Origin of the sequence: Micromonospora sp. NPDC005413 (assembly GCF_040606435.1) — a bacterium.
GTDB lineage: Bacteria > Actinomycetota > Actinomycetes > Mycobacteriales > Micromonosporaceae > Micromonospora.
This window is the reverse complement of sequence record NZ_JBEXEV010000037.1, coordinates 1-55165: the sequence shown is the minus strand read 5'-3', so window position 1 is coordinate 55165 and position 55165 is coordinate 1. Positions and strand designations below refer to the sequence as shown.

Below are 55165 nucleotides of genomic sequence, written 5' to 3'. Positions count from 1 at the left end.
CGCTCCGGCAGACTGGCCCGATGAGTGAGCTGCCCGACGACCTGCCGATCCTGGAGCGGCGCGCGGTGCGCGTGGTGGTCCGTGACGACACCGACCGGGTGCTGCTGTTCCACACCCGCGACCCGGACCATCCCCGACTGGGCACCTGGTGGGAGCTGCCCGGCGGCGGCATGGACCCCGGCGAGACGTACCGCGACACGGCGGTGCGGGAACTACGCGAGGAAACGGGCATCACCGTGACCCCCGACCAGGTGGGTGCGCCGACCTGGCGGCGGCGGGCGAGCTTTCTGCACCGCCAGCTGCGCCACGTCCAGGACGAGCTGATCGTCGCCGTGAAGCTAACCGGCTCCGGGCCGGACGTGGATGAGGCGAACCGGCTCGACTACGAGCGGGAGGATTACTTCGGCTTCCGCTGGTGGCCGCTGCCGGAGGTGGTGGCCAGCCGGGAACGGTTCTACCCCGGGCAGCTCCCTCAGCTGATCACGCCCTTTCTCGCCGGCCAGGCTATCGACGAACCGTTCGAGCTGTGGTCGTGAGCGGGGCCGGTGAGGATGCCGGACCGGACGGCGGCGGGCAGAGTGGGGGCATGACGACCGACCTGCACGGGCCGCTCCGGGCGTACGCCGAGCGGTTGCACGCCACGATCGGCGACCGGCACCACGTCGCCTCCCCGCTCGGGGCCTGGCTGCTGCTCGCCCTCAGCGGCGCGGCGGCCGACTCCGACCCGGCGACCGCACCCGAGACGGCGCTCAGGGCGCTTGCGGAGGCCCTCGGCACCGACCTGACCAGCGCGACCGAGGTCGCCCGCAGGCTGCTGGACGCGCCGCATCCGCTGGTCGCGTCCGCGACCGCGCTCTGGCACCTGCAGGGTCGGGGCACCGACGGGACGACCGGGTGGCGGGCCGCGCTGCCCGCGACGACCGCGGTCGGCGCGCTACCCGACCAGGCCGGGTTGGACGCCTGGGCGCGCGAGCACACCGACGGCCTGATCGAGACGTTCCCCCTGAAGGTCAGCCCCGACGTGGTCTTCGCCCTGGCCAGCGCGCTGGCCACCCGGATCTCGTGGGCCGACCCGTTCGAGGTCGCCGACGCCCGCGCGCTCGGCCCGGGCAGCCCCTGGGCACGCGGGCTGCGCCGAGTGTTGCGCAGCCCGAGCCACGGCCACCGGTGCGCCATCGTGACGACCACGCGGGCCGGTGACGTGATCGTGCACGCCGCGCCCGCCCAGGCGGCCGATGGCGCGGGGCTGGTGGTGCTCTCGGTGGCCGCCGCACCGCAGGTGCCACCGGCCGATGTGCTGACCGTCGCGTACGACCTCAGCACCGGCGCGGCCGACGGCGCTCAACCGGCTGGCAGCCGCTCCCTGTTCGACCTGCCGCTCGGTGAGACTCCGCTGTGGACGCTGAGCGAGGAGCGGGTCCGGACCCGGTCCCGTGACGGCCGCGAGGAGCGACACAACGCCGTACTCCCCTGCTGGTCGGCCCGCAGCGAGCACGACCTGAGCGCGGAGCCGCTGGGCTTCCCAGCCGCCACGGCGGCGCTGGCAGGGGCGCTGGCCCAGCCGGTGCAGGCTTTCGAGGCGCGGCAGGTGGCGATGGCCCGGTTCGGCCGGTACGGCTTCGAGGCGGCGGCGGTGACCGGCATGTTCGGGCTGACCAGCCTGCCGCCGGAGGGTGTCGCCCGCACCGCCGAGTTGCGCTTCGGCCATCCGTACGCCGTGGTGGCCGTCGCCACCGACACCCGTGCCGACGGCGCGACCGGGCCGTGGCACGGGGTGCCGGTCTTCTCCGCCTGGGTCGCCGACCCGGAGGAGTTGCCCGACTCCGCGACGTGAGCCCAGCCCTATGCGATCGGTGGGCCCGGACAGGTGAAGAACACCCGCGCCTCCCAGCCTGGGACCAGATGGCCGTGACCATCATCGACCGTCGTCCGCTGGAATTCGGTGGTGTGAATCGTGGGCAGTCCGGCGTCCATGCCACAGGCCTCGCGGGCGCTCTGTTGCGCGATCGTCAGCGCCAGATATCTGTCGACATTCTGCCCTGAGGCCAGGCGCGATCCCGGCGGGGGCGGGGTGTAGGCGGCGGCTTCCTCCTGACCACCGTCGGTCACTCCGGTGCCCACGGCAGTCGTGTCGAATGCGCCGATTCCTCCACCGCCTGGGTGGATGCGCTCGGGCGGCGGGTGATGGACGGTGACCTCAGGCCCCCAACTCCGCTCACCTCTGCGCGTGACGAGCTTCTTGAGCTTGTCCCAGATTGTCATGTCGCTCCGTTCCCGGGGAGCGTCACCGAGAAGCTGCCCGCCGCCCTCATGGCGGCGCCCATTGCATCGTAAGTCGCGGCGGTTCCCGCAGCGACGCCGCTGAGGTGGTGTCAATAGCGGAATAGCGTTGATTGGAGCGACGCGGACGCATGACCCATACGCGACAGTGCGGGATTTTGGGTGTCACGTTCGGCAGGAGCACCTACGCGCGCCTCGATCGACTCCAGATCGCCGATGTGGGGGTGTGAACCTTCCCGGACACCGCGACATCGGGGATGTCGAGTGGATCTCGCTGCGGCGTGCGAGGACTGCGGCGTGCGAGGACTGCGGCGGGCGAGGACTGCGGCGTGCGACGGGGTCAGGTTCCGTACGGGCCGGGCGGGACGGACGCGGCACCGCCCTCGCCGTCACGGGGCAGTCGCGCCACCATCTCCCGGAACTCCCGTACGGTCACCGCCTCCCGCAGGGTCGCGAAGACGGCCCCGGTGCCGGCCCGTGCGGTGGCCTGGTCCACTGCGGCACGCTGCCCGACCCGTCGAAGAAACTCCGTCGGCCCGGCGTCCGGCGGCGGGGCCGCAACAGGCCCACCGACATCCAGGCCAACACCGGTGTCCAGCCCGTCCACGCCGGGATGACCACCGATGGACAGCCCGTCCACGCCGGTATCCGGACCACCGATGGACAGCCCGTCCACACCGGGATCCGGACCACGGGGCGCGGCGGCCGGGTCAGGGGCCCAGTCCGGGCCAGCCGGGTCAGGGGCCAGGTCCCGGCCGGCCTGCGCTGCCGCATCGGGGGCCAGGTCCGGGCCGGTCAGGTAGCCGTCGACCTCGTCCGGAAGGTGCCCGGCGAGGTCGTCGGGCACGCCGCCGGTCACTCGTTCGGCCATCGTCTGAAGCACCGCGCGGGCGACAGCGGCGGCCTGCTCGATCGGCAGGCCGGACCGTCGGGACACCGCGTCGATGAAGAGCGGAAACCCACCGTAGGCGCTGTCGGTCACGCCGGGCGCTTACCCCCGGCCGGTGCCGGCAAACTGCGTCGTCAGCGCAGCAGGTCCGCCGCCACGAGGTGATCGAAGATGAGCTGGTCGACCGGCGAGGTGCGGTGTCGGTCCGCGTACCCGAGCCAGGCCATCTCGGCGATCTCGTTGGCCGGGAGCAACTGCCCCCGGTAGCCGGCCCGGTAGCAGGTCATCCGCACGATGGTGTCGGCCGCGTGCCCGTGTGCCTGAGCCGTGAACGTGCCCAGGTGCACCGCGCCCCGCATGTCCACCTCGACGCTCAACTCCTCGTCGATCTCCCGGCGCAGGGTCTCCAGGTCGGTCTCCCCCGGCTCTCTTTTGCCACCGGGCAGGTACCAGACGTCCTTGTCCCGGGATCGGGTGCTCAGCACCCGCCCGTCCTCGATGAGGATCCAGGCCACCTTGTCGATCTCGCGCATGATGCTCCTTCCGGCCGCGGGGACCGGGCACGCTACCACCCGGCAGCGCCCGAAAGCCGGCCGGCAGCAGACGAGCACCGGCCGGGACCGGGTTCAGCCGGCGTCGGGATCCGGCCCGTCGGCCAGCAGGTCGAGCAGCAGCGCGGCGGTCCAACCGAACGCCGGCGAACCCAGCCCGGCGCCGGTGTCCGGGTGGAAGTACTCGTGACAGCCGGCACCGGCCACCAGCCCGATCATCGACCGGCGCAGCCCGGCGGCCAGTTCCGGATGCCCGTGCGTGAGCAGCCCGCGCCGCACCAGCCAACCGATGTTCAGCCAGCTCGGCCCGCGCCAGTAGCGCACCGGTTCGAAGTCGGGCGCGGTCCGGTCGTGGCTGGGCAGCGGGCGCTCCATTCGCCGGGCCACCCCGAAGCGGGCCGACCGGGCCTCGACGACCAGCGCGTCGGCCTGCCGGGCGGGCAGGTCGGGCAGGATCAGCGGTGTCAGCCCGAGCACGGTCCGGGCGCGGACCAGTCGGTCGCTGCGCAGGTCACGGGGCTGGAACGTGCCGGTGCTCGGGTCGTACAGCCGTCGTACCAGTGCATCGGTGATCCGGGCCGCGCGGACCCGGTGGGGCCCAGGGTCGTCGCCGATGAGCGCGGCGATCTCGGCGAGGGCGTGTTCGGCAGCCCCGAACGCGGCGTTGAACAGCGGGCACTCCACCAGGAACGGATGATCGTCGGCCAGGTCGCGGTCGGTGTAGCCGTGGTCGCGGTAGGCCGCGACGATCGCCAGGTAGCGCGCGTAGTCCAGGTCCGTGGGGCGGTGCGCGGCGTCGGCGTGCGTGGTGTCATGCCGACGGTACGCGCGCATGACGGCCGCCTCGGCCGGGACCGCGGCCATCGGCTCGTCCCAGGCCGGGCTGTTGTCCAACCCGGACTCCCACGGGTGCACGATGCAGACCAGCCCGTCGCCGGCCACGTCCCGCCGGTCGGCCAGGTAGCGCTGCTGGGCGACCAGCGCCGGATAGAGCCGGCGCAGCGCTGCCAGGCCCGCCGGGTCGGGTGCCCGCCGGTACGCCAGCCACGCGGCGAGCGCGTGCACGGGCGGCTGGACCAGGCCGGAGGTGTCCACGGTCGGTGTGCCCTGGGCGTTGGCCGAGCGCCACATCTCCGGCCCCGGAAAGTACGCGCCGACCCGCATCGCCGGGTTGAACACGATGTGCGGCACCCGTCCGTCGGCCCACTGCGCCCGGAACAGGCTCGCCAGCTCCTGCCAGGCCCGTTCCGGGCGAGCCTGGGCCAGCCCGATCGCGATGAACGCGGAATCCCAGCTCCACTGGTGCGGGTAGAGCGTGCGCGAGGGCACCGTGTGGTCGTGCTCCCAGTTGGCGTCGAGTGTGTCGACCGCGAGTCGGCGCAGACCGGCCAGGTCGGCCGGCCCACCGATGCGGGCCGAAGCGGCACCGGCGGTCATGCGGCGGCCCGCCGGGGCAGCGCGTGTCGCAGCACCGTCGCGGCCTGCTGCAGAGCCCGGACGGGGTCGCCGCGCAGCCGGCACTCCAGCGCCAACCACCCCCGGTAGTCCAGCTCCAGCAGGGTACGCACCAGTGCCGACCAGTCCAGGTGCCCTGCGCCCGGCTGGTACCGGTTGGAGTCGCTGACCTGCACGTGCCCGAGGTACGGCGCGGCGGCGCGCAGCGCGCGGTGCATGTCGTCCTCCTCGATGTTCATGTGGAAGGTGTCGGCGACCACCCGGACCGAGGGCAGCCCGAGCGCGGCACAGAGCACGACCGCCTCGTCGAGCCGGTTGACCATGTGGTCCTCGTACCGGTTGAGGGGTTCCAGGAAAAGGGTGACCCCCTCGGCCCGGGCGTGCTCGCCCAGCTCGCCGAGGGCGTCGAGGAGCACCTGCCGGTCGCCGGCCGGCTGGCGCGGCGGCTCGAACGGCGGTAGTCGCCGGGAGAACATCCCCCAGGCGGCCGGGGTCATCGCCCCGACGCCGCCCAGCTCGGCGATCACCGAGAGCTGGGAGCGCAGGTTGCGGATCGCGTCGGCGGACCGGGCGGGGTCGAAGTCGCCGATGAAGTGGTCCATTTCGACGCAGACGGTGGGCATCACCACCCCGGCGGCGCGGGCTCGGCGCAGCTCCGGCAGCCGGCGGGCGAACGCGAGGTCACCGCGCCCGCGTAGTTCGATGCCCTGGTAGCCGAGGGCGGCCGCGAGGGCGTACTTCTGGATCAGGTTGGTGCCCGGCAGGAGTTGTTCCTGGCAGGCCAGCGCGATGGTGGTCATTTAGAACCTCAGCACGACTTGGAGGACGTCACCGGCGCCGCGGTCGAGCAGCGCGAGGGCGTCGGCGACCGCGCTGGCGTCGACGATGTGGCTGACCAGCGGCAACGGGTCGACGCTGTGCTCAGCCACCAGGTCCATGAAGGTCTGCGCCACCCGGTCCCCGGTCCACCGGCCGGCCATGCTCGGCGCGGGGGTGGGCCCGGAAACCTGGGCGGCCACCAACTGGATGCGGTTGTGGTGGAACTCCTCGCCGAGGCCGAGCGCGTCGGCCTGGCCCTGGTAGAAGCCGGCGGCCACGACCCGGCCGGCGTGTGCGGTGGATCGGATCGCCTCGTGCAGCGCCGGGTACGCACCGGACAACTCCAGGCAGACGTCCGCGCCCCGGCCATCGGTGGCCCGACGCAGCACGGCGGCGGCGGACTCGGCACCGGCGTCCACGGTGGATCGGGCGCCGTACCGGGCGGCGTGCTCCAGCCGGTCGGGCACCCGGTCGACGGCCACCACCCGTGCGCCGGAGAGCACGGCGAGTCGGGTGGCGAGCAGACCGATCACGCCCTGCCCGAAGACACCGACCCAGTCACCGAGGTGCAGGTCGGCGGCGAGCACAGCGGTCAGCGCGATGGCGCCGGGCCGGGCGAAGACCGCGGCGAGCGGGTCCAGCCCGGCGGGTAACGGACGGACCGCCCCGGCGGGAAGCACCGCCTCGGCCCGGTGCCCCCAGATGCCCCACACGAGCTGCCCCGGGTGCCGGTCGGTGATCTCCGGCGCGACCTCGACGACCTCGCCGACCTCCTCGTAGCCGAAGCCGATCAGCGGGTAGGGCACCGGGGTCTGTCGGGGCACGAACATCCGGGCGGCGTCGTCCCAGTCCTTGCTGAGCCGAGGATTGCTGCCCCGATAGAGGGTCAGCTCGGTGCCGGCGGAGATGCCCGAGTAGCAGGTGCGGACTCTGACCTGGCCGGGGCCGAGCGGATCTGGTGGGCAGGGCTCGAGGCTGATCTGTCGAGGCCCGGCGAGAGAGACAACCCAGTTGGCCATGTGTCACATCCCGGTAGCACTGGGCTCCAGGATAGCAAAAAATCGCAATATGTCTTGTCATTGATCTATCGAAGGTGTTGAATCCGGCATGTACCCTTCGAGAGGAGTGCCACCGATGTCAGCACCTCCGAGGCGGATACTCGCCACCACCCTGATCATGGCACTGGCAACGTCCACCCTGCTGGCCTGCGGCGACGACGAATCGGACAGCAACAGCAAGAAGATCACCGTGTGGAGCCTGGAAGACGTCGCCGACCGGGTCACCGCCACCAAGGCGATCATCGCCGACTTCACCGCCAAGACCGGGATCCAGGTCGACCTCGTGACCGTCAACGAGGATCAGTTCCCCTCCCTGATCGCTGCCAACGCCGCCGCCGGCGACCTGCCCGACGTGGTCGGCTCGGTCTCCCTGGCCGGCATCCGTACGCTCGCCGGAAACGAGCTGCTGCACGCCTCGGCGAACGCGGAGGTCGTCGACAAGCTGGGCCGGCAGACGTTCTCCCCCCGAGCGCTGGAGCTCACCGCCGACGACGGCAAGCAGCTCTCCGTGCCCAGCGACGGGTGGGGGCAGCTGCTCGTCTACCGCAAGGACCTGTTCGCCGCCGCCGGCCTGCCCGCCCCCGACACGTACGAGCGGATCACCGCCGCCGCGGCGAAGCTGAACACCGGCGGCGTCGCCGGGATCACCGCGGCGACCGCCCCCAGCGACGTGTTCACCCAGCAGACCTTCGAGCACCTGGCACTTGCCAACGGCTGCCAGCTCACCGACGACGCCGGGGCGGTCACCCTCGATTCACCGCAGTGCGTCGAGGCATTCCGCTTCTACGGCGACCTGATCCGCACCAGCTCGGTGAAGGGCGCGCAGGACGTGGACACCACCCGGGCCACCTACTTCGCCGGCAAGGCGGCCATGGTGATCTGGTCGCCGTTCATCCTCGACGAGCTGGCCGGGCTGCGCAACGACGCCAAACCGACCTGCCCCCAGTGCCAGGCCGACCCGGCGTTCCTGGCGAAGAACAGCGGGTTCGTCACCGCGATCAAGGGCCCGAACGGCACCGAGCCGGCACAGTACGGCGAGATCAGCTCATGGGCCGTGCTGGACGGCGCGGCGGCCGACCCCGCGAAGTCCTTCGTGGAGTACATGCTCAGCGACGGCTACCCCCGCTGGTTCGGCATGTCCCCCGAGGGCCGCTTCCCCGTACGCAAGGGCACCCAGGCCGAGCCGGAGGCGTACCTGACCCAGTGGAACACCAGCCAGGCCGGCGTGGACGCGAAGAAGCCCCTCGCCGACGTGTACGGCGACGAGGTGCTGGCCACGCTGCGCCGCAGCCCGGACACCTTCGGGCGGTGGGGGCTCAGCCAGGGGCAGGGCAAGCTGGTCGGCGCCATGCTCGGCGAGTTGCCGGTGCCCAAGGCGTTGAACGACGTCGTCTCCGGCAAGTCCGACGCGGCGGCCGCCGCCGCCCGCGCCAAGAAGGACGTCGACGCCATCAAGGCGGGCGTCAATTGACCACCACCGCACCCGGCCCCGGCCGCTCCCCCACCCGGGAGCGGCCGGCACCGGCCCGCCGCCGACCACTGACCCTGCGCCGCCGCGAATCCCGTGCCGGGCTCGCGCTGGTCGCACCGACCCTGCTCGTCACGATCGCCGTGATCGGCATCCCGATCGTGTGGACCGTGGTGCTCGCCTTCCAACGGGTCCGGCTCGCCACGCTGCGCAAGACCGGCCTGTTCGGCGAGTTCACGATGGACAACATCGACCGGGTGCTGCACACCCCCGGCTTCGCCGACACGCTGTGGGTCACCCTGATCTACAGCCTCGGCGGCACCGTCGGGTCGATCCTGCTCGGTCTGGTGGCCGCCCTGGTGGTCCGCCGGCCGTTCCGGGGCCGCACCCTGGTCCGGGCGTCCATGCTGCTGCCGTACGTGGCACCGGTGGTCGCGGTGACCTTCGTCTGGCAGGTGATGCTCGACCCGCAGCTCGGCATCGTCAACCACTGGGGTCAACGGCTGCTCGGCTGGGACGCGCCGGTGCCGTTCCTGTCCCAGGAGTCGACCGCACTGACCACGGTGATCGTGTTCGAGGCGTGGCGGTACTTCCCGTTCGCGTTCCTGTTCCTGCTGGCCCGGCTCCAGGCGGTGCCCGGCGAGTTGGAGGAGGCCGCCCGGGTCGACGGCGCCACCCCCACCCAACGGTTCCGGCACATCCTGCTGCCGCAACTGCTGCCGGTGATCGCCCTGCTGGGCGTGCTGCGCTTCATCATGACGTTCAACAAGTTCGACGACGTCTACCTGCTCACCGGTGGCGCGGCGGGCACCGAGGTGGTCAGCGTGCGGGTGTACGAGTTTCTCACCGCCCGTACCGACATCGGCGCCGCTGCCGCGCAGGCGGTCGTGCTGGCCGTGGTGCTCATCGTGTTCGTGCTGATCTATCTGCGCTTCTTCGGACGGAGGGTGAGCTGATGGACCGGGACGTCGTCGAGACGGTGAGCCTGCGGTGGCTGCGCCGCCTGGTGATCGCCGTGTTCCTGGTGGTCACCATCTTCCCGTTCTACTACATGCTGGTGCTCTCGATGCGCCCCATCGAGCGCCTGCTGCTCGACCCCGGTTCGCTGGTGGTCGGCTTCGGTGAGCTGACCGTCGCCACGTACGCCGAGGTGCTCAAGGCCACCGACGACGGCGGCCAGGGGTTCCTCACCTTCATCCGCAACAGCGGGGTGGTCGCGGTCGCGGCGACCCTGCTCACCCTGCTGGTGGCGATCCCCGGGGCGTACGCGGTGGCCCGGCTGCGGTTCTTCGGCCGGCGACAGGTCGACTTCCTGTTCCTGGCGGTCTACCTGTTCCCGTCGATCGTCATCGCGATCCCGCTGTTCGTGGTCTTCACCCGGGCCGGGCTACGCGGCTCGCTGTTCGGCCTGGTGCTGGTCTACATCTCGCAGACGCTGCCGGTCTCGGTCTACATGCTGAAGAACTACTTCGAGACCATCCCGGTCAGCCTGGAGGAGTCCGCCGCCATCGACGGCGCCGGCCGACTCGGCATCATTCGGCGGGTCAGCCTGCCGCTCGCCATGCCGTCGATCATGGCGGTCGCGCTGTACGACTTCATGATCGCTTGGAACGAGTTTCTCTTCGCCCTGCTGTTCCTGGTCGACAAGCCCGACCGGTGGACGGTGTCGTTGGGGCTGTCCCTGCTCTCCGACGGGGTGGAGGTGCCCAAGACGGTGCTGATGGCCGGGTCGGTCGTCCTCACCCTGCCGATTGTGATCCTGTTCTTCGCCAGTGAACGGCTGCTCACCGAAGGGCTGACCAGCGGCGCGGAGAAGGGATGATCGTCTCCCCCGGGTCCCCGGCCGCGGCCCCGCCGGCCCGGTTACGGTGGCCTCATGGCCAACCCGACCCGCTGGGCGACCGACACCGGTCCCGAGCACTCGCAGTGGTATATCGACCGGTTCCGGAAGCTCGCGGCCGACGGCGCGGACCTGGCCGGCGAGGCCCGACTGGTGGACACCCTGGTCGAGCCCGGCTCACGGATTCTCGACGCCGGCAGCGGCACCGGCCGCGTCGGTGCCGCGCTGGCCCAGCGCGGGCACACCGTGGTCGGGGTGGACGCCGACCCCGCGCTGGTGGCTGCCGCCCGCGCCGACCATCCCGGCCCCACGTGGCTGGTCGCCGACCTCGCCGAGTTGGACCTACCGGCGATGGGTGAGACGGAGCCGTTCGACGCGGCGGTGCTGGCCGGCAACGTGCTCGCCTTCGTCGCCGTCGGCACCGAGCCGGAGGTGCTGCGCCGGGTCGCCGGGCACCTGCGGCCCGATGGCGTGTTGGCCGTGGGCTTCGGCACCGAGCGTGGTTACCCGCTGAACGCCTTCGACGCCGACGCGGTGGCCGCCGGGCTGCGCGTGGAGCAGCGCTTCGCCACCTGGGACCTGCGCCCGTGGCGCGACGACGCCCCGTTCGCGGTCAGCGTCCTGCGCCGCCCGGCCGACTGACACCCGGCCCGGCCCCGGTCGGGCCGGTCACCCTCAGTCCGGGGCGGCGACGGCCCGCGCGGCAGCCGGGTCCAGGGTGGCGCCGGCGGGCACCAGGCTGACCAGGCCGGCCGGCAGCCGCAGCGGGTGCACATCGCGATAGCCGAGCATCGCGAGCACCTCACGGTCGGCCAGCGCGTACCGACGGCCCAGGTCGGTGACCACGGAGACCGCGCCGCCGGACGCGCCGGGCGCCGCGGCGGCCTCGACGACCGCGCCGCGACCCGGCTCCACCACCACATGGTCGGCCAGCACCGCGCCGCCGGTCGGCGCGGTCCGCGGCACGGCCGCCAGGTCCCGCAGCGGTACGCCCCAGCGCACCTCACCAACCCCACCGTCGTCGGCGATGCGGGTGCAGAGTGCCCCGTCGTCGCCGGCCGCGAGCCGGGGCGGGGTCGGTGGTGGGGCGGTCGGGCCGCTCGGGGCGAGATCGGGCACCGTGGGCAGTGCGGCGAACCGGCCCAACGTCATCGGCTCCGGCTCACCCTGCCCGGTGCGGGCCAGCAACAGCCCCGCCTGCAACTCGGAGATGCCGGCCAACCCGGCGTCGAGGGCCACCGCGTACTGCCGGCCGCCGCCGGAGTTGCTCACCAGGTAGACCGTGCCGATCGTGGCGCCCGGCACCCGAGTGGCGGGCCGGCCCAGGTCGGGCAGGTTGAGCGGGGCGAGGTCGGTGCCGGTGGGCAGCGAGTTGAGCAGGGCGGGTGCCACCGGCACCGCCTGTGCCCGGGTGGTGGCGAGGGCCGCCAGGACCCGGCTGGGATCGCGGACGAGGTAGCGCCGTTGGTGCCAGACCAGGTGCAGCCCGCCGTCGGGGTGGCGCAGCAGCAACGCGTCGTCGCCCAGCGGCCGGCCACCATCCGATTCGGTGCCGATCAGCAGCGCGGAGCGGGGCCTCTCGCCGCCCGCGCCGGTGGGGACCGTCGAGCAGACGGTCCACGCCGCGGTGGCCAGCCGGCCGGGGGCGGGCAGCGAATCGGGGGCATCGGCGATGCCCAGCGGCAGCCCGCGCGGCACGCCGTCGATCGTGCGTCGGGAGACCAGCACGGTCTTCGACCTGTCCGCGCCGACGATGAGCAGCGCCGAGGCGTAGTTGAGCACCGGGTGCAGCTTCTGCTCGCGATAGACGAACCGGGCGCCGGACTCCTTCTCCACGATCACCGCGCCCGGGTCGCGCCACCCTTTGCCGCCACCGGCGAACAGGCCGTAGAGCGCCGAGCCACCGAGCCCGATCGCCGCGACCAGCACACTGGCCAGGCCGGCGCCGGCCAGCCGCCGAAACGGCGATTGCGCGGGGTCGGTCTCCCGCATGACCAGGGCGGCGACGGCTCGCTGGACGCTGAACTGGTAGGAGTGCAGCTGGTCCTGCCGCGACGGCATGAGGTCCCTTCCGGTGGATCGGCCGGGCACAGAATATGCGTTGCGTCGATGTCCCGTGGACCCTGCGTGGCCGTCACGGGGCAACCGGTACCATCCGGGGACGAATCCGGCGGCGAGAGGGCACCCGTGGGCGCGCGTTTCGAAGAGCTGGCCTGGCGGGAGACCCCGATCGGCGCGATCAGCCTGCGCCGACGCCGGGATCTGGCACTCCAGGTCGAGGTGTACGAGGTCAAGCTCGACGACGAGTACCTGATGTCCAGCCTCTTCCCGGTCGCGGAGATCGAGCTGGCCCGGCTGGGTCTCGCCGAGGTTGCCGGTGAGTCGCTGGACGTGGTCGTCGGCGGTCTCGGGCTGGGATACACCGCCTGCGCGGCGCTCGGCGACCCGCGGGTGCGTTCGCTGCTGGTGGTGGAGGCCATCGAGGACGTGATCGACTGGCACCGTCGAGGGTTGCTGCCGTTCGCGGCGGGGCTTGCCGAGGACCCGCGGACCCGGTTCGTGCAGGCCGACTTCTTCGCGGCGGTGGCCGGCGAGATCGGCTTCGACGCCGAGGTGCCCGGGCGGCGGTTCGACGCCGTGCTGCTCGATGTCGACCATTCCCCGCGCAACGTCCTGCACCCCAGCCACGCCGCCTTCTACCCGCCGAGCGGGTTGCGCCGGCTGGCCGCCCTGCTCCGCCCGGAGGGGGTCTTCGCGCTCTGGTCGGACGACCCGCCGGACGCCGAGTTCACCGCGGCGCTCACCGAGGTGTTCGCGAGCGTGCGGGCGCACGTCGTACCGTTCGCCAACCCGCTGACCGGCGGCGAGTCCGCCAACACCGTCTATGTGGCGCGCACCGGGGGCTGAGCCCACTCGTCCCGTCGCTCGCGCATGGTGCCGGCCGGATCGGGAAGGTGGCCCGGGGGTCGCCGCCGCGGGCGCGACCGGTTACCGGAGGTGGACATGCGTGCACTGCTCTGGGTCGTCGGCGTCGTCGCCGGTGTGCTGATCCTGCTCGGGTTGCTCCTCGAAGCCGTCCGCTGGTTGATCATCATCGGGCTGATCGCGCTGGTCGTGGTGATCATTCTCGGCGTGGTCAAGGGGCGGCAGGCGATGCGTCACCAGACCCGCCGACGGTGACACGGGGCGCTCAGAACCAGTCCGCGCGCATGTCGAGGGTCGTCCGGTCCCGGCTGTCCAGCAGGTCGAACTGCGGGCCGGTACGAGGCAACTCGACCATGAAGAAGTAGCGTGCGGCCTGCCGCTTGCCGGCGTGGAACGCGTCACCGGCCCCCTCGGGCGGCAGCGCCAGCACCTGCTCCAGCCACATCCACGCGATCACCACGTGCCCGACCGCCTCCAGGTAGGTGCTGGCGTTGGCCAACGCGAGCACCGGGTCACCGTCGGCCCAGAGTCGACGGGTGACCGCGTTGACGCGGTCCACCGCAGCGGCCAGCCGGTCCGCCAGACCGGCCGCCTCGCCCCCGGTCTGCCGGGCCCGCTCGATCGTGTCCCCGATCGTCCCGGTCAGCAGGGCGAGACCCGCGCCGTCCTTCATGATCATCTTGCGCCCCAGCAGATCCAGCGCCTGGATGCCGTGGGTGCCCTCGTGGATCGGGTTGAGCCGGTTGTCCCGGTAGTGCTGCTCCACGTCGTGATCGCGGGTGTAGCCGGCACCGCCGAGCACCTGGATCGCCAGGTCGTTGGCGGCCAGGCACCACTGCGACGGCCAGCTCTTGGTGATCGGGGTGAGCACGTCCAACAGCAGGTGCGCGCGCTCGCGGTCGACGTCGGCCGGGGCGGTCCTCTGCTCGTCGAGCAGCCGCGCGCAGTAGAGCACCAGCGCCAGCGCCCCCTCCACGTAGCTCTTCTGTGCCAGCAGCATCCGCCGTACGTCGGGGTGGTCGATGATCGGCACCTGCGACGCGGTCGGGTCCTTCGCGCCGACCGGTCGGCCCTGCGGCCGCTCCTTGGCGTACGCCAGGCTCTTGAGATAGCCGGTGTAACCCAGCGCGGTGGCGCCGGCCCCGACCCCGATCCGGGCCTCGTTCATCATGTGGAACATCTGCGCCAGACCCTGATGCGGCGCGCCCACCAGGTGGCCGACCGCACCGGCGCGGCCGCCCGGGGTGTGCCCGCCGTCGCCGAAGCTGAGCAGGGTGTTGGTGGTGCCCCGGAACCCCATCTTGTGGTTGAGCCCGACCAGCACCACGTCGTTGCGGTCGCCGAGCGACCCGTCCGGGCCGACAAGCACCTTGGGCACGATGAACAGCGAGATCCCCTTCACGCCGGGCGGCCCGCCGGGGATCCGCGCCAGCACCAGGTGGACGATGTTCTCGGCCAGCTCGTGGTCGCCACCGGAGATCCACATCTTGGTGCCGAAGAGCCGGTACGAGCCGTCCGCCTGGGGCTCGGCGCGGGTGGTGATGTCGGCCAGTGAGCTGCCGGCGTGCGGCTCGGACAGGCACATGGTGCCGAAGAACCGGCCGTCCAGCATGGGCCGGACGTAGGTGTCCACCTGCTCGGCGCTGCCGTGCGCCAGCAGCAGGTTGGCGTTGCCCAGGGTGAGGAACGGGTACGCCGAGGTGGCCACGTTGGCGGCCTGGAACCAGGTGAAACAGGCCGCCGCGACAGCGTGCGGCAACTGCAGACCGCCGACTGACGCGTCCAGCCCGGCGGTGAGCAGGCCCGTCTCGGCGAAGCTGTCCAGCGCCGCGCGGACCTGCGGGATCAACCGCACCCGCTGCCCGTCGAAGGTGGGCTCGGCGAGGTCCGCGGCGCGGTTGTGCGGAGCGAACTGCTCGGTGGCGACCCGCTCGGCGAGGTCCAGGGCATCGTCGAAGGTCTCCCGGGAGTGCTCTGCGTAGCGGGGGCGCTCGACGAGCGTGGACACGCGCAGCCAGTCGTGCAGCAGGAAATCGAGGTCGCGACGGGAGAGCAGGGTGGACGGCACGGCGCTCCTCAGCGGGCACGGGGGTGGGTCGGTCCGGGGCGACGGCCCGCCGTCACCCCCGGCCCATCCTGGCGGATGGGCCTGGTGCACACCACCGGCCCGGCCGCCCTCGCCGAGCGGAAGTTGTCACACCTGCCGCCTAGAGTCACCGCCTGTGACCGCACCCGGAGACGTCCCGCCCGAGGTCCTCGACCGGTTGCGGCCCATCTGCCGCGAGCTGCCGGAGACCTACGAGGAGCCGGCCTGGGTGGGCACCCGCTGGCGGATCCGCAAGCGGACCTTCGCCCACGTGCTCACCGTCGACCCCGACCGCCAGGTGGCCCACGCCCGCGCCGCCGAGGTCGACCAGCCCGCCTGCCTGCTGACCTTCCGGTCGCCACCCGATGAGATCGCCGGGCTCCTGGGCTGCGGGCACCCCTTCTACAAACCGGAGTGGGGCCCGACCGTGATGGGCATGGTCCTGGACGCGGACACCGACTGGGACGAGGTCGCCGAGTTGCTCACCGAGAGCTACCGCATGCTGGCCCCGAAGCGGCTCGCCGCCCTGGTCGGCCCTCCGACCCCGCCGACCGCCTGAGCCCTGACGGCGGCCGGCGGTTTCGCCCGGCATGCTCCGGGGATACCGCGCTGGATGGTCGGATCCGTCGGCCACCGGCTGGAGCCGAGGACGCCGTCGGGCGGGTGAGGAGCGGGCCGATGTCCACGCTGCCCACCGAGGAGGATCCCCGGTTGGTCCCGGTTCTCAGCGAGGACCGGGTGTGCACCGGCGTGACATCCCTGCGAGGGCGGGTCTTCCTGAGCTACCCGTCGGCGGACAGGCCCGGCGTACAGGTGGTCGAGGCGCTGCCGGACGGCGGCCGCAAACCGTACCCGGATGCCGCGTGGAACGAGGCGGGCCAGTCGCCGGACGGCGCGTTCGTTCACGTCAACGGGTTACGTGCCGGGCCGGACGGCCGACTATGGATCATTGACTCGGGTGCGCCGCAGATCGGCGGCCAGCAGGTGCCGGGCGGGGCTCGGCTGATCGTGGTCCACCCGGACGGCGATCGGGTGGACCGGGTCTACCACCTTGACGAGGCGGTGCACCCGACCAGCTACGTCGACGACGTCCGATTCAACGGCGCCATCGCGTACCTCACCGACGCGGGGGCGCCCGGCCTCATCGTGCTCGAACTCGAATCGGGTCGGGCCCGGCGGGTGTTGGACGGTCATCCGAGCACGGTGGGCGGGCCGTTGGTAGCCGACGGGCGTGCGCTGCGTGATCCGGGCGGTGCTGAGGTGCACGTGCACGCCGACCAACTGGAGGTGTCGCCCGACGGCCGCTGGCTCTACTACCAACCGGCCTCCGGCGGCATGTCCCGGATCGCCACCCGCTGGTTGGACGACCCGTCGGTGTCCACGGATGAGATGGCCCGGCGGGTCGAACGGTGGTGTGACACACCCAGCACCGGCGGCACGGCGATCGACGCCACCGGCACCATCTACCTGAGCGACGTGGAACGTCGGCGTGTCCTCGCCCTCGCACCGGACCGCAGCGTGCGCATCCTCGTCGCCGACCCCCGGCTGGCCTGGGTGGACGCGATGTGGCTCGATGCCGATGCCCAGCTCTGGATGCCGGCAGCCCAGCTGCACCTGACCGCCGGGCTCAACGGTGGGCAGTCGGCGGTCGACTACCCGATCCAGATCTATCGAATGCCGGTCGACGCCGAGCCGCCCCCACTGGACCGTGCCTGATCTCCGGGTTGTCGCAGGTGGGCGCTAGGGTCCCGGTCATGGCTGATTTCGTGCTGGTGGCGGGTGCGTGGCTGGGGTCGTGGGCATGGGACGAGGTGGTGCCGCCGCTGCGCGCGGCCGGCCACGGCGCCCATCCGCTGTCCCTCTCCGGTCTCGCCGAGAAGCGGAGCGCGCCCGCCGGGCAGCAGACCCACGTGCAGGACATTGTCGATGAGATCGAGCGGCGCGATCTGCGCGACGTGGTGCTGGTCGGGCACAGCTATGCGGGCATCCCGGTGGGTCAGGCCGCCGAGCGCATCGGCGACCGGTTGACCCGGGTGGTCTTCGTCGACTCGGAGGTGCCGGTCGACGGCGGGTCGTTCGCGTCCGGCTGGTGGCAGGGCTCCGCGGCGTTCGAGGCGCTGATCGCCGACAACGGCGGCGACTGGCCGCCCCTCGGCGCGGCCGACCTCGACGGTCAGGGGCTCACCGATGCACAGATCGCCCGCCTGATCGAGGACTCCACCCCGCACCCGGGCGCAACGCTGACCGAGCCGGCCGTGCTGACCCGGCCGCTGGGCGAGCTGCCGGCGACGTACGTCAAGTGCCTGCTCGACGGGCCCGAGCCCAACGAGACCGTGGCCAAGCTGCTGACCAGCGAGCAGTGGCGGCTTGTCACCATGGCCACCGGCCACTGGCCGATGTTCTCCCAGCCCACTGAGCTGGCCCGGCTGCTGCTGGCGGAGGCCGGCTGAGTTGCGGCCGAGCGCCGGCCACCTCGATCCGCTTCGCGGCTCAGGTGGCCGGCTCGTCGATGGTGGCGATGTGCCGTATCGGCGACGCGAGCAACCAGAGCACGGCGAGCACGCCCCCCAGACCGGCGATGACCAGGGTCGGCCGCAGCCCGATGGTGGTGCCCAACGCACCACCGACCAGCGCGCCGAGCGGTCGGATGCCGTAGTTGACGGCGCTGTACGCACCGGCGCGCCGGCCCCGCGCGTCGTCGGGTGTCACCGCGGTGATGAGGGCGTTCAGGTTGACGTCCATCAGCATCACCCCGACGCTGGAGACCAGCTCGATGGCCGCCAACATGGCCACCTTCGTCCAGGTCGGGCCGGACACCGCCGCGGTCAGCGCCAGGGGCGCAGGAAAGAGCACCACGCCGATCATGGCGGTACGGCCCAACCCGATGGCGCGCGAGATCCGTGGGGCCAGCGCCGCGCCGGCCAGGCCTCCGAGCGCGCCGAAGCCGAAGGCGATGCCGATGGCGCCGGCTGACAGGTCGAGTTCACGGCTGGCGTAGAGCACCAGCAGGGCGGTGGCGATGAAGGTGAAGAAGTTGACAGTGCTGGTGCAGCCGAGGGCGGCGCGCAGCACCGGGTGCCGGAGCACCAGCACGAGCCCTTCGCGGACCAGGCCCATGGTGGACGACCGGCGCGGCGGTGGAGGCGACTCGGTCACCGGGATGCGGCTGAGCAACAGCGCGGAGCCCAGGAAGGACACCGCGTTGACGACGATCGCGACCGGCGCGGTGAACGCCTGGACCAGTCCCCCACCGACGGCCGGGCCGGCGATGAACGACAGGGACCGGCTCATGCTCAACTTGCTGGTCGCGTCCACGTAGGACGATCGCGGCACCAGGGCCACGAAGAACGCCTGATGCGCCATGGCGAACAGCACCGCCCCGGCGCCGGTGAGCAGTGCCACCAGGTAGAGCTGCGTGAGGGTCACCGCGTCGAACAGGTAGGCCACCGGCAGGCTGAGCAGCACCGCCGCGCGGATCAGGTCGGCGATGATCAGGAGCCGCCGCTTGTGGGTGCGCTGGTCCACCCAGGCGCCGAGGAACAGGCCCAGCAGGTTGGGCAGCCAGATCAGCGCGGTGAGGACGCTGACCTGCACCGGCGTCGCGGTGAGCAGGGAGACGGCGATCAGTGGCAGGGCCAGTTCGCCGATCCGGTCACCGAACTGGGCGATCGTCTGGCCGGACCAGAAGGTGCGGAACCGCCGGTCCCGGTGCAATGCCAACGGGGGCGCGGTGGCGGTGGCGGTCATGACGCGGCCGGCTCGTCGCCGGGCTCGGGCAGGAGGTAGCGCAGCATCCGGACGCGCCGCGCCTCGGCCGGTGACGCGTCCTCGTCGTCCTTGCGCCGCACGTACGGGGCGAGCAGTTCCTCGACCGCGGCCTCCAGTTGCCGCAGCTCGTCGGGGGTGGCCACGAACTGGGTGTCGGCCACCCCGGCCAGCCCGCGCCACTGCGCGTCCAGCCGGGGTTCGTCGTGCAGCAGCCACTGCTGCGGCACCTCGGCGGAGCGGGCGAACATCTCGCCGCGCAGCTGACGGGCCGCGGCCTGCCCCTCGGCGTCGTCGGGCAGCGTGAAGCGGAAGCCCCGGGCGGCCGCCTGCCACCAGCGTTCGCGCTTGCTGGTGGTGCCCTCCGCGTCGGTGACCAGGCCGAAGGTCGCGAGGTGCCGCAGGTGCCAGCTGACCACCGACGGTGTGGCACCGACGTGTGGCGAGAGGCCGGTGGCGGTGGCCGGGCCGTGTCGCTGGAGGCGGTCGAGGATGGCCAGCCGGACCGGGTGGGCCAACGCCCGCAGCGCCTGCGGCTCGGTGATCTCGAAATCCCCGTACGGGTTCTTGAGAGACATGTCTCGAAAGTAGTCTCTCAGATCGCGGCGGGCAACCCCGGGCCGCTCCGGGGTGCCACGATGATCAGGCGATCCCCAACCGCGCCAGCGGCTCGACCAGCTCACGCTCCTCGTAGCTGAGGTGCGACAGCAGGGCGTCGGTCAGCAGGTCCACCGCTGCCCGCAGCTCGGTCAGGCCGTCCGGGGATCCGACGTACGCGACCAGTGCCTGGTCGACGCCCTCCAGCACGTCGTGGATGACGTGGTGTTCCTGCTCCAGCCGGTCGACGACCGGGCCGAGCCGGGGATCACGCGACCGCAGCCGGGGAAAGAGCGACTGGTCCTCGATCGTGTGGTGGGTGGTGACGATGCGGCAGTACGACTCGCAGTAGACGCCGAGCGTCCACCGGTTCTGCCGCATGGTCATCGTGTTGATGTGGGACCGGGCCGCACCGGCGTCGATCTCGCCGGCCGCCACCTGCTCGATCAGGTCGTGGATCTGAGCCAGCTCGGCGCGCAGGCCGTCGTGGATCTGCACCAGGTGCGCACCGGTGGCCTGCTCGTGCGGGGTGTAGGTGCGGTCCGGGTCGGGCGTCGGCCCGGTCGGCCGTGCCGACTCGTCCCAGACCTGCTGGTCGCTGCGCCGCACACCGTCGTCGGGGGTCGGCACCACGGCGAACGCGCCGCCGGTCACGGTCGCGCGGCTCGGCCGCACCGGCGGCGCAGCCACCGGCTCCGGCTCCGGCTCCAGCTCCGGCTCTGGTGCCGGCGTACTCTCCGGTGCCGCAGCTCGGTCGCGCTCGGCCGCCACCAGCTCGCGGACGGCGGGGGCCACCTCGCCAGCGAACCGGCGCAGGTCGTCGGGGTCGTCGCTGCCGAGGATGAAGGTGCTGACGCCCTCCCCCAGCGCCAGCTCGGCCAACTCCTGCACCCACTGGTCGGCGGGCCCGTTCAGCGTGCCACTCCCGACGGCCGAGAACTGGCCGGAGATGTTGAGCAGCCGGCGCACGTCCTGGGGTGAGCGGCCGGCCTGCTGGGCGGCATCGTCGATGATCGCGTTGCCCTTGGCCAGGTCACCGGGCTGGAGGTAGCCCAGTGAGGGCAACCAGCCGTCGGCCCGGCGACCGGTGAGCTGGAGCATCCGAGGCTTGTACGCGCCCAGCCAGATCGGCACCGCGTGCGCCGGAGCGGGGCCGCGCTTGGCGCCCATCACCTGGTAGAACTCGCCGTCGACACGAACCCCACCACGCGTTTCGGCGTCCCAGAGCTGGCGGATGACCTCGATGGCCTCCTCCAACGCTCGTACGCCCTGCCCGGGGGTCAACCGTCGGCCACCCATCGCCTCGATGGCATCCCAGAACGCTCCCGCGCCGAGGCCGAGGCTGACCCGGCCACCGCTGAGCAGGTCCAGGCTGGCCACGCTGCGGGCGAGCACCGCCGGCGGGCGCAGCGGCAGGTTCGTCACGTTCGCCGCCACGTGCACACGGCTGGTCCGGGCAGCGACGAAGCTCAGCAACGTCCAGGTGTCGAGGAACGCCGGCTGGTACGGGTGGTCCTGGAAGGTGACCAGGTCGAGCCCGACCTGCTCGGCCAGGACGGCGACGCCGACCGTGCGGTCCGGATTGTCACCGCTGGGGGTGACGAAGGATCCGAAGACCAGGTCATGGCCGTAGTCGCTCATCTGCGAGCCTCCCGATTCACGCGACGCCTCGGGCGATGCGTCATGACCTCAACCTTATGCCATACAGAACATCTGCTGCCAACAAGGTCTGAGTCACTGCGCTACTGTCGGGGGATGACGGGTGCCACACACCGGCGGGACCGGCCCGATCCGCTCGACGACGACCTGGGCTGGATGCTCGGGATCGTCTTCCGGGGCTACGTCCGGGCGGCCGAGCACGCGCTCACCGACTTCCCCGGCGGTCCGCGCGGCTACCAGTTGCTCACCGCAGCGATCAACGGGCCAGCCCGCAACCAGGGTGCGATCGCCGAGGAACTCGGCATCGACCGCACCGTCCTCACGTACCTGATCGACGACCTGGAGCAGCCCGGGTTCGTCGCCCGTCGGGCGGACCCGGCCGACCGGCGAAACCGGCTCATCGACGTCACCGACGCCGGCCGCGCCGCGTGGGAGCAGCGGCGGTCGGCACTACGGCAGGTCGAGTCCCACCTGCTGGGGGCGCTCGCGCCAGCCGAGTCGGCGACGCTACGGGCACTCCTGCAGCAGGTCGCCTGCTCGGCCCAGGCGGTGGACCCGTTGCGTGACCTCTGCGAGGTTGTGGCGCAGGTGCAGCCCACTGCGGCACCGGCGGTGCCCGCCCCGAGCCGCGCTGACGCCGCAGCCGTGGGCGGCGGGCGGACGGCCACTCCCCGAGCCCGTCGCCGCAGCACCGACTGAAACCGGGCCACGGGCCCACGGCGGCCGGAGACGACGCGGGTCCGCCGGCACCGCCCGACCGTCGTACGTCGAGCGGTGGCGGCGGACCCGCTGTGCCGCCGGGTCAGCGCACGTGCACGAACACCGGGTTCGAGTAGAACCACAGGTCGTCCCACGGGCTCTCCAGCCCGTCGGCGAGCGGCTCGGCCTCGTCGGTGCTGGTGCCCCGCACCCGCGCGTAGGTGTCGGCCTCGACATTGCGCAACGTGTGCCGGATGACGAGGTCCTCCCCCTGCCGACGCCAGTCGCGCGGGCCGAACCGGGCCACCACTGTGGTGGTGGGATTGGTGTCGGCGTCCAGGCTCGCGCTCGGGCCGGTGATCTGGCCGACGATCAGGTCGACCCGGCGGACCTCGGGACGGTCACCGTTCGCGTTCACACCGTTCAGCGGACGGAACTTGATCTCGATCTCGACATCGGTGCGGCTGCGACGGCTGACCGTGATGGTCTCGCCCACCTCGGCGGTCTTGCCCTGGGACGTGGCGGTGACGTCGAGGTTGCGGATCAGGTCACCGGTGGTGACCCAGATCCGGCCGTTGCGCAGGCCGTCCATGATGTCGCCGTAGTCCTGGCGGGCGTGCACGTACGTCTTGCTGTACTCGCCCGGCCAGAAGTCCGAGCCGCCACGGGTCCAGTGCACGTGCGAGTCCGAGGTCGCGGTGATCCACCAGCGCCGACCCTCGCCGAGAAGCGAATCCCACAGCCCACCGACCCGCGCGGTCATCTGGTCGAAGCCGCCGTAGGTGGGGTGGTTGCCGTACCCGCCCCGCTTGCCACCGTTGAGCGGGCCGGCCTGGTGGCCGGGCGCCCCCTCGAAGCCGACGTAGACGTCCGGCGCGGCGTTGTTGCCGTTGCGGAACTCGCGCGGGGTGTCCTGGCCATACACGCCGAGACCGGGCGCCGAGCGGGACGCGTGGTGGGCGATCACCAGCGGCTTGTGCGGCATGCCCCGGGCGACCTTGAGGAACTCCACCATCCTGGCCTCGGTGTCCCGGGCCGGGTCGGTGGGGAACGCGTCGTACTTCGCGAACCGGCTCTCCAGCTCGAAGAGCTGCTTCGCCTCGTCGTCGTGGCGCGGGATCATCAGCGTGTGGTGGTCCAGCGACGGCGCGTCGAACTCCATGCCCCAGAACTGGAGCACCTCGGGGACCAGCTTGCGCGAGCGCAGCAGATCGGGGTACGCCTGCTCGATGTTCACCTTCGAGTGGGTCGGTCCACCGTGGTCGGTGCACATCGCCCAGGTCAGACCGAAGTTCTTCGCCATGATGGCGTTGGTGACGATCGGGTAGACCGCGTCCGCGCCCTTGTGGAAGACGATCGGGGACTTCGTGGTGTCGAACTCCCCGCTGTACTCGGAGTGGACGTGGTGGTCACCCGCGCGCCACACCCGGTTCTTGGAGCTGCCCCGGTCGCTCTTGTCGTCACCCGGCCGGCGGTCCTCGTCCGCCCACGCCGCGCTGGCACCGACCAGCGGGCTGGCCGCAGCCAACGTCGCGCCGACGCCGGCGTACTTGACCAGCTTGCGCCGCGACAGCTGCGCGTGCTCGGTCTCTTCGGGTTGTGTGTCTCTCACGTGAGAGCCTCTCCTCGATCAAGCGAATGCTCTTTCGATCAAGGAGCCTTGAAGAGAGCGGTGAACACCCGTCGTACGGGACGCGTGTCCACGGTGAACACCCTGCCCCGACCTCCCGACGGGCCTGGCCACAGGCAGCAGCGGGTCACACCTCGACCGCGTGGAGTGCCCGATCGAAGCCGAGCCCGCCGAACTGTCTCGGGGATCGCCAGTCGGTGGGGATTCGCCAGCCACAGCAGGTTCACCGCCCGGTACCACGCCAGCTACGGGGTGCCGCCGCGCGAGACGCTGCACGCCTGAGGCGGGATCCCTCTGGCACGGCGTCCACCGGCGTTCATCGGAGGGCGCGGGCGAGGCGTCGGACGGCCTCGTCCATGAGCTCGGGTGCGGCGGCGGCGTAGGTGAGGCGCAGGTGCGGGGCCGGGGGTTCGGCGGCGTACCAGGGGCTGCCGGGGAAGACGATGACGCCTTCGGCGGCTGCGGCGGCGGCCAGTGCCACGTCGTCGGTGCCGTCGGCGAGACGGATCCAGAGGTGCATGCCGCCGCGCGGAATCGACTGTGGGGCAAGGCTTGGCAGATGCCGGCGCAGTGCGGTCAGCAGCGCCTCGCGGCGTGTCCGGAGCGCGGTGCTCAGTGCCCGGCGATGCCGCGACCACGCCGGAGAAGTGAGAAATTCGATCGCCGCCTGTTGCAACGGACCGGCGACGAAGAAGTCGTCGAGCAGCCGGGCGGCGCGCAGTCGCGCTCCGGCCGGGCCACGGGCACCGATGGCGGCGACGCGCAGCCCGGGGGCGGTCGACTTGCTCAGTGAGCGCAGGTAGATGACGTGCCCGTCGGGATCATCGCTGGCCAGTGGTGGCGGGGCCTGGCCATCGATGGTGAGGTCCCGGGCGTAGTCGTCCTCGATCAGGAACGCCCCGGCGTCGCGTACCGCCTCGGCGACCTGCGCCCGGCGGTGATCCGCGAGTGTCGCGCCGTGGGGGTTGGCGTGCAGCGGCTGACAGTAGAAGAGCCGGGCGCCGGTGCGGGCGAACGCGGCGGCGAGTTGGTCGGGGCGTACCCCATCGGCATCGGCCGGCACGGGCACCACCCGCAGTCCGGCCGCCCGGGCCGCGGCCAACGCGCCCAGGTAGGTCGGTGACTCGACGAGCAGGGCGTCGCCGGGCGCGGTGAGCGCGCGCAACGCGGACGACAGTGCGGCCTGCCCGCCGGGACAGATCACCAGGTCCTCGGCGTGCAGCCCCGCCCCGGCCTCGCGGGCGAACCAGGCGCGCAGATCCGCACGCCCCTCGACCGGCCCACGCTGCCAGCTTGCGGGCTGGCGGGCGGCTCGGGTGAGGGCGGCGCCGAGCGCGGCGGCAGGCTGCAGGTCCGCGTCGAGGTAGCCGCCGGACAGCGGGATCGCTCCCGCGGGCGTGAGCGCCAACAGTGCCTGCATCTCATCCTGACCAGACCGGCGAGGTCCGAGCGCGACGGTCTGCCAGGACAGATCGGGTACGCCCCGCTCGTCCGGCCGGGCGGCCACGAAGGTGCCTCTGCCAGGTCGCGCCTCGATCAGCCCCTGGGCCACCAACTGACGGATCGCCTCGGCGACGGTGACCGGCGAGGCCTGGTGGCGAGCGGTCAGCTCGCGTACCGAGGGCAGCCGGGCGCCGGGACCGGCGGCGGCCACGAGTCCGCGTAGATCTTGGATAACGCGTCCGGCTGCGTTACCGTTTTCCATGAGAGCCAACAATAGCGCTACTGCCTCGACTGCGGTAACAGCGGATCGGTTGGTCGGGCTCAGCCTCGGCGCCCTGGGCGTGCTCGCCTTCAGCCTGTCGCTTCCGGCCACCCGCATCGCCGTGCAGCAGCTCGACCCGTGGTTCGTCGCCTTCGGCCGGGCCGTCGGCGCGGGGTTGCTGGCATGGGCGTACCTCCGTCTCACCGGCGCACCGCGACCCACCCGCGGTCAGTGGCGTCGACTGCCGATCGTCGCCCTCGGCGTCATCGTCGGCTTTCCCTTGTTCACCTCGCTGGCGCTACTCACACAGACCTCCGCGCACGGCGCGGTCGTCATCGCCGCGCTGCCCGCGATGACCGCCGTGTTCGCCGTGCTGCGGGCCGGCGAACGCCCACCGCCGCTGTTCTGGGTCGCGAGCGTCGGCGGACTGCTGGCGGTGCTCACCTTCCTCGGCGCCAGTGGCGCGGTACGCGGGACTCTCACTCTGCCCGACCTGTTCCTGCTCGCGGCGGTCGTGCTCTGCGGTCTGGGCTACGCCGAGGGGGGCGCGCTCGCCCGTGAGTTGGGCGGTGCGCGGACGATCTGCTGGGCTCTGCTGCTCGCCCTGCCGGCCACCGTCCCCGTCACGGTCGTCGCCGTTGTCGCCAATCCTCCGCACGCCGACGCTTTCACCTGGTCGGCGTTCGGCTATCTCACCGGGGTCTCGATGTTCCTGGGCTTCTTCGCCTGGTACGCGGGCCTGGCCCGAGGCGGCATTGCGCAGGTGGGCCAGGTTCAGCTCGTGCAGCCAGTGCTGACCCTGGGGTGGTCGGCGCTGCTGCTGGGCGAGGCGGTCACTCCTGCCTCGATCGCGGCGGCGCTGGTGGTGCTGGGGTGCGTCGTGCTGACCCAGCGCACCCGCCGGAGTCCGCGGCCGGCCGCAGCGCGGCACGAGGCCGGAGCAGGCGTGCCCTAGGCCCGATCGCGCTCGTGGAGGTCGCGGGCGGTCTGCAACTCGGGCACCGAGGCCTCCAGCAGGTCGGCGAGGCCACGAAGCTGCTCGGCGACCCGGGTGCCGAGGGGGGTGAGCGAGTATTCGACGCGCGGTGGGATCGCGGTGAGCACCTCGCGGGTGAGCATGCCGTCACGTTCGAGGGTCTGCAGGGTCTGGGAGAGCATCCGCTCGCTGACCCCGTCGACGCGGCGACGCAGCGCGTTGAACCGGTAGCGACCCTCGCCGAGCGCCAGCAGAACCAGCGAGGCCCACTTCGAGGTGACGTCCTCGAAGGCGGCACGGGAGGTGCAGCCCCGCGCGAAGACATCGCTGACCAATTCCTGGGTAGGCCCCGCCGGGTCCTGGGCCGGCATGTCGCTCACCTCACCAGCCTACCCGATGGTTACGCCACAACATGTGCTGTAGATTCGTAAGTGCCTGCAGTTCCGCCACTGTCCTATCGGAGGTTCCCATGCCCACCTACGCCGTCACCGGTGCCACCGGCCGGCTGGGCCGCCTGGTGATCGAGCAGCTGCTCGACACCGGCGTGCCCGCCGCTGAGATCGCCGCCATCGTCCGCAGCCCGGAGAAGGCCGCCCACCTGGCCGCGCGCGGGGTCGAGATCCGCAAGGCCACCTACGACGACCCGTCGACGCTGCCCGGCGCCGTGGCCGGCGTACGCCGCCTGCTGCTCATCTCCGGCGACACTCCCGGTCAGCGCGTCGCGCAGCACACCGCGGTCATCGACGCGGCCAAGCTCGCCGGGGTCGAGCGTCTGATCTACACCAGCATCCTGAACGCCGACACCACCACGAACCCCCTCGCGCCGGAGCACAAGGCCACCGAGGAGGTCCTCGCCGCGTCGGGTCTGACCTACACCGTGCTGCGCAACGGCTGGTACACCGAGAACTACACCGACCAGCTGCCGCAGTACCTACGGTCCGGCACGATCCTCGGCGCCACCGGGGGCAGCAAGGTCTCCGCCGCCACGCGGGCCGACTACGCCGCCGCCGCCGTCGCGGCACTGACCCGCGAGGAGGACGGCAACGCCGTCTACGAGCTGGGCGGCACCGCGTTCACCTTCGACGAACTGGCCAAGGCCGTCTCCGAGGTCACCGGCACCACCGTCGTCCACCAGGACCTGTCGGCCGCCGACCTGGCCTCGGCCCTGGAGAACGTCGGCCTCGACGCGGGCACCGCCGGGTTCGTCGCCGCGCTCGACCACTCGATCGCCATCGGTGAGCTGGTGACCGACAGCGATGACCTCAGCCGGCTGATCGGCCGGCCGAGCATTCCGCTGCACGACGCCGTCCGGGCCGCCCACGCCTGACCGGCCGTCGCCCGGGCCGATCCCGGGCGGGGGAACGACCGGCCGCGGGCGGCTACTCCGCCTCGTCTTCCTGTTCGGTGAGCTCGGCCAACACGTCGGCCGCGTCCCGGTTTCCCCCGTCGGCGAGCCGTCGAAGTTCGCCGACGTCCGCCCGCTCGGCTGCCAACTCGACGAGCTGGTCAGCCGCGTCCCGGTCGCCCCGGTCGGCGAGACGCCGCAACTCGTTCATGTCGCCGAGTTCAGTGGCCAGCTCGACCAGTTGGGCCGCCGCGTCGGCGTTGCCGCTCTCGGCGAGCTGGCGCAGCTCCGCCAGATCGCCCTGCTCACCCGCGAGTTCGACAAGCTGGTCGACTGCGTCCCGGTCACCGTTCGCGGCCCGTTCCCGCAGACCGGCAGGATCAGAATCTGACATCGGACACCTCTCAGCAGCTGACGCGCGACCGTGCCGCCGCTCGTCGGCCGATCCCGCTCACCACCGAAAACCTAGCCAGCCGGCGCCACGCCGGGTGAGGGAACGGCTGACACGCCGGTGCGCCGATCCGGTCAGCCCGCCTCGGACGGCTCGGCGAGCAGCAGACCGGTCAGCAGACTGCGCAGGGTCCGCTCAAAGAGATCCGTCCGGGGCGCCGGTGCGGCGGGCTGACTGAACGCCGCGACGAGGTGCGGGTACGCCGCGAGGTCGACCCCGGCGAAGCTGAGCGCCCCGGAGGCGGCCTCGCTGCGGGCGAAGAGGCTCACCACGCCGGTCATCATCGCGATCGCCTCGAATTTGGCGGGGACGGCGCAGCGCACGGGCTCCAGGACCCGAATGCAGTTGTCGAACCAGGCCAGGCTCTCGGGGCCGATGCCGGAGGTCCGGTGACTCACGTCGAGCAACCACGGGTGGGTGCGGTGCAGCGCCAACTGCCGACGGGCCAACAGCATCATCGTGTCCAACCAGTCGCCCTTTGCCTGCGGGTACGGCCGCAACTCCCCCACGACCCGGTCGGTCATCAGGTCCAGGAGATCGTCCCGGGACGACAGGTACCGGTAGAGGGATCCGGCGCCGGTACCGAGCGCGTTGGCGACGGCGCGCATCGACACCGCGGCGATCCCTTCGGTGTCCGCGAGGGCGATGGCGGCCACGACGATGGCGTCCCGACTGTGCGCCGGGGCAGGGCCACGGCTGCCGCGTTCGGGCCTGCTCCAGATCGGCTGCCGAGCGGAGTCGCCGTCGCCAGCTCTCGTGGATGCGTCACTCACCGATCTACTGTAAACTGCAAACGGCGTTCGCAGTTGTTGTCGTCACCGGAAGGGCAGGCCGATCATGGAGCGGATCAGGGCACGGGACGGCGCGACCATCGTGCTGCACTCCACGGGAAGTGGGCCCGGCATCGTCGTGGTGCACGGCGGCGGCGTCACCATCGACGTCTACCGCCGGCTGGCGACATCGCTCGCCGACCGATTCACCGTGCACCTGTACAACCGACGGGGACGGGCCGACGCACCACCCAGGTCGCTGCCCTACACCTTCGATCAGGACATCGACGACCTCGCCGTGGTGCTGGAGCACACCGGGTCCGGCAACGTCATCGGCCACAGCTCCGGCGGGTTCATCGCGCTCCAGGCTGCGCTCCGGCTGCCGATCACCCGACTCGCCCTCTACGACGCCGCGGTCTCCATCGACGGCGGCTCACCGTCGGCGTGGCTCGCACCCGCCCGTGCGGCACTGCGGGCCGGTGACATCGCCCGGGGCCTCGCCATCACGGTCGCTGGAATCAACCCACAGATGGCAGCGGGGAAGCTCCCGCTCGGCGTACGGATCGCGATCATTCGCGCGTTCATGCGTACCCCGATCGGCCGGACGATGGGTGATCTGCTGCCGATGACGCTGGACGAAACCGCCCTGATCCTGGCGCACGACGGCCCGGCCAGCCAATGGGCAGGGGTGACCGCCGAGGTGCTGTTGGCCTGCGGCGCCGACGGCCCGCCCTACTATGTCGACCTGAACGAAGCGCTGGCCCGTGCGCTGCCGCGAGCCCGGACGCTGACGATTGCACGCAGCGGCCACGACGCCATCAACCGGGCGTACCCGAGGATGGTCGACCCGCTCGCCTCCTTCTTCGCGGCACCGGTGACGCCGGAGCGGACGAGCCACGCCTGAGCGGGTCGCGCGGTCGTCCACGGTCAATGATCTTGGCTAGGCTGATGGGCATGCCCGCACGCCACCCGCACCGCCACGACGACGGCCGGAGGTGGGCCCACGCGGCGGCCCCGGCACACCCGATCGAGCCGGCCGACTGGTGAGTGGCGCACTCGTTCCCGCCCAGCGAGGTGAGCCGACCCCACCCGCGCACCACCGGTCCAGTTGGGCTGACCACTGCGCCCGCCTCGCCCGGTCGCGCCCCTTCGAGATCGTCATCGTCGTGGTCATCCTCGCCAACGGGGTGGTGCTCGGCCTGGAGACGTACGACGATCTGCTCCCGGCCGGCGGGGCACTGCACTGGCTGGAGTTGTTCTTCCGCGCCGTCTTCGTCGTCGAGATCGCCGTCCGGCTGGCGGCCTACGGCAAGCGCCCGCAGGACTTTTTCCGGCACGGCTGGAACGTCTTCGACTTCGTGGCGATCGCGGCGATCTTCATTCCGGGCCTGCACGGCGATCCGGCGCTGCTGCGCGTCGTGCGGGTCGCCCGCATGGTTCGGCTGGTGCGGTTCTCGCCGGGCCTGCGGACCATCGTCTCCGCACTGTGGCGCAGCCTGCCGGGCGTCGGCGGTTTCCTCGCCCTCGCCGTCGTGACGCTCTACGTGTACGGCATGGCCGGTTGGCTGATCTTCGGGAGCACCTACCCGGAGGAGTACGGCGACATCGGCCGATCCCTGCTGACACTGTTCGTGCTGCTGTCGCTGGAGACGCTGCCGGGCCTCATCGAACAGGGCCTGGCGATCTCGCCGTGGACGCTGCTCTACTACGTCAGCTATGTGATCATCACCGTCAATCTGCTGCTCAACATCCTCATCGCGGTCATCGTCAACTCGATGGAGGAAGCACGCCGGTTGGAGATGACCGAGCGACTCGCGCCCGGGTACGACGAGGACGGCGACGGCGTACCGGACGAGGTGGACCGCATCGCGCTGACCCAACGGCTGGACGACCTGCGAGCGGTCGTCGCCGCGTTGGAACGGGAGCTGCGCATCGACCGGGAGGACGGGTACGGCCGACCCCACCGGGAGGGCACCCGCACCGGACGGTAATCCGATGCTCGCACTGTGTCCTCCCGTTCGGATAGTCTCGACGGCGGTCCCACCGGTCCGGCTGAAGGGGCACCCGCATGACGGCCAGTGTCGACAATGCCCAGCCCAACACGGCTTTATCGGACACGCTCGGCACGGTGATCGACGACGTGATCCGCCCGCAGGCCGCGATCGTCGACCGGGACGCGGCCTTCCCCCGCCAGGGTGTCGACGCCCTCGCCGCGGCCGGCCTGCTCGGCCTGGCCTCCTCGACCGAGGTCGGAGGCGGCGGCCAGGGCATGCGAGCGGTCGCCGACGTCATCGAGCGGCTGGCCGCCGAGTGTGGGTCCACGGCCATGGTGGTGCTCATGCACTACGCCGCGACCGCCGTGATCGAGGCGCACGGCCCGCGCGAGGTCCGCGCGGCCATTGCCACCGGCGGTCATCTCACCACGTTGGCATTCTCCGAGTACGGTTCGCGCAGCCACTTCTGGTCGCCGACCGGCACCGCGACAGCCACCGACGACGGCACTGTCCGCCTCGACGCCCGCAAGAGCTGGGTCACCTCGGCCGGTGAGGTCAACAGCTACGTCTGGTCGAGCCTCCCGCTGTCCCGCGATGCCGGTCCGATGACGCTGTGGCTCGTGCCGGCCGACAGCGCCGGCCTGAGCGTGACCGGCGACTTCGACGGGCTCGGCCTGCGCGGTAACGGCTCCCGGCCGATGACCGCCGATGGGCTCCGGGTCCCGTCGGCCGCGATGATGGCCGCCGACGGCGCCGGGCTCGACACCGCGCTCGGTGTGGTCCTCCCCTGGTTCCTGGTGCTCAACGCCGCGTTCTGTCTCGGCCTCGCCGACAGCGCGGTCGCCGAGACCGGCCGACATCTCACCAGGACCACGCTCGCGCACACCGGCGCCGCCCTTCGCGACGCGCCCGTCACTCGACGGGACTTCGCCCGACTGATGATCCGCACCGACGCTCTGCGCGCCTTCCTGGGCGACACCCTCACCGCGCTGGAGACCGGCCGCGACGACGCGATGCTGCGGGTGCTGCAGGTCAAGGCCCTCGCCGGCGAGACCGTCGCCGACGTGACCGATGGGGCGATGCAGCTCTGCGGCGGCAGCGCGTTCCGCAAGGAGCTGGGCCTTGAGCGCCGTTTCCGTGACTCGCGCGCCACCCGGGTGATGGCCCCCACCACCGACGCCCTGCACGATTTCGTCGGTCGTGTCGCCACCGGGTTGCCGCTGCTCGACGAGGCCAACCGCTGATGCCGGCGCCAGCCGTCCTGATGGGCGCGGTCGCGTACGACGCCAAGGTGGTGACCATCTGGGAGGGCTTCCGCGCCTGGCTGCGTGGGCGAGGCCTGGACTTCGACTTCGTCCTCTACTCGCACTACGAGCGACAGGTCGAGGATCTGGTCGCCGGGCGGATCGACGCGGCATGGAACTCGCCCCTGGCGTGGCTGCGGGCCGAGCGACTGGCGGCAGCCCACGGCACGACCGTCCACGCGCTCACCATGCGCGACACCGACCAGGACCTCACCTCGATCGTGGTGGTCCGCGCCGACTCACTGGTGCGACAGGTGGAGGACCTCGCCGGGACGATCGTCGCTGTCGGCGCGGTCGACAGTCCACAGGCGACGCTGATTCCGCTCGGTCACCTCACGACCGCCGGGGTCGAGGTCGACGTGCGCCGGTTCGACGTCGGCGTCGGCCTGCACGGCGACCACATCGGCGGCGAGCGCGACGCGGCCCGCGCCCTCGTGGCCGGGGAGGTCGACGCCGCCTGCATGATCGACGCCAACCACCTGGCGTTCGTCCAGGAGGGCACGCTGCCGCCCGAGGGCACCCGGATCATCGCGCAGACCGCACGGTACGACCACTGCAACATGACGGTCCGCGAGCCGGAGTCCGCCGGGGTCCAGCTCTTCGGCACGCTGCTGCTCGGCATGTCGTACGCCGATCCGCAGGTGCGCCCGCTGCTCGACCTGGAGGGGCTGACGGCCTGGAAGGACGGCCGCACCACGGGATACGACCTGCTCGCCAGCGCGGTCGACGCCACGGGCTTCTACTCCCCCGACGGGCGGGTGACGGCCACGGACTATCGGCCGTGAGCGCCGCGCCGGTCGCCGACGTCGAGATCCACCTCGGCGACCTTGGCTTCGGCCGGGGCGCGCACCTACTCGTACACCGTGCCCTGGCCGGGCTACCGCCCGGCGGCCGGTTGGCGGTCTCCGGCCGTGACCCGGCGTTGCCCGTGCACCTGCCCGCCTGGTGTCGTGGCCGGGGCCATCGGGTCGAATGGCCGGACCTGGCCGACCGCAGCGAGCTGGTGGCGGTGGTCGTCCGGGGTAGGGCGGACGACGACCGCTGGTTCGGCGCGGAGCGGGCCGGACCCGCCCTCCCGTCGGCACTGAGCAGCCGCCCGCCGGCGCGGTGGGGGCTCGGCGCCCGGGGCGCGCTGCTTGAGGCCGGTGGCCCCGAGGCCCGGTTCGACCTGGACGACCGCGACCTGGTCTGGGCCGATGTCGCTCCCCACCTGTACGCACAGGCGGCCGCGCGACAGTGGGATCCGCAGACCGCCGTGCCGTGGGACGACCCGTTCGCGCTGCCGGCCGATGTCGAGGCCGCAGTGGTGCAGGTGATGACCTACCTGGTCGAGAACGAGCAGGCGGCGCTCGTCGTGCCGGCCCGGTTCGTCGGGCGCATCCACCCGCACTTCCGTGAGGTGATGCAGCTTCTCGCCGTGCAGATGGCCGACGAGGCCCGGCACATGGAGGTGTTCAGCCGACGGGCGCTGCTGCGGGGCACCGAGTTGGGCACGTCGTCAGCCGGCGGCCGGCAGTCGCTCTTCACACTCGTCGCGGAGTCCGACTTCGCACTGGCGTCGTTCCTGCTCTCCGTGCTCGGCGAGGGCAGCTTCGTCGATCTGCTCTCGTTCCTGCACCAGTTCGCCCCGGACCCGGTGACGCGCCGGATCTGTTGGCTCGCCATGCAGGACGAGCGCCGGCACGTGGTGTTCGGCATGGCGCACCTGGAGCATCAGGCACAGCTGGACCCGCTGCTGCGGGATCGACTGCGGGCGGCCATCCACCGCCGTCATGACGCGCTCGTCGACACCGCGGGCCTCAACGCCGACGTCTTCGACGCGCTGGTGGTGCTCGCTGCGGGTGGTTGGCACCCCGACGACGTGTCCGCCGGTTTCGACCGGGTGCAGGCTCTGCAACACGCGATGGATCAGGGCCGCCAGCGCCGACTGGTACGGCTGGGGTTCCGGCCCGACGAGGCGGCGGCGCTCTCCGCCCTGCACACCCGCAACTTCATGTGAACCCGCGAACCCCGCGGGGGTCGCCGTATGGCAGGTCAGCGAGGGCTGGTCACCGTGCCAGGCGCCCTCGGTGGTGGCCTGCACCTGCTCCAGGCACCGCAGGGACGGTCATCCGCAGTACGGTGGAACGGCCATGAACAGGGATTCCAGCGCGATCCGCCAGGAACTGCTGCGGCTGCGCGAGCAGACCGAAGCTCAGGTCACCGCCCTGGACGGCGATCTACGGAGCCTCTTCGAGGCGTCCCGGTCGTCCAACGCCGATGACGAGCACGACCCCGAGGGCAGCACGATCGCCTTCGAACGCGCACAGCTCACCGCCGTGCTGGACGCGGCCCGCCGACGCCTGGCCGAGCTGGACGTCGCGCTGCAACGGGTCGACGACGGCACCTACGGCGTGTGCGAACGGTGTTCCCGTCCCATTCCCCCCGAGCGCCTTGTCGCCCGCCCGTCGGCGCGTACGTGTGTGGCCTGCGCCAGCCGACGATGACGGCGCCCGCGAACGGGCGCCGTCGTCGTACCCGGTGATCAGCTGGCGCAGTACTTGGTGATCAGCTGGCGCAACAGCCGCCGGCCGGCGTGGCGTCGAGAGCGATGAGGCTGATCGGCGTGGACAGCAGCCCACCGGAGATGCCGGTGGACAGCCCTCGGGCCGACTCGGCGGTGGGCGTCGGCCCGCAGCAGTTGTCGCCGCTCGCCGAGTCGGCGGGGTTGCTGGTGCACACGCCGGTTTCGGGCAGGTCGAGCTGGACGTCCCGGGCGGCGACCCAGTCCCCGGCCAGGGCGGCGACGACGGAGCGGACCTGCTCGTAGCCGGTGGCCATGAGGAACGTCGGAGCGCGGCCGTAGGACTTCATGCCGACGGCGTAGTAGCCGCTCTCCGGGTGGGCGAGTTCGTCGACGCCGTGCGGGGGCACGGTGCCGCAGGAGTGCTCGTTCGGGTCGATCAGCGGGGCCAGCGCACGGGTGGCGCCCATGACCGGGTCCAGGTCCAGGCGCAGCTCAGCGGCGATGGTGTGGTCGGGGCGGAACCCAGTGGCGGCGACGATGCGGTCGACGGTGATCGACTCTTCACCGCCGTCGGCGTGCCGGACGACCACCGCAACGCGCCCGTCGGCCGGGGTGAGCGCATGCACGGAGAACCCGGTGAGCAGCCGGATCCGTCCGGCGTCGACGTGCGCACGCAGGCGCGCGCCGAGCGCACCCCGCGCCGGGAGGGCATCGGCGTCCCCGCCGCCGTAGGTACGCGCCGGGTTGGCCGTCCGGATCGCCCAGGTCACCTCGGTGCCGGGCTCCGCGGCGGCCAGCTCCGCCAGGGACAGCAGCGTGTTCGCGGCGGAGTGACCGGCGCCCACGACCAGGGTGTGTCGGCCGACGAACCGGTCCCGGTCGGCGCCGAGCACGTCCGGCAGCGCGTGCTCCAGGTACGCCGTCACGTCGGCCTCACCCTGCGCGGGCAGACCCGAGGCGCCGAGGACGTTCGGCGTACGCCAGGTGCCGGAGGCGTCGATGACGGCGCGGGCGACCAGTTCGTCGCCGTCGGCGAGGCGGATCAGGAACGGTGTGGTGTCGCGTCCGGCGGTGCGCAGCCGGTCGAGGCCGAGGCGGCTGATCGCCTCGACGCGTGCCCCGTACCGCAGGTGTGGCTTGAGCTGCGGCAACTCGGCGAGGGGCTGAAGGTAGTCGCCGGCCAGCTCCGCGCCGGTGGGCAGGGTCTCCAGGTCGGGGGCGACCCAACCGGCCTCGTCGAGGAGCCGACGGGCGGCCGGGTCGATGTTGTAGCGCCACGGCGAGAAGACACGCACGTGCCCCCACTGCCGTACGGCGGCGCCCGGGGTGTCGCCGGCTTCGAGGACGGTGAAGGTCAGGCCGCGCTCGTGCAGGTGCGCGGCGGCGGCGAGACCGGTCGGGCCGGCGCCGATGATCACGACGGGAAGGTTGTCCAGGGTGTGCATCGGTTGACTCCCTCAAGATGGTTCGTCAGGTGATGGTGGGGCTGCGGCGTTCCAGCAGGACGACGTCGCGCCAGCGGTCGTGGTGGCGACCAACCCGCTCGCGTACGCCGATGACGCGGAAGCCGGCGCGCTGGTGAAGCGCCAGGCTGGCGGTGTTCTCCGGGAAGACTCCGGACTGGATGGTCCAGATGCCGGCGGCCTCGGTGGAGGCGATCAGCGCGTCCAACAGCAGCCGGGCGACGCCACGCCCCTGGGCGGCCGGGTCCACGTAGACGGAGTGTTCGACCACACCGGCGTAGACAGCGCGGGTCGAGGTCGGCGAGACGGCGATCCAGCCGAGGACGGTGCCGTCGGGGTCGACGGCCACGAAGCGGTGCGCGCTCAGGCGCGCGGCGTCGAACGCCGCCCAGGTTGGCGCGGTGATCTCGAAGCTGGCGTTGCCGGCGTCGAGACCGGCCTGGTAGATCGCCAGGACCCGGTCGGCGTCGGCGAGGGTCAGGGGGCGCACGGTGATGTCGACCATCAACAGGTTCCGTTCCGGAGAGATCAGGTTTTCGAGGCCGCCTGTCTCGACGTCCGTCGAATCAGACAGTTGCACACTGATTAGATAAGTGTCAACCTAGAGCAATGTCTAATCAAGCAGCACCGGCCTCGGACGTGTCCTGCTGCCCCTCGCTGACAGAGCGACGCGTGCCGGCCGAGGCCGCCGCGGTGCTCGCCCCCGCGTTCAAGGCCCTCGGTGACCCGGTGCGACTGCAACTGATGTCGATGATCGCCTCCGCCGAGAGCGGTGAGATCTGCGTCTGCGATCTGACCCCCGCGTTCGACCTGACCGGCCCGACCATCTCGCACCACCTGAAGACCTTGCGCGAGGCGGGGCTCGTCGACGCCGAGCGCCGGGGCACCTGGGTCTACTACCGCGCCCGGCCGAGCATCCTGCGCCAGCTCGCCGCACTGCTCACCGCCACACCGGCACCGAGCGCCTGAGCGGCGCTCGGCCGCCATGACTGACACCTGCCCCGCACCTGCCCACCGACGGGAGTGCCCGTGAGCACCACCCTCCAGAGCGACCTGGACGAGAGTGCCGTGGTCGGTCGCCTCTCCCGACTCGACCGGTTCCTACCGGCCTGGATCGGGCTGGCCATGGTCGCCGGCCTGCTCCTCGGTCGTCTGATCCCCGGCCTCAACAGCGCGCTGGACTCGGTGACGATCGGCGGGATCTCACTACCGATCGCCATCGGCCTGCTGATCATGATGTACCCGGTGCTGGCGAAGGTCCGCTACGACCGGCTCGACACCGTCACCGGCGACCGCCGACTGCTGATCTCCTCGCTGGTCCTCAACTGGCTCGTCGGCCCGGCCGTGATGTTCGCCCTGGCCTGGATCTTCCTGGCCGATCAGCCCGCGTACCGCACGGGCCTGATCATCGTCGGCCTGGCCCGCTGCATCGCCATGGTCATCATCTGGAACGACCTCGCCTGCGGCGACCGGGAGGCCGCCGCCGTCCTGGTCGCGCTCAACTCCGTCTTCCAGGTCGTCGCCTTCGGCCTGCTCGGCTGGTTCTACCTCTCCGTACTCCCCCAGTGGCTGGGGTTGTCCGGCGCCGAGTTGACGATCTCGGCGTGGGACATCGCCCGCAACGTGCTCATCTTCCTCGGCATCCCGCTGCTCGCCGGCTACCTCACCCGCCGCCTCGGCGAACGCGCCAAGGGCCGTGACTGGTACGAGGCCCGCTTCCTGCCCCGGATCGGCCCCGCCGCCCTCTACGGGCTGCTGTTCACGATCGTGATCCTGTTCGCACTGCAGGGAGACGCCATCACCAGCCGGCCCCTGGACGTCGTCCGCATCGCCCTGCCCCTGCTGGTGTACTTCGCGCTCATGTGGGCCGGCTCCTACGCTCTCGGCCGGGCCATCGGACTCGGCTACGAGCGCACCACCACCCTGGCCTTCACCGCCGCCGGCAACAACTTCGAACTCGCCATCGCCGTCGCGATCGGCACGTTCGGCGTCGCCTCCGGTCAGGCCCTCGCCGGGGTCGTCGGCCCGCTGATCGAGGTGCCCGTCCTGGTCGGGCTCGTCTACCTCTCACTGTGGGCGCGCCGCCGGTTCTTCGCTGCCGCACCCTCAGCAACCGTGTAACCCGGAAGGCAACCCCTCATGAGCGACAAGCCCAGCGTCCTGTTCGTCTGCGTCCACAACGCCGGCCGTTCCCAGATGGCCGCCGGCTGGCTACGCCACCTCGCGGGCGACAGCGTCGAGGTCCGCTCTGCCGGCTCCGCGCCGGCCGAGACGGTCAACCCCGCCGCCGTGCGTGCCATGCGGGAGGTCGGCATCGACATCACCGACCAGACCCCAAAGCTCCTGGAGTACGCGACCGCGGAGTCCTCTGACGTCATCGTGACGATGGGCTGCGGCGACACCTGTCCGGTCTTTCCTGGCAAGCGCTACGAGGACTGGAAGCTCGATGACCCGGCCGGCAAGGGCGTCGAGGCCGTCCGCCCGATCCGCGACGAGATCCGGGCGCGGGTGGAGAGGCTCCTCGCCGAACTGCACGCTTCCCCCGCTGCCGGAGAGTCGGCAGCGGGGGCGCGAACGCCAGCAGCATGACGGCCGGGCTCCCCCACAGGGGAGCCCGGCCGTCCGCTGGTCAGCAGTACAGGTTGGCCCCGGCGGCGACGCCGAGGATGCCGACGAACTGCTGGTACTTCGTGACGCGGCTCTGCACCTGGCCGGAGTTGCCACCGTTGCACTCGATCGAGCCGTTGATGCTGCGGATGGTCTCACCGAACCCGGCGCCGTTGACCATCGCGTTGTGGGGGGTCATGGTGCCCGGCCCGGTCTGGGTCATCCAGTACCAGATGGCGGTCTTCCAGGCCACCGAGGCGTCGGTCTGCACCAGCCACGGGTTGGTCAGCAGGGGCAGCCCGAGGGCGTTCCCGGCGGCGTTGTAGTTGAAGTTCCAGCTGAGCTGGATCGGCCCCCGACCGTAGTAGGCGGCCTGGCCGGCGGGGCAGCCGTAGGGCTGACCCGAGTCGCAGTAGTGCGGATAGTTCGCGGTGTTCTGCTCCACGATGTGGACGAGCCCACCGGTCTCGTGGTGCGCGTTCGCCAGGAAGGCCGCGGCCTCCTGGCGCTGGACGGTGGCACTGCCGCTCCTGGTGAACGCCGAGTAGGCGCTGAGTGCCGCGACCAGCCCGGAGTACGTGTAGAAGGAGTTGCGACCCGGGAACATCTGGTTGAACTGGGCCTCGGTCACCACGAAGCCGCCGGGGTTGGTGGGCGGCGGGGTGGTGGGCGGTTGACCGCCGCAGGCATAGGGCTCCCAGTACCAGGTGCTGATGATGGGGTCGTAGCCCGGGTTGTCGTGCTCGGCGATGTAGTACTGGCCGTTGGTGTAGCGCACGATGCTTCCCGTGGCGTACCAGGTGCCGGCGGTCCAGTTCGGATAGTTGCAGGCGCCCGTGGGCGGCGGCGTGGTGCCACCTCCGCAGGAGCCCAGGTCCTGCCAGACGCCGGTGGTCCCCGGCGGAGCCTCGTTCTGGGTCCACCACTGCGCCTGGTAGTTGCGGCCGTTGTGAGAGACCTGGGCCCCTCCGGTGTAGACGGCCGACGATTGCCAGGATGCCGCACAGGCCGCGGCCGACGCCGGGGTCGACGGCAGGACCGCCAACAGGCCGCCGGCGACCGTCAGTGCCACGAGCGCGGCCAGGGCGCGCAGTCTCGACATAGTCACTCCTTCCCTGGGATTTCGAGCGTCAGATCGACGGGAGTGACTGTAACACCATCTGTTCACAATCTTTACTATTAGGTGGACTAGAAGTCGTCGTCGAAGGCGACCGTGCCGGTCACGCCGACCTGGTACGCCGACACCCGCCGCTCGAAGAAGTTGGACAGCTCCTGCACGTCCTGCAGTTCCATGAACGCGAACGGGTTGCTCGACCCGTAGTGCGGCGCGATGCCGAGCTGGGCGAGGCGACGGTCGGCGACGTGCTGGAGGTACTCCCGCATGTCGGTCAACGTCAGGCCGGGCACGCCGTGGCCCACCAGGTCCTCCGCGAACTGCACCTCACACTCGACGGCCTCGGTGAGCATCTGCCGAACCTGGTCGGCGAGGTCGTCGTCGAACAGGTCCGGCTCCTCGCCCCGAACGGTGTCGACGACGTCGAACGCGAACGCCATGTGCATGGACTCGTCGCGGAACACCCAGTTGGTGCCGGAGGCCAGACCGTGCAGCAGGCCACGGGAGCGCAGGAAGTAGACGTACGCGAACGCGCCGTAGAAGAACAGCCCCTCGATGCAGGCGGCGAAGCAGATCAGGTTGAGCAGGAACGTCCGCCGGTCCTCCCGGGACCGCAGCTCTCGCAGCTCGCTCAGGGAGTCGATCCAGCGGAAGCAGAACTCGGCCTTGCGACGGATCGAGGGGATGTTCTCGATGGCCGCGAAGGCGGCGAACCGCTCGGTCTCGTCGGGCACGTACGTGTCGAGCAGGTTCAGATAGAACTGGACGTGCACAGCCTCCTCGAACAGCTGCCGGGACAGGTAGAGGCGACCCTCGGGGCTGTTGACGTGCTGGTACAGGTTGAGCACCAGGTTGTTGGCGACGATCGTGTCGCCGGTGGCGAAGAACGCCACCAAGCGGCTGACCAGGTGCCGCTCGGCCGGCGACAGCTTGTCGAGGTCGGCGAGGTCGGCGTGCAGGTCGACCTCCTCGACCGTCCAGGTGTTACGGATGGCGTCGCGGAACCGGTCGAAGAAGTGCGGGTAGCGCATCGGGCGGAGGGTGAGGTCCATCCCGGGGTCGAGCAGCATGTGCGTGGTCCTCGTGTCGGCGGTGGTGTCGGCGGTGGTCACTGGCAGGCCTCGCACGACTCGGGGTTCTCCAGCGAGCAGGCCAGCGTCTCGGCGTCCGACGGCGCGACAACCGCGACGGTGGCCTGCTGGATCCGCGTGGCGGGGCGCGAGCGCAGGTAGTAGGTGGTCTTCAGCCCGGCCTTCCAGGCGTACAGGTACATCGAGGAGAGCTTGCCGATGGTGGGCGAGGCCAGGAACAGGTTCAGCGACTGGGACTGGTCGATGAACGGGGCTCGGGCGGCGGCCAGGTCGATCAGCGCACGCTGCGGCAGCTCCCACGCGGTGCGGAACAACTCCCGGACGCCGGGCGGCAGCTCCGCGATGTCCTGCACCGATCCCTCCGCCCGCTTGATCGCCGACCGGATGCGGTCGGTCCACAGGCCACGAGCCTTCAGCTCGCGTACCAGAGCGGTGTTGACCTGGAGGAACTCCCCCGACAGGGTCTCGCGCTTGAACAGGTTGGACACCTGCGGCTCGATGCACTCGTAGCACCCGGCGATCGAGGCGATGGTCGCGGTCGGGGCGACCGCCACCAGCAGCGAGTTGCGCAGCCCGTACTCCTCGATCTGCTGCCGCAGCGCGGCCCAGCGCGCGGTCTGCGTGCCCTCGACACCCCACAGGTCGGGCTGAAGCTGGCCTCGCGCGACCCGGGTCTGTCCGTACGCCGGGTGCGCGCCGAAGCGGCGCGCCAGGTCGGCGGAGGTCTCCAACGCGGTCAGGTACAGCTCCTCGCTGATCCGGGTGGACAGCTCCCGCGCTGCCGGGGAGTCGAACGGCAGTCGCAGCGCGAAGAACACGTCCTGCAGGCCCATCAGCCCGAGCCCGACCGGCCGCCAGCGGGGATTGCTCGCCTCCGCCTGCGGGGTTGGGTAGTAGTTGATGTCGATGACCCGGTCGAGGAACGTCACGGCGGTGCGGATCGTGGCGCGCAGGCGCTCCCAGTCGATGCCGGCGTCGGTGAGGTGGGCGGCGACGTTCACCGAGCCCAGGTTGCACACCGCGGTCTCGGCGTCGCTGGACACCTCGATGATCTCGGTGCAGAGGTTGGACAGGTGCACCACGTTGCCCGGCTCGGCCGTCTGGTTGCACAGGCGGTTGGCGGCGTCCTTGAAGGTCATCCACCCGTTGCCGGTCTGGGCGAGGGTGCGCATCATCTTCCCGTACAGCTCCCGCGCCGGGACCTGCCGCACGTAGCGACCCTGCGCCTCGGCCTCCCGGTACGCGGCGTCGAACCGCTCCCCCCACAGGTCGGGCAGCTCCGGAACCTCGTGCGGGTCGAACAGCGACCACAGCTCGTCGGCCTCGACCCGGCGCATGAACTCGTCCGGGATCCAGTTGGCCAGGTTCAGGTTGTGGGTACGCCGGGCGTCCTCGCCGGTGTTGTCCCGCAGTTGCAGGAACTCCTCGATGTCCGGGTGCCACGGCTCCAGGTAGACGCAGGCCGCGCCCTTGCGTCGACCGCCCTGGTTGACCGCGGCGACGCTCGCGTCCAGCGTGCGCAACCAGGGCACGATCCCGTTGGACTGCCCGTTGGTGCCGCGGATCAGCGCGCCCCGGGATCGAACCCGGGAGTACGCGATGCCGATGCCACCGGCGAACTTCGACAGGTTGGCGACCTGCGCGTACCGCTGGTAGATCGAGTCCAGCTCGTCGCGCGGCGAGTCGACCAGATAGCAGGAGGACATCTGGGTGTGCCGGGTCCCGGAGTTGAACAGCGTCGGTGAGCTGGGCAGGTACGCCAGGCTGGACATCAGCCGGTAGAAGTCGACCGCCTCGTCGGGCGTACGGGACAACCCGCAGGCCACCCGCAGCAGCCAGTACTGCGGGGTCTCCAGCACCAGCCGGCTGGTGGGGTGGCGCAACAGGTACCGGTCGTACACCGTGCGCAGGCCGAAGTACTCGAACCTCCGGTCGCCGTCCGGGTCGATGGCGTCGTCGAGCATCGTGGCGTGCGCGGCGACGAAGGCGGCAGTGTCGTCACCGATCAGGCCCTCGGCGTGGCCGATCCGGATCGCCGCGCTGAACGAGGTGACGCCCTGCCGACGCACCTCCTTCTCGACGTAACCGGCCAGCAGCCGGGCGGCGAGGCGCGAGTACTGCGGTTCCTCGCCGATCATCTCGGCCGCGGTCTGGATGGACAGCCGGTCCAGCTCGGCCGTCGTCGCGCCGTCGTACAGGCCGCTGATCGTGCGGGTGGCCACGCGCATCGGGTCGACGTCGGCGAGGTCGTCGGCCCACCGCTCGACGGCCCGGACGATCTTGTTCACGTCCACGGACTCGGTGGCGCCGTTGCGCTTGCGGACCTGCATCGGCGTCCGCCGCGGGGCCGCCTCGCCGCTGGCCGGGACTACCTCGGTGACTGTCACCACTCACTCCTCGCGAGTTCGAGACCTGATGGCCCTCGGACGCGAGGAGAAGACGGACACCGGCGGACGCCACGCCGGTCAGGCGTGGGTCAGGTGGCGTCAGCCGTCCCACGCGGCCTCGGACCGCCGCCCACCCGGGTACGGGTGCGCGGCGCGCTGGCAGGTCTTCGGACTCGCGGGCACGACCGGGCTCGCCGATCTCCTACTGGCCGTCGCTTCCCAGGCCCATTGGTGGCCCAGTGCTCATGACGGCGGTCGTTCCCACTCACCGCTGCGGGACAGTCCCGGATTTTCACCGGGTTCCCTCTTGCCTCGACCACTCGGGATGAGCGGCCGAACCAGCTGCGCTCGACACCATATATAGGGACGCTGCGGTTGTCACACCCCACATGTCGGTCCCGGGCGTGTCGGTGGCGGGCTGGTGACGACCGTCACCGGTCCCCGGCCGGCGGGTCAGTTCGCGACGGCGACCGGCTCCGGGGCACGCGAGCGTCGCTCGGCCGCGAAGCTGACACCCGCGAGGCCCAGCCCGAGAATCGCAAGGGCCACGCCCACCCAGGCCGGCGCGAGGTAGCCGAAGCCCGCGGCGATGGCAACGCTGCCCAGAGCGGCGCCGAGGCTGTTCGCGATGTTCATGGCGGACTGGTTCATCGCCGCACCCATCAACTGCGCACCCGGCGCCACCGTGATCAGGCGCGCCTGTAGGACCGGCCCCAGGTAGAGGCTGGTCGCGCCCACCAGGAACGCGCCCACGAACAGGCCGACGCGGTTCGACGCGACGAGGCTGAAGACGGCGATGCTCACGATCATGGCGACGAAACCGACGATCATGCTCCGGCGCAGGTCCCGGTCCGCGAGCCAACCACCCAGGGCATTGCCGACGGTCATGCCCAGGCCCACCGCGACCAGCACCCACGGGACCGTCGCGGCCGAGAGGCCGGCGACGTCGGTGGTGACCGGTGCGATGTAGGTGTTGACCGCGAAGAACCCGGCGAAGCCCACCGCCCCGACGGCCGCGACGAGCCACACCTGCGAGGTCCGCAGCGCCCTCAACTCGGCGGCCGGGGATGCGTCGACCGCCGCGACGACCTCCGGGACGACCGCCAGAACCGCCAACAGGGTGAGCACGAACACCCCGGCGATGACCAGGTACGCCGTACGCCAACCGGCCGCCTGCCCGAGCCGCGTGATCAGGGGTACGCCCACGACGTTGCTCACGGTCAGGCCACTGAGCACGGCGGCGAACCCCCGGGCCTCGTTACCGGGGCCCATCAGGGTCGCCGCGAGCAGACCGGCCGCTCCGAAGTACGCGCCGTGCGGCAGCGCCGCGACGAACCGGGCCACCAGCACCAGGTCGAACGTCGGCGCGGTCGCCGACGCGATGGTGCCGACGACGAAGAGGACGAGCAGCCCGAGCACCAACTTCTTGCGTGGCAGTCGGGCGGTCAGGGCGGCGAGCAGGGGCGCGCCCACGACCACACCGAGCGCGTACGCGGTGATCATCCAGCCCGCCCGAGCCACCGCGCCCGACGATGACTGGGCGTACTGCTGCGGGAGTAGATCGCGGGCGATGTCGGGCAGGAGCCCCATCGCCACGAACTCGGTCAGGCCGACCGCGACCCCGCCCAGCGCCAACGCGACAACCGCCGCCAGGCGACGACCTCTGCTCAATCCATGCACCGAGCGAATTTAGCAACAGCGTTGCGTAATAGGGTGGTGGGATGACGCGCACCACAGCCGACGTCACCTTCCTGCGCGGCTACAACCAGGCGCTGGTCATGGCGTTGGGCCGTACCGTGCGGACGTTCGAGCGGTCGACCGTGGTCGACGCCACCGGCCTGACGCCACAGGCGGTCTCCAAGGTCATCGCCCGCCTGACCGCCGACGGCCTGCTCCGTCCCGCCGGCGTCCGCCGCCCGGGCATCGGCAAGCCCGCGGTCGTCTACGAACTCGTCCCGGAGAGCCGGTACGCGATCGGCGCCCACGTCGCCCGCCGCACGCTGCGGCTGGTGCTGGTCGACCTGGCAGGCACCGTGCACTACTCGGCGGTCAGCCCGCTGCCCGGCGACTTCACCCCGGAGCAGCTTCTCGACGCCCTGAAATCCGGCATCGACGCGATCACCGGCAGCAACGACCTCGATGGTCGGCTGACCGGCGTGGGCATCGGCATGATCGGCCCGCTGGACCACGCGAACGGCCTGGTCCGTGACGCCCACGGTCTGCGGCACTGGCACGACGTACCGCTGCGCGAGATCGCCGAGACGCACCTGGGCCTGCCCGTCCACCTCGACAAGGACGTCACCGCGGGGATCACGGCCGAGGCGTGGCGGCACGGCGGGACGTTCGGCGACGCGGTTCTCATCATGGTCGAGTCGGGCATCGGCGGGGGCTTCTGGCTGGGCGGCACGGCCCACCGGGGCGCGCACACCAACGCCGGGGAGTTCGGCCACACCGTTGTCGAACTGGACGGGCCGCCGTGCGTCTGCGGGCGCCACGGATGCCTGGAGATCGTGCACAACCACGCTGCCGAGGCCGGAGACATCGGGCGGGCCGCTCGCGTCCTGGCCGTCGGCGTCGTCAACCTGCTCCAGACACTCGACCTCTCCCACGTGGTGCTGGCGGGCGCCGATCTCCTGCGGCACGCGCAGCACTATCTCGCGGCGGTCGAGGAAGCCGTCCACACCGACGTGCCACGCGCGGACTGGCTCAGCACGGACGTGACGCTGTCCAGCCTGGGCGCGGACGTGATCGCCGCGGGTGCCGCCATGCAGGTCCTCGACAAGCACTACGGCGTTCCGGATCTCGCTCCGCCCCAGCGGCAACGATCCGCCGGACGGGACCGGCACTCGGGCGTAAAGATTTGATGTATCGAGTCAATGGATGGAACGAATCCCGCCGTCAATACGGTGATTCCGGAGGGCGAACGTCCAATCTTCAGAGCCGGCATCCGACTCCCCCGCACCACACCGTACGGGGCCTCCTGGACCACGCTGGGCCACCGTGCCAGCGCGAGCGGCGAGTTTCCACAGTGGATGGCACAAGCCTGCTACCAGGTGGGGATTGGTCGCCCGCAGCGGCCCGGCCCGGAGTTGACCACGACGACGAAGGCCGCGACGGAGGTCCGGCAACCGGTACGGAGGTCAGGAGGATACCGGTCGGCACCGGGTGGAAACGTTGGATGTCTATGGTCCAGGGATGATCGACGTCGTTGACGCGTCGAAGCGGCCCTCCGTATACTCCCAGTGATCATCTGATCTTTGGGTTAGCCGGGCGAGGAGCGCATGCCGCAGATCACTGCCGTCACCGTCGAGGACGTCCGCTTCCCCACCTCCCTGACCGCCGACGGGTCCGACGCCATGAACAAGGACGGCGACTACTCGGCGGCCTACGTCGTTCTGCACACCGACGGCGTCGACAGCGGGGGTGCGCCGCTCGCGGGTCACGGCCTGACCTTCACCATCGGTCGAGGCAACGACATCGTCGTCGCGGCGGCGGTCCACCAGGCGCGGCGGCTCGTGGGTCTGGACGTGGCGACGATGGCGGCGGACATGGGGGCGGTCTACCGCCTGCTCACCTCCGACTCGCAGCTGCGGTGGCTCGGGCCGGAGAAAGGTGTCGTCCACCTGTCCCTCGCAGCCGTGCTGAACGCCTCGTGGGACCTGGTCGCCCGGGTCGCCGACAAGCCGCTGTGGCGCCTGCTCGTCGACATGTCCCCCGAGCAACTCGTCGACATCGCGGACCTGCGCTACCTGTCCGACGCACTGACCCGGGACGAGGCACTGGCCATCCTGCGCGCCAGGGAGAGCACGAAGGCCGATCGCCTCGCCGAGCTCGCCCGCACCGGCTACCCCGCCTACACCACCTCCGCGGGCTGGCTCGGCTACGACGACGACAAGCTGCGCCGGCTGTGCCAGGAAGCGGTGGACACCGGCTACGGCTACGTCAAGCTCAAGGTGGGCGCCGACCTCGACGACGACATCCGGCGGTGCACGATCGCCCGGGAGATCCTCGGCCCACACCGCAACCTGATGATCGACGCCAACCAGGTGTGGGACGTCGGTCAGGCCATCGAGTGGGTCAGGGCGCTCGCCCAGTTCACGCCACTGTGGATCGAGGAGCCGACCAGCCCCGACGACATCCTGGGCCACGCGGCCGTCCGCCGTGCTGTCGCTCCCATCGGGGTCGCCACCGGCGAGCACTGCCACAACCGGGTGATGTTCAAGCAGCTGTTCCAGGCCGGGGCCATCGACTTCTGCCAGTTGGACACCGGCCGCCTGGCCAGCATCAACGAGATCGTCGCCGTGCTGCTCCTCGCTGCGAAGTTCGGCGTCCCCGTCTGCCCACACGCCGGCGGTGTCGGGCTGTGCGAGATGGTCCAACACGTGTCGGTGCTCGACTACGTCGCGATCTCGGGGGATCTCACCGACCGTGTCACCGAGTTCGTCGACCACCTGCACGAACACTTCACCGATCCGTGTGTCGTCCGGGACACCGGGTGGGGCAGCGGTTACGTGCTGCCCGACCGGCCCGGCTACTCCACCCAGATGCGTCCCGAGTCGGTCGCGCGCTACCGGTTCCCCGACGGCCACTACTGGGCCGCACCGACTACCGTGTCATCTCCGGAGCCGTACGTGATCGCGGGTGGGACGGCCACCCCCGCCGGCCGCTAGGGGGTGTCATGTCTCGCACCGACGAAGTGGTGAACGGCATCAAGCGGATGATCCTGGAAGGGACATTAAAGCCCGGGGACCGGCTGCCCATCGAGAAGGACCTGGCCGAGTCGCTCGGCGTCTCGCGGGGATCGCTGCGCGAGGGGATGTCAGCCCTGTCGATCCTTGGCATCGTCAACATCCGCCAGGGTGACGGCACCTACGTCACGAACCTCGACGCGCCGCAACTGCTGGCCCCGATGGGGTTCGTGGTCGATTTTCAGGGCCAGGGCGACCCACGGCACATCCACACCGTCCGACGGCTGCTGGAGTGCGAGGCCGCCCGGTTGGCGGCGACCAGGATCACCGACGAGGCCCTCGCCCAGGCAGGGGAACTGCTCGACGAGGCGGCCCGGATCGTCGGTCAGTCACCTCAGGACCACGAGCGGCTCCTCGAGATCGACATCGCCTTTCACCGGATCATCGCTGTGCACACCGAGAATCCGGTGCTCGTCGGCCTGATCGAGGCGTTCGCCGGGCGCACCGTACGCGGGCGGCTCTGGCGGAGTCTGCACGAGGAGGGCGCGGACCGGCGTACCCACGACGAGCACGTGTCGATCCTGAAGGCCCTCCTGGCCCGCGACCCGGAGCGGGCCCGCATCCGGATGGCCAACCACCTGATCGGGGTGGAGGAGTCGTTGTACGGGTTACCCGACGACGGCGACGTGAGCGCCGAGACCGCACGGTCCTGAGCGCCCCGGTGGACGACCGCCGTCATCGCTCGTCCCGTTCGGCGCTGGTGCTCCCGGTCATCGCCGCGACCAGGTCGTCGGTGGTGACCTCGTCCGCGCGAAGCCGGGCTGCCCGCCGGCCGAGGCGCAGCACCTCGACCCGGTCGGCGATCTCGAGCACCTGCGGCATGTTGTGGCTCACCAGCACCACCGACATGCCGGCGTCACGGGCACGCCGGACGACGTCGAGCACCCGCCCGGTCTGGACAACGCCGAGCGCGGCGGTGGGCTCGTCGAGGATGACCACGTTGGTCGCCCAGATGATGGCGCGGGCCACCGCGACGCACTGCCGTTGCCCACCGGACAACATCGCGATCGGGGTGGTGACCCGGGGGATCCGCACGCCCAGCTCGTCGAGGGCCGCGGCGGCGCCCTGCCGCATGGCGCGCTTGTCGAGCAGCCCCAGCCGACCGAGTGGCCCGGAGCGCAGGATCTCCCGCCCGAGATACAGGTTGGCGGCCACGCTGAGGTCGTCGGCGACGGCGAGATCCTGGTAAACGGTCTCCACCCCCGCGCGCCGGGCGTCGACGGGGGTGGCGAACTGGACGGGACGACCGCCGACCCGGATCTCGCCCTTGTCGGGCGGGTGCACACCGGACAGCGTCTTGATCAAGGTGCTCTTCCCGGCGCCGTTGTCGCCGATCAGCGCGACGACCTCGCCCCGGTGGACGGTGAAGTCGGCACCGCGCAGCGCCTCGACGTGCCCGAACCGCTTGACGATGCCGCGGGCTTCGAGAACCGGTGGTTCCTCGGCGGTCGGTTGCTGATCGCTGTCGGCGGTGGCGGTTGGGGTGGTGCCCATCACTGCACCGGAGGGTTGGCGCAGCTGGGTTCGAGCACCGCCTTGATCTCCGCGGAGTCGATGTTCTCCTTGGTGACGAACGTGACGCCGGTGTCCGCCGACGCCAGCGGTGCCTTGTCCCGGAGGTGCTTGACCATCTTGTCGACGCCGAAGTAGCCCATCTTGAACGGGTTCTGCACGACCAGCGCCGAGATCTGACCGCTGCGCAGCCCGGCGACCTCGTCCGGGGCGGCGTCCCAGCCGATGATGACCACCTTGCCCGACTTGTTCGACGCCTGGATGGCCTGCGCCGCGCCGAGCACGCTCGGCTCGTTGGCGGCGAAGACGCCGGCGAGGTTGGGGTTGGCGGTGAGGATGTTCTCGGTGACGCGTCGCGCCTCGTTGACGTCACTACGGCTGGGCTGCTGGCCGACCAGCTTCAGGTTGGGGAACTGGGCGAGGCCGGCCTTGAAGCCGTCGACCCGTTCGGTGTTGGTCTGCGAACCGGGCTGGAACTCGACCAGCGCGACCTCGTGGTTGCCGGGGCCCAGTTCGGTGGCGAGCAGCTTCGCCGCCTCGGTGGCCGACGCACGGTTGTCGGTGGCGAACAGGGGCACGCCCGACGGCTGCGGGCTGGTGCCAGAGTCGATCATCGCGACCGGGATCTTGGCACCGAGCGCCTGATCGGTGGCCGGTGCCAACGCGCGGGAGTCGGTCGCCGCGTAGACGATGCCGTCGACCTTCTTGGTGACGAAGTTCTGGATCAGGTTGACCTGGCCCTCGACATCGGTCTCGGTGGTCACGCCGTCCCACTGGACGGTGACGTTTCCCGCGCGCTGCGCGGCGCACTCCGCGCCCGCCTTCACCGTGTTCCAGTAGTCGGCCCCGACGGCCTTCGGTACGACGGCGAGCTTCAACGGACCGCTCGCGTCCTTGGTCGCGCCGTCACCTCCGTCGCGGACCTCGACCCCGCCGCAGGCGCTGAGAAGAGCGGTCGCCGCGGCCACGGCCAGGATGGCCTGTGCGCGCAGGAGGGGCCCTCGCGCCCGCCGGCTGGTGGTGGTGGTGGTGGTGGTGTGCGCCATGGTGTGTGTCCTTCCTCGTTCGGACTCTCGGAATGGCATGTCAACCGCGGGATTCCAACCGCCGGCGGCGGTACTGGTCGAAGTAGACGGCGGCCCAGATGATCAGGCCGACGATCACCTGCTGGTAGTGGATGCTGATGTCGAGCAGGACGGCGCCGTTGCGGACCAGGGCGATGAGGAACGCGCCGATGATCGTCCCGACGATCCGGCCCTGACCCCCGAACAGGCTGGCTCCGCCGATGACCGCGGCGGCGATCACGTCGAGTTCCAGCGAGATCCCGTAGTTGGGCTGGCCGGAGTTGACCCGGGAGGCGGCGATCATGCCGCCCAGCCCGACCAGCACACCCGCCAGCACGTACACCCCGGTCAGGTGACGCCCCACCCGGATGCCGGAGCGCCGGGCGGCCTCCAGATTGGAGCCCATCGCGTAGGTGTGCTGACCGAAGCGGGTCTGGGAGAGCAGGAAGGCAACACCGACGGCGACGAGAACGGTGATCACCACGGCGAACGGAATGCCGAGGATCTCCCCGTTGCCGAGCAGTTGGAACGATCGGGGCAGGCCGTAGACGCCGACCGCTCCAGTGATGATGAAGACGAGACCGCGGCCCACGGACATCGTTCCCAGGGTCGCGATGAACGGCGGAATCCGGGCCACGGTCACCAACAGCCCGTTCAAGAGCCCAGCCAGCGCGCCGACGCCGATCGCGACCACCGTCGCCGCCCAGAGCGGAAAGCCGAGGTCGCGGACGACCATCGCTCCCACAACGCCGGCGAGCGCGGCGACCGACCCCACGGACAGGTCGATGCCCTTCGTGATGATGACCATCGTCTGCGCCGTGGCGATGATGGCGATCACCGCGGTCTGTGCCCCGATGTTGAACAGGTTGTCCGCCGTCAGGAAATACGGACTGGCGAAGGTCAACGCGATGAACAGGACGACGAGCGCGGTGGCGGCGGTGAACTCGGAGACGGCGTGGGAGATCCGTTCCCGGAACCAGTCGCTGGGTTCGGCGCGCTGCGTGTCGGCGGTTGCCTCGACGGAACTCATCGTCGGACCTGACCTCCCCAAGCGTGGCGCCGGCACGCGACGGAGAACCCGCCGGCACGCCACGCACCTGTGAGCAACCGAGCCTCCTCGGAAGGGACAGGCACGGGCTCACGCCCGCACCACCCGGGGAGATAGGTCGGATGTTTCCCTCAATCAGGCGTTACCCTGCCACGCATTCACAGGTGTTGCCAAGGTCTTGCGGGCATGTTTTGTCATCGTTACCCGAGCCACCGGAGGCATACGTCTGATCAAAACGGCGCAACCTGCAGCCGAACGGCACGGCCCCGCCGTTGCGGTGTCGCCGAACGGCGGTCGACCAGTCGAGGTCCACACAGGATCGACGGTCACGACGGACCGTGGACCCTCCTGCCGAAGCCAGCGAGGGCTCCCGGCCGGTCAGGCCGCGGGCCCCCGCGTCGTCACGACGCCGCCAGCCGGTACGCCCGCCGGGCGGTCTGTCGCCAGATCGCGGCACGCTCGTCGTCGCGGAGCGGGTCCAGCAGATCGGCGAGGACCTCGACCCATCGGGTGTACGAGGTGGCGAGCAGGCACACCGGCCAGTCCGAGCCGAACATCAGCCGGTCCGGTCCGAACACGTCGAGCGCGTGCTCGACGGCGGGCCGCACGTCCGACGTCGTCCAGGACGGCCCGTCCACCTCGGTCACCAGGCCGGACAGCTTCGCCGTCGTGTTGGGCTCGGCGGCGAGCGCCCGCAGGTCACGGGGCCAGTCGCCGAGGCCGGCGCGCCCGAGCTCGGGCTTGCCGAGGTGGTCCAGGACGAACCGCATCTGGGGCAGGTCGCGGACGAGCCGGGTGGCCGCCGGCAGTTGGTGGTGGCGCACCAGCAGGTCGAAGGCGAGGCCGGCGGCGCCCACGGCGGCGATGCCCCGCCGGACGTCCGGGCGGTCGAGGTACGCCGGGTCGGGTTCGGACTGGACGAGGTGACGGATGCCGACCAATCGCTCTCCGCCCCGTGCCGCCCGGAGTCGGCCGAGGCGATCACCGACGTCGTCGGCGGTGAGGTCGACCCAGCCGACGACCCCGACGATGAGAGGGTCGTCGGCCGCGATGCCCAGCAGCTCGGGCGTCTCCGTCCGAGCGGCGACGGACTGCACGACGACGGTCTGGGTGACTCCGACGGCCCGGGCCACCGGGGCGAGGTCGACCGGGGTGAAGTCGTCGTCGATCGCGGCCATGGTGTGCGGATCGATCCAGGGCTGCGGGTGCCGTGCCCGGACCCAGAGGTGGTGGTGCGCGTCGACAATGCCCTGTCGCTGCGCCGCCTCGTTGGTCGTCATCGGACACATCCTGGCACGTTCACGGAAACCCACACCCCGCCCAGTCATTGGTCGAACGCCCGGGTCGGCCCGGTGTTTCGGACCTGATCCGGCAGTCTGACCATGTTAGCGGTAACAGGTCCGACCGACTTGAGTTTTGGTATGACGAATCCGCTGATGCCGAACTGAGTCACCGAAGCGTCGACAAGCTGACGCGTCCGGCTCGCGATGCCGGGTTGACCGCCTCAGGCGGCACCGCTACCGTCGACCCACTATCTGCGGCGACGCGAGGGAAGCCGGTGTGAATCCGGCGCGGTCGCGCCACTGTGAGCGGTTTCCCAGCTTGGATGGGGGGCCGCGAGCCAGGACGCTCGGTCGTCCGCAGCCTTGCGATGGGGACGCGTCATCCCCGGGGAGGTTCGTGTACGCATGTCTAGTTCCACGTCCAGCCAGCCGTTGGTGCATCCCGCTGGCACCGCCCGTCTCCTGTGGATGGTCCTGGCGACCGTCGTCGTGCTCACCCTGCTGGCCTACCTCGTCGCCTTCGACCAGGGGGCGGTCTCGCGCAGCGGCATGTACCTGCACGAGCTGATGCACGACGGCCGGCACCTGCTGGGTGTTCCGTGCCACTGAACGACACCACCGCTCCCCCGTTCGTCACCGTCCTCGTCCGCGGGCTGCTCGCCGGCCTGATCGCCGGGCTGCTCGCCGGGACGTTCGCCTACGTCGCCGGTGAGCCGCACGTCGAGGCGGCCATCGCGATCGAGGAGGCGGCGGCGCACACCGAGCCCGCAGCCGGTGGGCACCAGCACGACGACGAGGATGCCCTGGTCACCCGGAGTGGCCAACGCGGCGGCCTGTTCCTGGCCACCGGCCTGTTCGGCGCCGCGATGGGTGGTCTGCTGGCCACGGCGTACGTCCTGCTGTCCCGCCGCCGGCGGGCCTACGACGACGGGCGGTCGGGCCTGCTGCTGGCCGGCGCGGCGCTGCTCGGCGCGGTGATCGTGCCGTTCCTCAAGTATCCGGCGAACCCACCGGCGGTCGGCGACCCGGCGACCATCAACCAACGAACGGGCACCTACCTGCTGATGGTGGTGCTCGGTCTGGTGGCCGTCTGGGCCGGCTCACTGGGCTACCGAGCGGTCGGCGACCAGGCGCCGTCGTGGCTGCGTATCGCCGCGGCCGTAGGCGGATTCCTGCTGGTCACGGCAGTGTCGTACGTGGTGTTGCCGTCCTTCCAGGAGGTCCCGGCCGATTTCCCCGCGACCCTGCTGTGGGACTTCCGGCTCGCCTCGCTCGGCACCCAGGTGGTGCTCTGGACCGGGATCGGCCTGCTGTTCGCGGCCCTGATGCACCACGACCAGCGCCGCCGGGCCGCCCCAGCACTTCCGAGCACGTGACCGCGACCAGCCTCCGGCTGGTCGCCCACGGTCGCACCGCCGCCCTGCGGCAGGCCCGGTTCGGCGGGACCGACGACGGATTGGACGAGGGTGGCCGACGCTCCGCCCTCGTCCTGTCCCCCGCCGGACCCGACCGGCGGGCGCTGCTGGGCGGCACCGCCGTGTGCCTGTCCAGCCCTGCGACGGCGGCCACCCAGACCGCGTACGCCCTCGGCCTCACGCCCACCGTCGAGGCGGCGCTGGCCGACTGCGACTACGGCCACTGGACCGGCCGGTCGCTGGAGGAGATCGGCACCGAGCAGCCCGACGCGCTGCACGAGTGGTTGTCCGCGCCGGACGCCGCGCCGCACGGGGGCGAGTCGGTTCTGGCGGTGCGCAACCGGGTCGGACACTGGCTGGACGGGCAGCGCGGCCTCGGTCGGCGGGTCATCGCCGTCACTCACCCGCTCGTGATCCGGGTCGCGGTCGTGCACGCGCTGGGGCTGCCGATGGCGACGTACCGGCAGCTGGACGTCGAGCCGTTGGCGATCGTCCAACTCACCGACCATGGCTCACGGTGGCAGCTACGACTGAGCGCGCCGTTACGAGGCGGACCGGCGACCGCCGAGGGTCGACCGCCCCCCATCCCTCGCGCCGAACCGCGGCCAGCCCACGGCGGAACGGTCGTACCTCGGCGAAGTTGGGCGCGACCTGCACCTCG

At 71.3% G+C, this 55165-nt stretch carries 55 protein-coding genes and 2 riboswitches; of the genes, 29 read left to right on the top strand and 26 right to left on the bottom strand.

The features are described 5' to 3' along the window. The first annotated feature begins 20 nt into the window (after nt 1-20). Nucleotides 21-536, top strand: a complete 516-nt coding sequence (locus ABZS37_RS28140; protein WP_355173837.1) for an NUDIX domain-containing protein — start codon at nt 21-23, stop codon at nt 534-536. A gap of 50 nt (nt 537-586) precedes the next feature. Next, nucleotides 587-1834: a hypothetical protein gene (locus ABZS37_RS28135; RefSeq protein ID WP_355173835.1), complete on the top strand. Its 1248-nt coding sequence runs from the start codon at nt 587-589 to the stop codon at nt 1832-1834. Nucleotides 1835-1842: 8 nt separating this feature from the next. On the opposite strand, the gene ABZS37_RS28130 is transcribed toward ABZS37_RS28135, so the two are convergent. From ABZS37_RS28130 to ABZS37_RS28105, 6 genes are all read right to left on the bottom strand, one after another. After that, nucleotides 1843-2262: a hypothetical protein gene (locus ABZS37_RS28130; RefSeq protein ID WP_355173833.1), complete on the bottom strand. Its 420-nt coding sequence runs from the start codon at nt 2260-2262 to the stop codon at nt 1843-1845. 358 nt (nt 2263-2620) lie between these two features. Beyond that, entirely contained in the window at nt 2621-3262 is a 642-nt protein-coding gene (locus tag ABZS37_RS28125; RefSeq protein ID WP_355173831.1) for a DUF2267 domain-containing protein, read from the bottom strand. 41 nt (nt 3263-3303) lie between these two features. Beyond that, a complete protein-coding gene (locus tag ABZS37_RS28120) occupies nt 3304-3702 on the bottom strand; it encodes an NUDIX domain-containing protein (RefSeq protein ID WP_355173829.1) in 399 nt (132 codons plus the stop codon). Nucleotides 3703-3795: 93 nt separating this feature from the next. Then, entirely contained in the window at nt 3796-5157 is a 1362-nt protein-coding gene (locus ABZS37_RS28115; protein ID WP_355173827.1) for a hypothetical protein, read from the bottom strand. Then, nucleotides 5154-5975: a sugar phosphate isomerase/epimerase family protein gene (locus ABZS37_RS28110; RefSeq protein WP_355173825.1), complete on the bottom strand. Its 822-nt coding sequence runs from the start codon at nt 5973-5975 to the stop codon at nt 5154-5156. The genes ABZS37_RS28115 and ABZS37_RS28110 overlap by 4 nt, the downstream gene beginning before the upstream one ends. Next, nucleotides 5976-7013: a zinc-binding alcohol dehydrogenase gene (locus ABZS37_RS28105; RefSeq protein WP_354997627.1), complete on the bottom strand. Its 1038-nt coding sequence runs from the start codon at nt 7011-7013 to the stop codon at nt 5976-5978. It lies immediately after the preceding gene. Nucleotides 7014-7128: 115 nt separating this feature from the next. On the opposite strand from ABZS37_RS28105, the gene ABZS37_RS28100 reads away from it, so the two are divergent. The 4 genes from ABZS37_RS28100 to ABZS37_RS28085 are packed head-to-tail and all read left to right on the top strand — an operon-like array spanning nt 7129 to nt 11002. After that, the gene (locus tag ABZS37_RS28100) at nt 7129-8523 is read left to right on the top strand and encodes an extracellular solute-binding protein (RefSeq protein ID WP_355173823.1); all 1395 of its coding nucleotides are present in this window, start codon (nt 7129-7131) and stop codon (nt 8521-8523) included. Next, nucleotides 8520-9476, top strand: coding sequence for a sugar ABC transporter permease (locus ABZS37_RS28095; protein WP_354997625.1), 957 nt, complete (start codon nt 8520-8522; stop codon nt 9474-9476). The genes ABZS37_RS28100 and ABZS37_RS28095 overlap by 4 nt, the downstream gene beginning before the upstream one ends. Then, complete coding sequence (locus ABZS37_RS28090) at nt 9476-10342, top strand: carbohydrate ABC transporter permease (RefSeq protein WP_354997624.1); 867 nt, start codon at nt 9476-9478, stop codon at nt 10340-10342. The genes ABZS37_RS28095 and ABZS37_RS28090 overlap by 1 nt, the downstream gene beginning before the upstream one ends. A gap of 54 nt (nt 10343-10396) precedes the next feature. Next, nucleotides 10397-11002 carry a class I SAM-dependent methyltransferase gene (locus ABZS37_RS28085; protein ID WP_355173821.1) on the top strand — a complete coding sequence of 202 codons (606 nt, stop codon included), beginning with the start codon at nt 10397-10399 and terminating at the stop codon, nt 11000-11002. Between the two features lie 33 nt (nt 11003-11035). Here ABZS37_RS28085 and eccB read toward each other — a convergent pair whose 3' ends face one another. Next, the gene (gene eccB, locus ABZS37_RS28080) at nt 11036-12421 is read right to left on the bottom strand and encodes a type VII secretion protein EccB (RefSeq protein ID WP_355173819.1); all 1386 of its coding nucleotides are present in this window, start codon (nt 12419-12421) and stop codon (nt 11036-11038) included. A gap of 126 nt (nt 12422-12547) precedes the next feature. Between eccB and ABZS37_RS28075 the strand changes: the two genes are divergently transcribed. Together ABZS37_RS28075 and ABZS37_RS28070 are read left to right on the top strand one after the other, a co-directional pair. Then, nucleotides 12548-13267, top strand: coding sequence for a spermidine synthase (locus tag ABZS37_RS28075; RefSeq protein WP_355173817.1), 720 nt, complete (start codon nt 12548-12550; stop codon nt 13265-13267). A gap of 96 nt (nt 13268-13363) precedes the next feature. Further along, nucleotides 13364-13540, top strand: a complete 177-nt coding sequence (locus ABZS37_RS28070) for a hypothetical protein (protein WP_355173815.1) — start codon at nt 13364-13366, stop codon at nt 13538-13540. Nucleotides 13541-13550: 10 nt separating this feature from the next. Here the strand turns inward: ABZS37_RS28070 and ABZS37_RS28065 are convergent, their stop codons facing one another. Beyond that, nucleotides 13551-15353: an acyl-CoA dehydrogenase gene (locus ABZS37_RS28065; RefSeq protein ID WP_355173813.1), complete on the bottom strand. Its 1803-nt coding sequence runs from the start codon at nt 15351-15353 to the stop codon at nt 13551-13553. Nucleotides 15354-15507: 154 nt separating this feature from the next. On the opposite strand from ABZS37_RS28065, the gene ABZS37_RS28060 reads away from it, so the two are divergent. The 3 genes from ABZS37_RS28060 (at nt 15508) to ABZS37_RS28050 (ending at nt 17821) form a co-directional block, all read left to right on the top strand. Further along, nucleotides 15508-15930 carry an MmcQ/YjbR family DNA-binding protein gene (locus ABZS37_RS28060; RefSeq protein WP_355173811.1) on the top strand — a complete coding sequence of 141 codons (423 nt, stop codon included), beginning with the start codon at nt 15508-15510 and terminating at the stop codon, nt 15928-15930. Between the two features lie 119 nt (nt 15931-16049). Further along, nucleotides 16050-17087, top strand: coding sequence for an L-dopachrome tautomerase-related protein (locus ABZS37_RS28055; protein WP_355173809.1), 1038 nt, complete (start codon nt 16050-16052; stop codon nt 17085-17087). Nucleotides 17088-17125: 38 nt separating this feature from the next. Beyond that, complete coding sequence (locus ABZS37_RS28050) at nt 17126-17821, top strand: alpha/beta hydrolase (RefSeq protein ID WP_355173807.1); 696 nt, start codon at nt 17126-17128, stop codon at nt 17819-17821. A gap of 40 nt (nt 17822-17861) precedes the next feature. Here the strand turns inward: ABZS37_RS28050 and ABZS37_RS28045 are convergent, their stop codons facing one another. From ABZS37_RS28045 to ABZS37_RS28035, 3 genes are all read right to left on the bottom strand, one after another. Further along, a complete protein-coding gene (locus tag ABZS37_RS28045) occupies nt 17862-19118 on the bottom strand; it encodes an MFS transporter (protein WP_355173805.1) in 1257 nt (418 codons plus the stop codon). After that, nucleotides 19115-19714, bottom strand: coding sequence for a helix-turn-helix domain-containing protein (locus ABZS37_RS28040; protein ID WP_355173803.1), 600 nt, complete (start codon nt 19712-19714; stop codon nt 19115-19117). The genes ABZS37_RS28045 and ABZS37_RS28040 overlap by 4 nt, the downstream gene beginning before the upstream one ends. 64 nt (nt 19715-19778) lie before the next feature. Beyond that, entirely contained in the window at nt 19779-21374 is a 1596-nt protein-coding gene (locus ABZS37_RS28035; RefSeq protein WP_355173801.1) for an LLM class flavin-dependent oxidoreductase, read from the bottom strand. Between the two features lie 114 nt (nt 21375-21488). Here ABZS37_RS28035 and ABZS37_RS28030 point away from each other — a divergent pair, with 114 nt between their 5' ends. Continuing rightward, nucleotides 21489-22091: a MarR family winged helix-turn-helix transcriptional regulator gene (locus tag ABZS37_RS28030; RefSeq protein WP_355173799.1), complete on the top strand. Its 603-nt coding sequence runs from the start codon at nt 21489-21491 to the stop codon at nt 22089-22091. 103 nt (nt 22092-22194) lie between these two features. Here the strand turns inward: ABZS37_RS28030 and ABZS37_RS28025 are convergent, their stop codons facing one another. Further along, complete coding sequence (locus tag ABZS37_RS28025; protein ID WP_355173797.1) at nt 22195-23703, bottom strand: phosphoesterase; 1509 nt, start codon at nt 23701-23703, stop codon at nt 22195-22197. A 334-nt stretch (nt 23704-24037) separates the two neighbouring features. Next, nucleotides 24038-25426, bottom strand: a complete 1389-nt coding sequence (locus ABZS37_RS28020) for a PLP-dependent aminotransferase family protein (protein WP_355173795.1) — start codon at nt 25424-25426, stop codon at nt 24038-24040. Between ABZS37_RS28020 and ABZS37_RS28015 the strand changes: the two genes are divergently transcribed. Then, a complete protein-coding gene (locus tag ABZS37_RS28015; RefSeq protein ID WP_355173793.1) occupies nt 25425-26381 on the top strand; it encodes a DMT family transporter in 957 nt (318 codons plus the stop codon). The two genes, ABZS37_RS28020 and ABZS37_RS28015, sit on opposite strands and share 2 nt — an antisense overlap. Here the strand turns inward: ABZS37_RS28015 and ABZS37_RS28010 are convergent. Next, the gene (locus ABZS37_RS28010; protein WP_355173877.1) at nt 26378-26773 is read right to left on the bottom strand and encodes a helix-turn-helix domain-containing protein; all 396 of its coding nucleotides are present in this window, start codon (nt 26771-26773) and stop codon (nt 26378-26380) included. The two genes, ABZS37_RS28015 and ABZS37_RS28010, sit on opposite strands and share 4 nt — an antisense overlap. 98 nt (nt 26774-26871) lie before the next feature. On the opposite strand from ABZS37_RS28010, the gene ABZS37_RS28005 reads away from it, so the two are divergent. Next, nucleotides 26872-27729: an SDR family oxidoreductase gene (locus tag ABZS37_RS28005; RefSeq protein ID WP_355173791.1), complete on the top strand. Its 858-nt coding sequence runs from the start codon at nt 26872-26874 to the stop codon at nt 27727-27729. 52 nt (nt 27730-27781) lie between these two features. Here the strand turns inward: ABZS37_RS28005 and ABZS37_RS28000 are convergent, their stop codons facing one another. Further along, nucleotides 27782-28141, bottom strand: coding sequence for a hypothetical protein (locus tag ABZS37_RS28000; RefSeq protein WP_355173789.1), 360 nt, complete (start codon nt 28139-28141; stop codon nt 27782-27784). A gap of 131 nt (nt 28142-28272) precedes the next feature. Further along, nucleotides 28273-28971, bottom strand: a complete 699-nt coding sequence (locus ABZS37_RS27995; protein WP_355173787.1) for a helix-turn-helix domain-containing protein — start codon at nt 28969-28971, stop codon at nt 28273-28275. Nucleotides 28972-29035: 64 nt separating this feature from the next. On the opposite strand from ABZS37_RS27995, the gene ABZS37_RS27990 reads away from it, so the two are divergent. The 6 genes from ABZS37_RS27990 to ABZS37_RS27965 all read left to right on the top strand — a co-directional run bounded on the left by ABZS37_RS27990 (nt 29036) and on the right by ABZS37_RS27965 (nt 34752). Then, complete coding sequence (locus ABZS37_RS27990; RefSeq protein WP_355173785.1) at nt 29036-29872, top strand: alpha/beta fold hydrolase; 837 nt, start codon at nt 29036-29038, stop codon at nt 29870-29872. Nucleotides 29873-30011: 139 nt separating this feature from the next. Continuing rightward, complete coding sequence (locus ABZS37_RS27985) at nt 30012-30959, top strand: ion transporter (protein ID WP_355173783.1); 948 nt, start codon at nt 30012-30014, stop codon at nt 30957-30959. 77 nt (nt 30960-31036) lie between these two features. Continuing rightward, nucleotides 31037-32206, top strand: a complete 1170-nt coding sequence (locus ABZS37_RS27980) for an acyl-CoA dehydrogenase family protein (RefSeq protein WP_355173781.1) — start codon at nt 31037-31039, stop codon at nt 32204-32206. Further along, a complete protein-coding gene (locus ABZS37_RS27975) occupies nt 32206-33051 on the top strand; it encodes a PhnD/SsuA/transferrin family substrate-binding protein (RefSeq protein WP_355173779.1) in 846 nt (281 codons plus the stop codon). Before ABZS37_RS27980 ends, ABZS37_RS27975 begins: the two co-directional genes overlap by 1 nt. After that, on the top strand, nt 33048-34265 hold the full coding sequence (locus tag ABZS37_RS27970; protein ID WP_355173777.1) for a ferritin-like domain-containing protein: 1218 nt from the start codon (nt 33048-33050) through the stop codon (nt 34263-34265). Before ABZS37_RS27975 ends, ABZS37_RS27970 begins: the two co-directional genes overlap by 4 nt. Before the next feature lie 133 nt (nt 34266-34398). After that, nucleotides 34399-34752, top strand: a complete 354-nt coding sequence (locus ABZS37_RS27965) for a TraR/DksA C4-type zinc finger protein (protein ID WP_355173775.1) — start codon at nt 34399-34401, stop codon at nt 34750-34752. A 61-nt stretch (nt 34753-34813) separates the two neighbouring features. Here the strand turns inward: ABZS37_RS27965 and ABZS37_RS27960 are convergent, their stop codons facing one another. Beyond that, nucleotides 34814-36217 carry an FAD-dependent oxidoreductase gene (locus tag ABZS37_RS27960; protein WP_355173773.1) on the bottom strand — a complete coding sequence of 468 codons (1404 nt, stop codon included), beginning with the start codon at nt 36215-36217 and terminating at the stop codon, nt 34814-34816. A gap of 25 nt (nt 36218-36242) precedes the next feature. Then, entirely contained in the window at nt 36243-36740 is a 498-nt protein-coding gene (locus ABZS37_RS27955) for an N-acetyltransferase family protein (RefSeq protein ID WP_355173771.1), read from the bottom strand. A 104-nt stretch (nt 36741-36844) separates the two neighbouring features. Here ABZS37_RS27955 and ABZS37_RS27950 point away from each other — a divergent pair, with 104 nt between their 5' ends. From ABZS37_RS27950 to ABZS37_RS27940, 3 genes are read left to right on the top strand one after another with little or no spacing between them, the layout of a single operon-like run. Beyond that, nucleotides 36845-37204: a metalloregulator ArsR/SmtB family transcription factor gene (locus tag ABZS37_RS27950; protein ID WP_355173769.1), complete on the top strand. Its 360-nt coding sequence runs from the start codon at nt 36845-36847 to the stop codon at nt 37202-37204. A 60-nt stretch (nt 37205-37264) separates the two neighbouring features. After that, on the top strand, nt 37265-38356 hold the full coding sequence (arsB, locus tag ABZS37_RS27945) for an ACR3 family arsenite efflux transporter (protein ID WP_355173767.1): 1092 nt from the start codon (nt 37265-37267) through the stop codon (nt 38354-38356). A gap of 18 nt (nt 38357-38374) precedes the next feature. Then, the gene (locus tag ABZS37_RS27940; protein WP_355173765.1) at nt 38375-38824 is read left to right on the top strand and encodes an arsenate reductase ArsC; all 450 of its coding nucleotides are present in this window, start codon (nt 38375-38377) and stop codon (nt 38822-38824) included. 40 nt (nt 38825-38864) lie between these two features. Here ABZS37_RS27940 and ABZS37_RS27935 read toward each other — a convergent pair whose 3' ends face one another. From ABZS37_RS27935 to ABZS37_RS27920, 4 genes are all read right to left on the bottom strand, one after another. Further along, on the bottom strand, nt 38865-39944 hold the full coding sequence (locus tag ABZS37_RS27935) for a glycoside hydrolase family 19 protein (protein WP_355173763.1): 1080 nt from the start codon (nt 39942-39944) through the stop codon (nt 38865-38867). A gap of 86 nt (nt 39945-40030) precedes the next feature. Then, a complete protein-coding gene (locus ABZS37_RS27930) occupies nt 40031-41026 on the bottom strand; it encodes a ribonucleotide-diphosphate reductase subunit beta (RefSeq protein ID WP_355173875.1) in 996 nt (331 codons plus the stop codon). A 38-nt stretch (nt 41027-41064) separates the two neighbouring features. Beyond that, nucleotides 41065-43377 (bottom strand): ribonucleoside-diphosphate reductase subunit alpha, encoded by a 2313-nt coding sequence (locus tag ABZS37_RS27925; protein ID WP_355173873.1) that lies wholly within the window; start codon nt 43375-43377, stop codon nt 41065-41067. Nucleotides 43378-43574: 197 nt separating this feature from the next. Beyond that, nucleotides 43575-43792, bottom strand: a riboswitch (cobalamin riboswitch). A gap of 95 nt (nt 43793-43887) precedes the next feature. Further along, nucleotides 43888-45114 carry an MFS transporter gene (locus ABZS37_RS27920; protein ID WP_354997591.1) on the bottom strand — a complete coding sequence of 409 codons (1227 nt, stop codon included), beginning with the start codon at nt 45112-45114 and terminating at the stop codon, nt 43888-43890. Nucleotides 45115-45155: 41 nt separating this feature from the next. Between ABZS37_RS27920 and ABZS37_RS27915 the strand changes: the two genes are divergently transcribed. From ABZS37_RS27915 to ABZS37_RS27905, 3 genes are all read left to right on the top strand, one after another. Then, the gene (locus ABZS37_RS27915; protein ID WP_355173761.1) at nt 45156-46298 is read left to right on the top strand and encodes an ROK family protein; all 1143 of its coding nucleotides are present in this window, start codon (nt 45156-45158) and stop codon (nt 46296-46298) included. Between the two features lie 417 nt (nt 46299-46715). Next, a complete protein-coding gene (locus ABZS37_RS27910) occupies nt 46716-48104 on the top strand; it encodes an enolase C-terminal domain-like protein (protein ID WP_355173759.1) in 1389 nt (462 codons plus the stop codon). A gap of 8 nt (nt 48105-48112) precedes the next feature. Next, entirely contained in the window at nt 48113-48835 is a 723-nt protein-coding gene (locus tag ABZS37_RS27905; protein WP_355173757.1) for a FadR/GntR family transcriptional regulator, read from the top strand. A gap of 22 nt (nt 48836-48857) precedes the next feature. On the opposite strand, the gene ABZS37_RS27900 is transcribed toward ABZS37_RS27905, so the two are convergent. The 4 genes from ABZS37_RS27900 to ABZS37_RS27885 all read right to left on the bottom strand — a co-directional run bounded on the left by ABZS37_RS27900 (nt 48858) and on the right by ABZS37_RS27885 (nt 53086). Then, nucleotides 48858-49676: an ATP-binding cassette domain-containing protein gene (locus ABZS37_RS27900; RefSeq protein WP_355173755.1), complete on the bottom strand. Its 819-nt coding sequence runs from the start codon at nt 49674-49676 to the stop codon at nt 48858-48860. Further along, nucleotides 49676-50740: an ABC transporter substrate-binding protein gene (locus ABZS37_RS27895; RefSeq protein WP_355173753.1), complete on the bottom strand. Its 1065-nt coding sequence runs from the start codon at nt 50738-50740 to the stop codon at nt 49676-49678. The genes ABZS37_RS27900 and ABZS37_RS27895 overlap by 1 nt, the downstream gene beginning before the upstream one ends. A gap of 40 nt (nt 50741-50780) precedes the next feature. Beyond that, nucleotides 50781-51788 carry an ABC transporter permease gene (locus tag ABZS37_RS27890; RefSeq protein WP_355173751.1) on the bottom strand — a complete coding sequence of 336 codons (1008 nt, stop codon included), beginning with the start codon at nt 51786-51788 and terminating at the stop codon, nt 50781-50783. Nucleotides 51789-52207: 419 nt separating this feature from the next. Beyond that, nucleotides 52208-53086 carry an amidohydrolase family protein gene (locus ABZS37_RS27885; RefSeq protein WP_355173749.1) on the bottom strand — a complete coding sequence of 293 codons (879 nt, stop codon included), beginning with the start codon at nt 53084-53086 and terminating at the stop codon, nt 52208-52210. Between the two features lie 270 nt (nt 53087-53356). Further along, a riboswitch (cobalamin riboswitch) is annotated at nt 53357-53436 on the top strand. Between the two features lie 58 nt (nt 53437-53494). On the opposite strand from ABZS37_RS27885, the gene ABZS37_RS27880 reads away from it, so the two are divergent. From ABZS37_RS27880 to ABZS37_RS27870, 3 genes are all read left to right on the top strand, one after another. After that, entirely contained in the window at nt 53495-53698 is a 204-nt protein-coding gene (locus ABZS37_RS27880) for a CbtB domain-containing protein (protein WP_355173747.1), read from the top strand. Continuing rightward, nucleotides 53689-54465 (top strand): CbtA family protein, encoded by a 777-nt coding sequence (locus ABZS37_RS27875; RefSeq protein ID WP_355173745.1) that lies wholly within the window; start codon nt 53689-53691, stop codon nt 54463-54465. The genes ABZS37_RS27880 and ABZS37_RS27875 overlap by 10 nt, the downstream gene beginning before the upstream one ends. After that, a partial coding sequence (locus tag ABZS37_RS27870) for a histidine phosphatase family protein (protein WP_355173743.1) occupies nt 54462-55165 on the top strand: 704 nt, incomplete at its 3' end. The genes ABZS37_RS27875 and ABZS37_RS27870, both read left to right, overlap by 4 nt.

Excerpts from the sequence above, each read along its gene's own strand:
- ABZS37_RS28015 (WP_355173793.1), top strand. The coding sequence starts at position 25,425 with ATGAGAGCCAACAATAGCGCTACTGCCTCGACTGCGGTAACAGCGGAT.
- ABZS37_RS28110 (WP_355173825.1), bottom strand. The coding sequence starts at position 5,975 with ATGACCACCATCGCGCTGGCCTGCCAGGAACAACTCCTGCCGGGCACC.
- ABZS37_RS27930 (WP_355173875.1), bottom strand. The coding sequence starts at position 41,026 with ATGCTGCTCGACCCCGGGATGGACCTCACCCTCCGCCCGATGCGCTAC.
- ABZS37_RS27940 (WP_355173765.1), top strand. The coding sequence starts at position 38,375 with ATGAGCGACAAGCCCAGCGTCCTGTTCGTCTGCGTCCACAACGCCGGC.
- ABZS37_RS28105 (WP_354997627.1), bottom strand. The coding sequence starts at position 7,013 with ATGGCCAACTGGGTTGTCTCTCTCGCCGGGCCTCGACAGATCAGCCTC.
- ABZS37_RS28120 (WP_355173829.1), bottom strand. The coding sequence starts at position 3,702 with ATGCGCGAGATCGACAAGGTGGCCTGGATCCTCATCGAGGACGGGCGG.
- ABZS37_RS28135 (WP_355173835.1), top strand. The coding sequence starts at position 587 with ATGACGACCGACCTGCACGGGCCGCTCCGGGCGTACGCCGAGCGGTTG.
- ABZS37_RS28050 (WP_355173807.1), top strand. The coding sequence starts at position 17,126 with ATGGCTGATTTCGTGCTGGTGGCGGGTGCGTGGCTGGGGTCGTGGGCA.
- ABZS37_RS27890 (WP_355173751.1), bottom strand. The coding sequence starts at position 51,788 with ATGAGTTCCGTCGAGGCAACCGCCGACACGCAGCGCGCCGAACCCAGC.
- ABZS37_RS28070 (WP_355173815.1), top strand. The coding sequence starts at position 13,364 with ATGCGTGCACTGCTCTGGGTCGTCGGCGTCGTCGCCGGTGTGCTGATC.
- ABZS37_RS28000 (WP_355173789.1), bottom strand. The coding sequence starts at position 28,141 with ATGTCAGATTCTGATCCTGCCGGTCTGCGGGAACGGGCCGCGAACGGT.
- ABZS37_RS27965 (WP_355173775.1), top strand. The coding sequence starts at position 34,399 with ATGAACAGGGATTCCAGCGCGATCCGCCAGGAACTGCTGCGGCTGCGC.
- ABZS37_RS28045 (WP_355173805.1), bottom strand. The coding sequence starts at position 19,118 with ATGACCGCCACCGCCACCGCGCCCCCGTTGGCATTGCACCGGGACCGG.
- ABZS37_RS28005 (WP_355173791.1), top strand. The coding sequence starts at position 26,872 with ATGCCCACCTACGCCGTCACCGGTGCCACCGGCCGGCTGGGCCGCCTG.
- ABZS37_RS28130 (WP_355173833.1), bottom strand. The coding sequence starts at position 2,262 with ATGACAATCTGGGACAAGCTCAAGAAGCTCGTCACGCGCAGAGGTGAG.
- ABZS37_RS27975 (WP_355173779.1), top strand. The coding sequence starts at position 32,206 with ATGCCGGCGCCAGCCGTCCTGATGGGCGCGGTCGCGTACGACGCCAAG.
- ABZS37_RS28030 (WP_355173799.1), top strand. The coding sequence starts at position 21,489 with ATGACGGGTGCCACACACCGGCGGGACCGGCCCGATCCGCTCGACGAC.
- ABZS37_RS28020 (WP_355173795.1), bottom strand. The coding sequence starts at position 25,426 with ATGGAAAACGGTAACGCAGCCGGACGCGTTATCCAAGATCTACGCGGA.
- ABZS37_RS27960 (WP_355173773.1), bottom strand. The coding sequence starts at position 36,217 with ATGCACACCCTGGACAACCTTCCCGTCGTGATCATCGGCGCCGGCCCG.
- ABZS37_RS27950 (WP_355173769.1), top strand. The coding sequence starts at position 36,845 with ATGTCTAATCAAGCAGCACCGGCCTCGGACGTGTCCTGCTGCCCCTCG.
- ABZS37_RS27925 (WP_355173873.1), bottom strand. The coding sequence starts at position 43,377 with ATGCAGGTCCGCAAGCGCAACGGCGCCACCGAGTCCGTGGACGTGAAC.
- ABZS37_RS27885 (WP_355173749.1), bottom strand. The coding sequence starts at position 53,086 with ATGACGACCAACGAGGCGGCGCAGCGACAGGGCATTGTCGACGCGCAC.
- ABZS37_RS28140 (WP_355173837.1), top strand. The coding sequence starts at position 21 with ATGAGTGAGCTGCCCGACGACCTGCCGATCCTGGAGCGGCGCGCGGTG.
- ABZS37_RS27980 (WP_355173781.1), top strand. The coding sequence starts at position 31,037 with ATGACGGCCAGTGTCGACAATGCCCAGCCCAACACGGCTTTATCGGAC.
- ABZS37_RS27910 (WP_355173759.1), top strand. The coding sequence starts at position 46,716 with ATGCCGCAGATCACTGCCGTCACCGTCGAGGACGTCCGCTTCCCCACC.
- ABZS37_RS28040 (WP_355173803.1), bottom strand. The coding sequence starts at position 19,714 with ATGTCTCTCAAGAACCCGTACGGGGATTTCGAGATCACCGAGCCGCAG.
- eccB (WP_355173819.1), bottom strand. The coding sequence starts at position 12,421 with ATGCCGTCGCGGCAGGACCAGCTGCACTCCTACCAGTTCAGCGTCCAG.
- ABZS37_RS27935 (WP_355173763.1), bottom strand. The coding sequence starts at position 39,944 with ATGTCGAGACTGCGCGCCCTGGCCGCGCTCGTGGCACTGACGGTCGCC.
- ABZS37_RS27990 (WP_355173785.1), top strand. The coding sequence starts at position 29,036 with ATGGAGCGGATCAGGGCACGGGACGGCGCGACCATCGTGCTGCACTCC.
- ABZS37_RS28055 (WP_355173809.1), top strand. The coding sequence starts at position 16,050 with ATGTCCACGCTGCCCACCGAGGAGGATCCCCGGTTGGTCCCGGTTCTC.
- ABZS37_RS28115 (WP_355173827.1), bottom strand. The coding sequence starts at position 5,157 with ATGACCGCCGGTGCCGCTTCGGCCCGCATCGGTGGGCCGGCCGACCTG.
- ABZS37_RS28090 (WP_354997624.1), top strand. The coding sequence starts at position 9,476 with ATGGACCGGGACGTCGTCGAGACGGTGAGCCTGCGGTGGCTGCGCCGC.
- ABZS37_RS27880 (WP_355173747.1), top strand. The coding sequence starts at position 53,495 with ATGTCTAGTTCCACGTCCAGCCAGCCGTTGGTGCATCCCGCTGGCACC.
- ABZS37_RS27895 (WP_355173753.1), bottom strand. The coding sequence starts at position 50,740 with ATGGCGCACACCACCACCACCACCACCACCAGCCGGCGGGCGCGAGGG.
- ABZS37_RS27900 (WP_355173755.1), bottom strand. The coding sequence starts at position 49,676 with ATGGGCACCACCCCAACCGCCACCGCCGACAGCGATCAGCAACCGACC.
- ABZS37_RS28085 (WP_355173821.1), top strand. The coding sequence starts at position 10,397 with ATGGCCAACCCGACCCGCTGGGCGACCGACACCGGTCCCGAGCACTCG.
- ABZS37_RS28010 (WP_355173877.1), bottom strand. The coding sequence starts at position 26,773 with ATGCCGGCCCAGGACCCGGCGGGGCCTACCCAGGAATTGGTCAGCGAT.
- ABZS37_RS28035 (WP_355173801.1), bottom strand. The coding sequence starts at position 21,374 with ATGAGCGACTACGGCCATGACCTGGTCTTCGGATCCTTCGTCACCCCC.
- ABZS37_RS27955 (WP_355173771.1), bottom strand. The coding sequence starts at position 36,740 with ATGGTCGACATCACCGTGCGCCCCCTGACCCTCGCCGACGCCGACCGG.
- ABZS37_RS28100 (WP_355173823.1), top strand. The coding sequence starts at position 7,129 with ATGTCAGCACCTCCGAGGCGGATACTCGCCACCACCCTGATCATGGCA.
- ABZS37_RS27905 (WP_355173757.1), top strand. The coding sequence starts at position 48,113 with ATGTCTCGCACCGACGAAGTGGTGAACGGCATCAAGCGGATGATCCTG.
- ABZS37_RS27915 (WP_355173761.1), top strand. The coding sequence starts at position 45,156 with ATGACGCGCACCACAGCCGACGTCACCTTCCTGCGCGGCTACAACCAG.